This window comes from Mycolicibacterium sp. XJ1819, assembly GCF_053483675.1.
Genome location: NZ_JBEFST010000012.1, coordinates 56,322 through 108,225, shown reverse-complemented (window position 1 = coordinate 108,225; position 51,904 = coordinate 56,322). Strand labels below are relative to the sequence as shown.

The 51,904-nt window shown below is 67.5% G+C and carries 72 protein-coding genes, 4 tRNA genes, 1 pseudogene and 1 riboswitch (2 of these 78 only partly in view); of the genes and pseudogenes, 50 read left to right on the top strand and 27 right to left on the bottom strand.

Annotation, left to right across the window (positions count from 1 at the left end):
* Both serC and sepH read left to right on the top strand, forming a co-directional pair.
* Positions 1–621: the 3' portion of a phosphoserine transaminase gene (gene serC / locus ABQE89_RS15050; protein WP_448417871.1), read on the top strand. It extends 492 nt beyond the left edge of the window; only the last 621 of its 1,113 coding nucleotides appear in the window; the start codon falls outside the window, past its left edge; the stop codon is at positions 619–621.
* Between the two features lie 85 nt (positions 622–706).
* Positions 707–1,510: a septation protein SepH gene (sepH, locus tag ABQE89_RS15045; protein WP_448417870.1), complete on the top strand. Its 804-nt coding sequence runs from the start codon at positions 707–709 to the stop codon at positions 1,508–1,510.
* 3 nt (positions 1,511–1,513) lie between these two features.
* On the opposite strand, the gene ABQE89_RS15040 is transcribed toward sepH, so the two are convergent.
* Genes ABQE89_RS15040 through ABQE89_RS15030 form a run of 3 tightly spaced genes read right to left on the bottom strand, consistent with a single transcriptional unit; the run spans position 1,514 to position 3,029 of the window.
* Positions 1,514–1,786, bottom strand: a complete 273-nt coding sequence (locus tag ABQE89_RS15040; protein ID WP_448417868.1) for a DUF2537 domain-containing protein — start codon at positions 1,784–1,786, stop codon at positions 1,514–1,516.
* Positions 1,783–2,601, bottom strand: a complete 819-nt coding sequence (locus ABQE89_RS15035) for a TrmH family RNA methyltransferase (protein WP_448417866.1) — start codon at positions 2,599–2,601, stop codon at positions 1,783–1,785. The genes ABQE89_RS15040 and ABQE89_RS15035 overlap by 4 nt, the downstream gene beginning before the upstream one ends.
* The gene (locus tag ABQE89_RS15030; protein ID WP_448417864.1) at positions 2,598–3,029 is read right to left on the bottom strand and encodes an Rv0880 family HTH-type transcriptional regulator; all 432 of its coding nucleotides are present in this window, start codon (positions 3,027–3,029) and stop codon (positions 2,598–2,600) included. Before ABQE89_RS15030 ends, ABQE89_RS15035 begins: the two co-directional genes overlap by 4 nt.
* Before the next feature lie 60 nt (positions 3,030–3,089).
* Between ABQE89_RS15030 and ABQE89_RS15025 the strand changes: the two genes are divergently transcribed.
* Positions 3,090–3,329: a DUF2530 domain-containing protein gene (locus ABQE89_RS15025; RefSeq protein ID WP_448417862.1), complete on the top strand. Its 240-nt coding sequence runs from the start codon at positions 3,090–3,092 to the stop codon at positions 3,327–3,329.
* 26 nt (positions 3,330–3,355) lie between these two features.
* Complete coding sequence (locus tag ABQE89_RS15020; protein ID WP_448417860.1) at positions 3,356–3,811, top strand: SRPBCC family protein; 456 nt, start codon at positions 3,356–3,358, stop codon at positions 3,809–3,811.
* Here ABQE89_RS15020 and ABQE89_RS15015 read toward each other — a convergent pair.
* The gene (locus ABQE89_RS15015; RefSeq protein WP_448417858.1) at positions 3,808–4,593 is read right to left on the bottom strand and encodes a DUF3027 domain-containing protein; all 786 of its coding nucleotides are present in this window, start codon (positions 4,591–4,593) and stop codon (positions 3,808–3,810) included. The two genes, ABQE89_RS15020 and ABQE89_RS15015, sit on opposite strands and share 4 nt — an antisense overlap.
* A gap of 88 nt (positions 4,594–4,681) precedes the next feature.
* Between ABQE89_RS15015 and ABQE89_RS15010 the strand changes: the two genes are divergently transcribed.
* Both ABQE89_RS15010 and ABQE89_RS15005 read left to right on the top strand, forming a co-directional pair.
* Complete coding sequence (locus ABQE89_RS15010) at positions 4,682–6,367, top strand: MFS transporter (RefSeq protein ID WP_448417856.1); 1,686 nt, start codon at positions 4,682–4,684, stop codon at positions 6,365–6,367.
* Entirely contained in the window at positions 6,364–6,855 is a 492-nt protein-coding gene (locus ABQE89_RS15005; protein WP_448417854.1) for a DUF2771 domain-containing protein, read from the top strand. The genes ABQE89_RS15010 and ABQE89_RS15005 overlap by 4 nt, the downstream gene beginning before the upstream one ends.
* Here the strand turns inward: ABQE89_RS15005 and ABQE89_RS15000 are convergent.
* The 3 genes from ABQE89_RS15000 to ABQE89_RS14990 form a co-directional block, all read right to left on the bottom strand.
* Complete coding sequence (locus tag ABQE89_RS15000) at positions 6,843–7,850, bottom strand: glutathione S-transferase family protein (protein WP_448417852.1); 1,008 nt, start codon at positions 7,848–7,850, stop codon at positions 6,843–6,845. The genes ABQE89_RS15005 and ABQE89_RS15000 overlap by 13 nt on opposite strands.
* Positions 7,851–7,944: 94 nt before the next feature.
* Positions 7,945–8,355, bottom strand: a complete 411-nt coding sequence (locus ABQE89_RS14995) for a cold-shock protein (RefSeq protein WP_448418018.1) — start codon at positions 8,353–8,355, stop codon at positions 7,945–7,947.
* Between the two features lie 103 nt (positions 8,356–8,458).
* Positions 8,459–9,013 carry an OsmC family protein gene (locus ABQE89_RS14990; protein ID WP_448417850.1) on the bottom strand — a complete coding sequence of 185 codons (555 nt, stop codon included), beginning with the start codon at positions 9,011–9,013 and terminating at the stop codon, positions 8,459–8,461.
* A gap of 66 nt (positions 9,014–9,079) precedes the next feature.
* Between ABQE89_RS14990 and ABQE89_RS14985 the strand changes: the two genes are divergently transcribed.
* The 4 genes from ABQE89_RS14985 to ABQE89_RS14970 all read left to right on the top strand — a co-directional run bounded on the left by ABQE89_RS14985 (position 9,080) and on the right by ABQE89_RS14970 (position 12,473).
* The gene (locus tag ABQE89_RS14985; RefSeq protein WP_448417848.1) at positions 9,080–9,484 is read left to right on the top strand and encodes a YccF domain-containing protein; all 405 of its coding nucleotides are present in this window, start codon (positions 9,080–9,082) and stop codon (positions 9,482–9,484) included.
* Entirely contained in the window at positions 9,481–10,530 is a 1,050-nt protein-coding gene (moaA, locus tag ABQE89_RS14980) for a GTP 3',8-cyclase MoaA (RefSeq protein WP_448417846.1), read from the top strand. The genes ABQE89_RS14985 and moaA overlap by 4 nt, the downstream gene beginning before the upstream one ends.
* 5 nt (positions 10,531–10,535) lie before the next feature.
* The gene (locus tag ABQE89_RS14975) at positions 10,536–10,784 is read left to right on the top strand and encodes a MoaD/ThiS family protein (RefSeq protein WP_448417844.1); all 249 of its coding nucleotides are present in this window, start codon (positions 10,536–10,538) and stop codon (positions 10,782–10,784) included.
* Between the two features lie 252 nt (positions 10,785–11,036).
* A riboswitch (cyclic di-AMP (ydaO/yuaA leader) is annotated at positions 11,037–11,215 on the top strand.
* Between the two features lie 10 nt (positions 11,216–11,225).
* Positions 11,226–12,473 carry a transglycosylase family protein gene (locus tag ABQE89_RS14970; RefSeq protein ID WP_448417842.1) on the top strand — a complete coding sequence of 416 codons (1,248 nt, stop codon included), beginning with the start codon at positions 11,226–11,228 and terminating at the stop codon, positions 12,471–12,473.
* Positions 12,474–12,489: 16 nt separating this feature from the next.
* On the opposite strand, the gene ABQE89_RS14965 is transcribed toward ABQE89_RS14970, so the two are convergent.
* From ABQE89_RS14965 to ABQE89_RS14950, 4 genes are all read right to left on the bottom strand, one after another.
* Complete coding sequence (locus ABQE89_RS14965; protein ID WP_448417840.1) at positions 12,490–12,915, bottom strand: molybdenum cofactor biosynthesis protein MoaE; 426 nt, start codon at positions 12,913–12,915, stop codon at positions 12,490–12,492.
* Positions 12,912–13,388 (bottom strand): MogA/MoaB family molybdenum cofactor biosynthesis protein, encoded by a 477-nt coding sequence (locus ABQE89_RS14960; RefSeq protein WP_448417838.1) that lies wholly within the window; start codon positions 13,386–13,388, stop codon positions 12,912–12,914. The genes ABQE89_RS14965 and ABQE89_RS14960 overlap by 4 nt, the downstream gene beginning before the upstream one ends.
* A gap of 1 nt (position 13,389) precedes the next feature.
* The gene (gene moaC / locus ABQE89_RS14955) at positions 13,390–13,815 is read right to left on the bottom strand and encodes a cyclic pyranopterin monophosphate synthase MoaC (RefSeq protein ID WP_448417836.1); all 426 of its coding nucleotides are present in this window, start codon (positions 13,813–13,815) and stop codon (positions 13,390–13,392) included.
* Between the two features lie 80 nt (positions 13,816–13,895).
* Positions 13,896–14,099 (bottom strand): hypothetical protein, encoded by a 204-nt coding sequence (locus ABQE89_RS14950; RefSeq protein WP_448417834.1) that lies wholly within the window; start codon positions 14,097–14,099, stop codon positions 13,896–13,898.
* Positions 14,100–14,156: 57 nt separating this feature from the next.
* Between ABQE89_RS14950 and ABQE89_RS14945 the strand changes: the two genes are divergently transcribed.
* Together ABQE89_RS14945 and ABQE89_RS14940 are read left to right on the top strand one after the other, a co-directional pair.
* The gene (locus ABQE89_RS14945; RefSeq protein WP_448417832.1) at positions 14,157–16,427 is read left to right on the top strand and encodes a helicase-associated domain-containing protein; all 2,271 of its coding nucleotides are present in this window, start codon (positions 14,157–14,159) and stop codon (positions 16,425–16,427) included.
* Positions 16,428–16,435: 8 nt separating this feature from the next.
* Positions 16,436–18,085, top strand: a complete 1,650-nt coding sequence (locus ABQE89_RS14940) for a DNA repair helicase XPB (RefSeq protein WP_448417830.1) — start codon at positions 16,436–16,438, stop codon at positions 18,083–18,085.
* On the opposite strand, the gene ABQE89_RS14935 is transcribed toward ABQE89_RS14940, so the two are convergent.
* Both ABQE89_RS14935 and ABQE89_RS14930 read right to left on the bottom strand, forming a co-directional pair.
* Positions 18,082–18,426, bottom strand: coding sequence for a cupin domain-containing protein (locus tag ABQE89_RS14935; RefSeq protein WP_448417828.1), 345 nt, complete (start codon positions 18,424–18,426; stop codon positions 18,082–18,084). The two genes, ABQE89_RS14940 and ABQE89_RS14935, sit on opposite strands and share 4 nt — an antisense overlap.
* Before the next feature lie 39 nt (positions 18,427–18,465).
* The gene (locus ABQE89_RS14930; protein WP_448417826.1) at positions 18,466–19,449 is read right to left on the bottom strand and encodes an LLM class F420-dependent oxidoreductase; all 984 of its coding nucleotides are present in this window, start codon (positions 19,447–19,449) and stop codon (positions 18,466–18,468) included.
* Between the two features lie 117 nt (positions 19,450–19,566).
* On the opposite strand from ABQE89_RS14930, the gene ABQE89_RS14925 reads away from it, so the two are divergent.
* Entirely contained in the window at positions 19,567–19,773 is a 207-nt protein-coding gene (locus ABQE89_RS14925) for a hypothetical protein (protein ID WP_448417824.1), read from the top strand.
* A gap of 8 nt (positions 19,774–19,781) precedes the next feature.
* A pseudogene (locus ABQE89_RS14920) lies at positions 19,782–20,120 on the top strand (pyridoxamine 5'-phosphate oxidase family protein); the annotation flags it as partial.
* Here the strand turns inward: ABQE89_RS14920 and ABQE89_RS14915 are convergent.
* Positions 20,121–22,268 carry a 3-hydroxyacyl-CoA dehydrogenase NAD-binding domain-containing protein gene (locus ABQE89_RS14915; protein ID WP_448417822.1) on the bottom strand — a complete coding sequence of 716 codons (2,148 nt, stop codon included), beginning with the start codon at positions 22,266–22,268 and terminating at the stop codon, positions 20,121–20,123.
* Positions 22,269–22,273: 5 nt separating this feature from the next.
* On the bottom strand, positions 22,274–23,485 hold the full coding sequence (locus tag ABQE89_RS14910) for an acetyl-CoA C-acetyltransferase (protein WP_448417820.1): 1,212 nt from the start codon (positions 23,483–23,485) through the stop codon (positions 22,274–22,276).
* Positions 23,486–23,708: 223 nt separating this feature from the next.
* On the opposite strand from ABQE89_RS14910, the gene ABQE89_RS14905 reads away from it, so the two are divergent.
* On the top strand, positions 23,709–24,881 hold the full coding sequence (locus tag ABQE89_RS14905; RefSeq protein ID WP_448417818.1) for a pyridoxal phosphate-dependent aminotransferase: 1,173 nt from the start codon (positions 23,709–23,711) through the stop codon (positions 24,879–24,881).
* Positions 24,882–24,888: 7 nt separating this feature from the next.
* Here the strand turns inward: ABQE89_RS14905 and ABQE89_RS14900 are convergent, their stop codons facing one another.
* From ABQE89_RS14900 to ABQE89_RS14890, 3 genes are read right to left on the bottom strand one after another with little or no spacing between them, the layout of a single operon-like run.
* Entirely contained in the window at positions 24,889–25,332 is a 444-nt protein-coding gene (locus ABQE89_RS14900) for an SRPBCC family protein (RefSeq protein WP_448417816.1), read from the bottom strand.
* 58 nt (positions 25,333–25,390) lie between these two features.
* Positions 25,391–26,470, bottom strand: coding sequence for a CaiB/BaiF CoA transferase family protein (locus tag ABQE89_RS14895; protein ID WP_448417814.1), 1,080 nt, complete (start codon positions 26,468–26,470; stop codon positions 25,391–25,393).
* Positions 26,463–26,906 (bottom strand): SRPBCC family protein, encoded by a 444-nt coding sequence (locus ABQE89_RS14890; protein WP_448417812.1) that lies wholly within the window; start codon positions 26,904–26,906, stop codon positions 26,463–26,465. Before ABQE89_RS14890 ends, ABQE89_RS14895 begins: the two co-directional genes overlap by 8 nt.
* Before the next feature lie 31 nt (positions 26,907–26,937).
* On the opposite strand from ABQE89_RS14890, the gene ABQE89_RS14885 reads away from it, so the two are divergent.
* Positions 26,938–27,381: a nuclear transport factor 2 family protein gene (locus tag ABQE89_RS14885; RefSeq protein WP_448417810.1), complete on the top strand. Its 444-nt coding sequence runs from the start codon at positions 26,938–26,940 to the stop codon at positions 27,379–27,381.
* On the opposite strand, the gene ABQE89_RS14880 is transcribed toward ABQE89_RS14885, so the two are convergent.
* The 3 genes from ABQE89_RS14880 to ABQE89_RS14870 form a co-directional block, all read right to left on the bottom strand.
* Positions 27,378–28,358, bottom strand: coding sequence for an NAD-dependent epimerase/dehydratase family protein (locus ABQE89_RS14880; RefSeq protein ID WP_448417808.1), 981 nt, complete (start codon positions 28,356–28,358; stop codon positions 27,378–27,380). The two genes, ABQE89_RS14885 and ABQE89_RS14880, sit on opposite strands and share 4 nt — an antisense overlap.
* A gap of 127 nt (positions 28,359–28,485) precedes the next feature.
* Positions 28,486–30,045, bottom strand: coding sequence for a phytoene desaturase family protein (locus ABQE89_RS14875; protein ID WP_448417806.1), 1,560 nt, complete (start codon positions 30,043–30,045; stop codon positions 28,486–28,488).
* A gap of 50 nt (positions 30,046–30,095) precedes the next feature.
* On the bottom strand, positions 30,096–30,689 hold the full coding sequence (locus ABQE89_RS14870) for a TetR/AcrR family transcriptional regulator (protein ID WP_448417804.1): 594 nt from the start codon (positions 30,687–30,689) through the stop codon (positions 30,096–30,098).
* A gap of 70 nt (positions 30,690–30,759) precedes the next feature.
* Between ABQE89_RS14870 and ABQE89_RS14865 the strand changes: the two genes are divergently transcribed.
* The 3 genes from ABQE89_RS14865 to ABQE89_RS14855 are packed head-to-tail and all read left to right on the top strand — an operon-like array spanning position 30,760 to position 32,500.
* Positions 30,760–31,251 carry a DUF2834 domain-containing protein gene (locus ABQE89_RS14865; protein WP_448417802.1) on the top strand — a complete coding sequence of 164 codons (492 nt, stop codon included), beginning with the start codon at positions 30,760–30,762 and terminating at the stop codon, positions 31,249–31,251.
* On the top strand, positions 31,248–31,715 hold the full coding sequence (locus ABQE89_RS14860) for an ester cyclase (RefSeq protein WP_448417800.1): 468 nt from the start codon (positions 31,248–31,250) through the stop codon (positions 31,713–31,715). Before ABQE89_RS14865 ends, ABQE89_RS14860 begins: the two co-directional genes overlap by 4 nt.
* Positions 31,712–32,500, top strand: coding sequence for an MBL fold metallo-hydrolase (locus ABQE89_RS14855; protein WP_448417798.1), 789 nt, complete (start codon positions 31,712–31,714; stop codon positions 32,498–32,500). The genes ABQE89_RS14860 and ABQE89_RS14855 overlap by 4 nt, the downstream gene beginning before the upstream one ends.
* Before the next feature lie 11 nt (positions 32,501–32,511).
* On the opposite strand, the gene ABQE89_RS14850 is transcribed toward ABQE89_RS14855, so the two are convergent.
* The 5 genes from ABQE89_RS14850 to ABQE89_RS14830 all read right to left on the bottom strand — a co-directional run bounded on the left by ABQE89_RS14850 (position 32,512) and on the right by ABQE89_RS14830 (position 35,091).
* Positions 32,512–33,351, bottom strand: coding sequence for an SDR family NAD(P)-dependent oxidoreductase (locus ABQE89_RS14850; RefSeq protein WP_448417796.1), 840 nt, complete (start codon positions 33,349–33,351; stop codon positions 32,512–32,514).
* Positions 33,348–34,712: a cytochrome P450 gene (locus ABQE89_RS14845; RefSeq protein WP_448417794.1), complete on the bottom strand. Its 1,365-nt coding sequence runs from the start codon at positions 34,710–34,712 to the stop codon at positions 33,348–33,350. Before ABQE89_RS14845 ends, ABQE89_RS14850 begins: the two co-directional genes overlap by 4 nt.
* A 79-nt stretch (positions 34,713–34,791) precedes the next feature.
* A tRNA-Phe gene (locus tag ABQE89_RS14840) sits at positions 34,792–34,865 on the bottom strand.
* Positions 34,866–34,907: 42 nt separating this feature from the next.
* Positions 34,908–34,984: transfer RNA gene (locus ABQE89_RS14835), tRNA-Asp, on the bottom strand.
* Positions 34,985–35,018: 34 nt separating this feature from the next.
* Positions 35,019–35,091 (bottom strand) — tRNA-Glu (locus ABQE89_RS14830).
* Between the two features lie 123 nt (positions 35,092–35,214).
* On the opposite strand from ABQE89_RS14830, the gene ABQE89_RS14825 reads away from it, so the two are divergent.
* The 27 genes from ABQE89_RS14825 to ABQE89_RS14695 all read left to right on the top strand — a co-directional run bounded on the left by ABQE89_RS14825 (position 35,215) and on the right by ABQE89_RS14695 (position 48,506).
* A tRNA-Lys gene (locus ABQE89_RS14825) sits at positions 35,215–35,287 on the top strand.
* A 26-nt stretch (positions 35,288–35,313) separates the two neighbouring features.
* On the top strand, positions 35,314–35,670 hold the full coding sequence (locus ABQE89_RS14820; protein WP_448417792.1) for a hypothetical protein: 357 nt from the start codon (positions 35,314–35,316) through the stop codon (positions 35,668–35,670).
* 17 nt (positions 35,671–35,687) lie between these two features.
* Positions 35,688–35,888 (top strand): helix-turn-helix domain-containing protein, encoded by a 201-nt coding sequence (locus ABQE89_RS14815; RefSeq protein ID WP_448418016.1) that lies wholly within the window; start codon positions 35,688–35,690, stop codon positions 35,886–35,888.
* Positions 35,885–36,034, top strand: coding sequence for a hypothetical protein (locus ABQE89_RS14810; protein WP_448417790.1), 150 nt, complete (start codon positions 35,885–35,887; stop codon positions 36,032–36,034). The genes ABQE89_RS14815 and ABQE89_RS14810 overlap by 4 nt, the downstream gene beginning before the upstream one ends.
* 60 nt (positions 36,035–36,094) lie before the next feature.
* Positions 36,095–36,367 carry a hypothetical protein gene (locus ABQE89_RS14805; protein ID WP_448417788.1) on the top strand — a complete coding sequence of 91 codons (273 nt, stop codon included), beginning with the start codon at positions 36,095–36,097 and terminating at the stop codon, positions 36,365–36,367.
* Complete coding sequence (locus ABQE89_RS14800) at positions 36,364–36,885, top strand: hypothetical protein (RefSeq protein ID WP_448417786.1); 522 nt, start codon at positions 36,364–36,366, stop codon at positions 36,883–36,885. The genes ABQE89_RS14805 and ABQE89_RS14800 overlap by 4 nt, the downstream gene beginning before the upstream one ends.
* Positions 36,885–37,208 carry a hypothetical protein gene (locus ABQE89_RS14795; RefSeq protein WP_448417784.1) on the top strand — a complete coding sequence of 108 codons (324 nt, stop codon included), beginning with the start codon at positions 36,885–36,887 and terminating at the stop codon, positions 37,206–37,208. The genes ABQE89_RS14800 and ABQE89_RS14795 overlap by 1 nt, the downstream gene beginning before the upstream one ends.
* Positions 37,205–37,588, top strand: a complete 384-nt coding sequence (locus tag ABQE89_RS14790) for a DUF7368 family protein (protein WP_448417782.1) — start codon at positions 37,205–37,207, stop codon at positions 37,586–37,588. The genes ABQE89_RS14795 and ABQE89_RS14790 overlap by 4 nt, the downstream gene beginning before the upstream one ends.
* Entirely contained in the window at positions 37,585–38,514 is a 930-nt protein-coding gene (locus tag ABQE89_RS14785) for a hypothetical protein (protein ID WP_448417780.1), read from the top strand. The genes ABQE89_RS14790 and ABQE89_RS14785 overlap by 4 nt, the downstream gene beginning before the upstream one ends.
* The gene (locus tag ABQE89_RS14780) at positions 38,511–39,668 is read left to right on the top strand and encodes a recombination directionality factor (RefSeq protein WP_448417778.1); all 1,158 of its coding nucleotides are present in this window, start codon (positions 38,511–38,513) and stop codon (positions 39,666–39,668) included. Before ABQE89_RS14785 ends, ABQE89_RS14780 begins: the two co-directional genes overlap by 4 nt.
* Positions 39,669–39,671: 3 nt before the next feature.
* Positions 39,672–40,028 carry a hypothetical protein gene (locus tag ABQE89_RS14775; RefSeq protein ID WP_448417776.1) on the top strand — a complete coding sequence of 119 codons (357 nt, stop codon included), beginning with the start codon at positions 39,672–39,674 and terminating at the stop codon, positions 40,026–40,028.
* The gene (locus ABQE89_RS14770) at positions 40,025–40,255 is read left to right on the top strand and encodes a hypothetical protein (RefSeq protein WP_448417774.1); all 231 of its coding nucleotides are present in this window, start codon (positions 40,025–40,027) and stop codon (positions 40,253–40,255) included. Before ABQE89_RS14775 ends, ABQE89_RS14770 begins: the two co-directional genes overlap by 4 nt.
* A gap of 182 nt (positions 40,256–40,437) precedes the next feature.
* Entirely contained in the window at positions 40,438–40,668 is a 231-nt protein-coding gene (locus tag ABQE89_RS14765) for a hypothetical protein (protein WP_448417772.1), read from the top strand.
* Complete coding sequence (locus ABQE89_RS14760; protein ID WP_448417770.1) at positions 40,665–41,036, top strand: hypothetical protein; 372 nt, start codon at positions 40,665–40,667, stop codon at positions 41,034–41,036. Before ABQE89_RS14765 ends, ABQE89_RS14760 begins: the two co-directional genes overlap by 4 nt.
* The gene (locus tag ABQE89_RS14755) at positions 41,033–41,515 is read left to right on the top strand and encodes a hypothetical protein (protein ID WP_448417768.1); all 483 of its coding nucleotides are present in this window, start codon (positions 41,033–41,035) and stop codon (positions 41,513–41,515) included. The genes ABQE89_RS14760 and ABQE89_RS14755 overlap by 4 nt, the downstream gene beginning before the upstream one ends.
* The gene (locus tag ABQE89_RS14750) at positions 41,512–41,766 is read left to right on the top strand and encodes a hypothetical protein (RefSeq protein ID WP_448417766.1); all 255 of its coding nucleotides are present in this window, start codon (positions 41,512–41,514) and stop codon (positions 41,764–41,766) included. Before ABQE89_RS14755 ends, ABQE89_RS14750 begins: the two co-directional genes overlap by 4 nt.
* A 545-nt stretch (positions 41,767–42,311) precedes the next feature.
* A complete protein-coding gene (locus ABQE89_RS14745) occupies positions 42,312–43,295 on the top strand; it encodes a DNA-methyltransferase (protein WP_448417764.1) in 984 nt (327 codons plus the stop codon).
* Complete coding sequence (locus ABQE89_RS14740) at positions 43,292–43,756, top strand: hypothetical protein (protein WP_448417762.1); 465 nt, start codon at positions 43,292–43,294, stop codon at positions 43,754–43,756. The genes ABQE89_RS14745 and ABQE89_RS14740 overlap by 4 nt, the downstream gene beginning before the upstream one ends.
* A gap of 88 nt (positions 43,757–43,844) precedes the next feature.
* The gene (locus ABQE89_RS14735) at positions 43,845–44,369 is read left to right on the top strand and encodes a hypothetical protein (RefSeq protein ID WP_448417760.1); all 525 of its coding nucleotides are present in this window, start codon (positions 43,845–43,847) and stop codon (positions 44,367–44,369) included.
* A gap of 270 nt (positions 44,370–44,639) precedes the next feature.
* Complete coding sequence (locus ABQE89_RS14730; protein ID WP_448417758.1) at positions 44,640–45,683, top strand: hypothetical protein; 1,044 nt, start codon at positions 44,640–44,642, stop codon at positions 45,681–45,683.
* Positions 45,676–45,918 carry a hypothetical protein gene (locus ABQE89_RS14725; RefSeq protein WP_448417756.1) on the top strand — a complete coding sequence of 81 codons (243 nt, stop codon included), beginning with the start codon at positions 45,676–45,678 and terminating at the stop codon, positions 45,916–45,918. The genes ABQE89_RS14730 and ABQE89_RS14725 overlap by 8 nt, the downstream gene beginning before the upstream one ends.
* Before the next feature lie 103 nt (positions 45,919–46,021).
* Positions 46,022–46,162 (top strand): hypothetical protein, encoded by a 141-nt coding sequence (locus ABQE89_RS14720; RefSeq protein ID WP_448417754.1) that lies wholly within the window; start codon positions 46,022–46,024, stop codon positions 46,160–46,162.
* Complete coding sequence (locus tag ABQE89_RS14715; protein ID WP_448417752.1) at positions 46,162–46,494, top strand: hypothetical protein; 333 nt, start codon at positions 46,162–46,164, stop codon at positions 46,492–46,494. The genes ABQE89_RS14720 and ABQE89_RS14715 overlap by 1 nt, the downstream gene beginning before the upstream one ends.
* Before the next feature lie 248 nt (positions 46,495–46,742).
* Positions 46,743–46,880 carry a hypothetical protein gene (locus tag ABQE89_RS14710; RefSeq protein WP_448417750.1) on the top strand — a complete coding sequence of 46 codons (138 nt, stop codon included), beginning with the start codon at positions 46,743–46,745 and terminating at the stop codon, positions 46,878–46,880.
* Positions 46,877–47,440, top strand: a complete 564-nt coding sequence (locus tag ABQE89_RS14705) for a crossover junction endodeoxyribonuclease RuvC (protein ID WP_448417748.1) — start codon at positions 46,877–46,879, stop codon at positions 47,438–47,440. Before ABQE89_RS14710 ends, ABQE89_RS14705 begins: the two co-directional genes overlap by 4 nt.
* Positions 47,437–47,610: a hypothetical protein gene (locus tag ABQE89_RS14700; protein ID WP_448417746.1), complete on the top strand. Its 174-nt coding sequence runs from the start codon at positions 47,437–47,439 to the stop codon at positions 47,608–47,610. Before ABQE89_RS14705 ends, ABQE89_RS14700 begins: the two co-directional genes overlap by 4 nt.
* A complete protein-coding gene (locus ABQE89_RS14695) occupies positions 47,607–48,506 on the top strand; it encodes a DUF1922 domain-containing protein (protein ID WP_448417744.1) in 900 nt (299 codons plus the stop codon). The genes ABQE89_RS14700 and ABQE89_RS14695 overlap by 4 nt, the downstream gene beginning before the upstream one ends.
* Before the next feature lie 48 nt (positions 48,507–48,554).
* Here ABQE89_RS14695 and ABQE89_RS14690 read toward each other — a convergent pair whose 3' ends face one another.
* Positions 48,555–48,821, bottom strand: a complete 267-nt coding sequence (locus ABQE89_RS14690) for a hypothetical protein (protein ID WP_448417742.1) — start codon at positions 48,819–48,821, stop codon at positions 48,555–48,557.
* 143 nt (positions 48,822–48,964) lie between these two features.
* Between ABQE89_RS14690 and ABQE89_RS14685 the strand changes: the two genes are divergently transcribed.
* From ABQE89_RS14685 to ABQE89_RS14670, 4 genes are all read left to right on the top strand, one after another.
* Positions 48,965–49,294 carry an HNH endonuclease signature motif containing protein gene (locus ABQE89_RS14685; RefSeq protein WP_448417740.1) on the top strand — a complete coding sequence of 110 codons (330 nt, stop codon included), beginning with the start codon at positions 48,965–48,967 and terminating at the stop codon, positions 49,292–49,294.
* Positions 49,295–49,301: 7 nt separating this feature from the next.
* Positions 49,302–49,550, top strand: a complete 249-nt coding sequence (locus tag ABQE89_RS14680; protein WP_448417738.1) for a hypothetical protein — start codon at positions 49,302–49,304, stop codon at positions 49,548–49,550.
* A gap of 118 nt (positions 49,551–49,668) precedes the next feature.
* The gene (locus ABQE89_RS14675) at positions 49,669–50,172 is read left to right on the top strand and encodes a phage terminase small subunit P27 family (RefSeq protein WP_448417736.1); all 504 of its coding nucleotides are present in this window, start codon (positions 49,669–49,671) and stop codon (positions 50,170–50,172) included.
* On the top strand, positions 50,123–51,904 hold the 5' portion of the coding sequence (locus tag ABQE89_RS14670) for a terminase large subunit (RefSeq protein WP_448417734.1). The gene runs 3 nt beyond the window's last position; only the first 1,782 of its 1,785 coding nucleotides appear in the window; it begins with the start codon at positions 50,123–50,125; its stop codon lies beyond the right edge, outside the window. Before ABQE89_RS14675 ends, ABQE89_RS14670 begins: the two co-directional genes overlap by 50 nt.

The following is a 51,904-nucleotide window of genomic DNA, read 5'->3' as shown; positions in this document are numbered from 1 at the left end:
GCCCTGATCGCGATCGACGCCACCTCCGCGGCGGGCGGCCTGCCCGTCGACATCACCGAGGCCGACGTCTACTACTTCGCACCGCAGAAGAACTTCGCCAGCGACGGCGGGCTGTGGGTGGCGATCATGTCACCGGCCGCGCTCGCGCGCGTCGACGCCATCGCGGGTTCGGGCCGCTGGGTCCCCGAGTTCCTGTCGCTGCCGATCGCGATCGACAACAGCCGCAAGAACCAGACCTACAACACCCCCGCGGTGGGCACCCTGGTGCTGTTCGCCGACCAACTCGAATGGATGCTGGGCAACGGCGGACTGGACTGGGCGGTCAAGCGCACGGCCGATTCCTCGCAGCGGCTCTACGGCTGGGCGGAGGCCTCGCAGTTCGCCACGCCGTTCGTCACCGATCCGGCGTTGCGCTCGCAGGTGGTGGGCACCGTGGACTTCATCGACAGCGTGGATGCCGCGGCCGTCGCCAAGGTGCTGCGCGCCAACGGCATCGTCGACACCGAGCCGTACCGCAAACTCGGCCGCAACCAGTTGCGGGTGGGGATGTTCCCCGCCGTCGAGCCCGACGACGTCAGCGCGTTGACCGCGTGTGTCGACTGGGTCGTCGAGCGCCTCTGACCTCCTGCGTGTCCTACCCGGTAACAGCGCGATAACGCAGTAGTGTCGCCCTCACGGGCATGGCGCTAGCCCGAAGGAGGTCGGCATGCGAGAACTCAAGGTCGTCGGATTGGACATTGACGACGGGCGTGGCAAACGCATCATCTGCGAGGCCGACACCGGCGAGAAGTTCATCTTGCCCTCCGACGACCGGTTGCGTGCCGCGGTGCGCGGCGAAAGAACCGCCTCCCATTCATCCAAATCCACCGACGAGGTTGCCAACGTGCTGCGTCCCAAGGACATTCAGGCGAGGATACGTGCGGGCGCATCCGTCGAACAGCTTGCCGAGTCCGCCGGGGTCGACGTCGAGCGGGTCGAGAGGTTCGCCCACCCGGTGCTGCTCGAGCGGTCACGCGTGGCCGAACTGGCCACCGCGGCGCATCCGATGCTCGCCGACGGTCCGTCCATGCTGACGCTGTTGGAGACCATCACCACCGCGCTGATCGCGCGGGGGCTGGATCCCGACGCCACCGCCTGGGACGCGTGGCGCAACGAGGACGGGCGCTGGACGGTGCAGTTGGCGTGGCAGGCCGGCAGGTCCGACGTCAAGGCGCACTTCCGGTTCACGCCGGGCTCACAGGGCGGCACGGTGACCGCGTTCGACGACGCGGCGTGCGAGTTGATCGATCCGGACTTCGCGCGGCCACTGCGCCCGGTCGCCCCGGTGGACGACTACGAGCAGGACGACGAACTAGACGAGCCGACGCTACCGGTCGCGCCCCCGCCCGCTCCCGAGCCCGAGGCCGCCGAACCACCCGCGCCCGCCAAACCGCGCACCCGCAAGGGCAAGCCGCCGGTGCCGGCGTGGGAGGACGTGCTGCTCGGCGTGCGTTCCAGCGGCCAACGTTGACCGTCAGCCGCTGACGGCGACGGCCAGCAGCGCCAGCCACGCACCCGCCACCCCGACCGCGGCGCCCAGCACGAACCAGCGCCAGACCAGTCGATGGCGCCAGCCCCACACCGTCGGCGCCAACCCGCCGACGGCCACCAGGTTCAGGCCGATGGCGAGCAGGGGATGGACGCGGGTCAGCCCGAGGCTCAGCACGATCACGGCGGCCGCCACGATCGCGGCCACGAACGCCGCCACCGTCAACCCCATCGCCCACGGGGTGGAGTCGTCGGTCATCCGGTCAATCTAGCCCGCTCGTAGAAGGCCAGCGCGGCGGCCGTCGCGACGTTGAGCGAGTCGGTGCCACGCGACATCGGGATCCGCGTCCGCACGTCGCAGGCCCGCATCGCCCGCTCGGTCAGCCCCGGCCCCTCGGCGCCGACCAGGATGGCCACCCGTTCGGCCGCCGACTGCGCCATCGCCTCGGCCAGCGCATGCGCCCGCGGATCCGGGGTCATCGCGAGCAGCCGAAAGTTGTTGTCGCGCAGAATTTGCAGATCGTCGGGCCACGCAGCGGCCCAGGCATACGGGACCAGCAGTGCGTGGCCCATCGACACCCGCACCGCGCGCCGATAGAGCGGATCCGCGCAACCGCTGCCGAACACCATGGCGTCCACCCCGAGGCCCGCGGCGTTGCGGAACAGCGACCCGAGATTCTCGTGGTCGTTGACCCCCTCGAGCACGGCGACGGTGCGGGCCCCGTCGAGCACCTGCGTCACCGCGAGTTCGGGCGCACGCGACGCCGACGCGAGCACGCCGCGGTTGAGGTGGAACCCCACCACCTCGGCCATCACCTCGGCCGAGGCCCGGTAGTAGGGCGCCGCGACGCCGTCGAGGTCGGCGGCCAGTTCCCCGAGCCGACGGTCGGTGCCCAGCAGCGCCCGCGGGGTGAACCGGGACGCCAGCATGCGCTGCACCACCAGGACGCCTTCGGCGATCACCAGACCCTTTCCGGTCGGCAGGTCGGGGCGGCGGTCGGCACTGTTGAGATCGCGAAAGTCGTCGAGTCGCGGGTCCGCGGGATCATCGACGTCGAAGACGTTGACGCTCACACGCTTTCGTCAACCATGCTCGTCATCAGGTCGGCGGCGGTCAGAAGCGTCGACCGCTGCTCGACATCCAGCTGGGACAGTCGCTGCATGAGCCAATCCTGGCTGGCCCGGCGCTCGGTCTCAACCAGGTGCTTACCCGCCGGCGAGACCGACACCAGCACCTGACGACCGTCGGCGGGATGGGCCGTGCGCTCGACGTAGCCCATCTCGACCAACGAGGAGATCACCCGGGTCATCGACGGCGGCCGCACCCGTTCCCGCGTGGCTAACGCGCCGGGCGTCATGGCGCCTTCCTTGGCGAGGGTGGACAGCGCGGACAACTGCGACAACGTGACCGGGGAATCCGGACGCCGGAAGCGCAATTGCCGGGCCAACCGCACCACCGCCAATGAAAGATTGCTCGCCAGTCGAAGGTCAGCATCTTTCACAAGGCAAAGACTACCTAGCCAGGCTCAGGAAAAGGCGGTAATGGACTACCTTCGAAAGCGATGCCCGCACAACCGCCCCCGTTGCCCGCCGCCCTGCTCAGGCCGTGGCCGGTGATCGCCGTGATCTACGCGGGCTGGTCGATCGCCGCGGTGCTGGCCTTCACCGTGCCCGAACTGCACGGGTGGCGGCCCGTCACGATCGCGGGTCTCGGCGTCGGCCTGCTCGGCACCGCTATCGTGCTATGGCAGCGTCGCGCCGTGCGCCGCGGCGCTCGGGGCGCACAGAGCGGACTCGAGTAATCGACGACAGACCGAGGAGATCGCCAATGGCAGCACCGCTGTTGCAAGCACAGGTCGAGATCAACGCGCCGGTGACCAAGGTGTGGGCCCTGGTCTCCGACTTGAGCCGGATGCCGCAGTGGAGCCCGCAGTGCCGGGCGATGAAGGTGCTGGGCGGGCCGGTGCGCCAGGGCAGCAGGACGGTGAACCTCAACCGTCGCAAGTTCCTGTTCTGGCCGACCACCAGCCGTGTCACGGAGTTCATCCCGGAGGAGAAGATCGCGTTCCGGGTCAACGAGAACGGCACCGTCTGGAGCTTCGAACTCGCGCCCGCCGACGGCGGCACCCGGCTCACGCAGACCCGCCACGCCGAGAACGGTGTCAAGCCGATCTCGTCTGTGGCGGTCAACGCGTTCATGGGCGGCGTGCCCAGCTTCGAAGAGGAACTCGTCGAGGGCATGAACCAGACGCTGGAGCGGATCAAGGCCGCCGCCGAAAGCTAGTCGCCGTGTTCGGAGAGGTCGAGCACGCCGTCGTCGTAGGGGTCGTAGAGCGGGGATCCGGTACCCGGTGGCGGCGGGGTCTCCGAATGCGCACCGCAGCCGTACTCCGCGGCGACGACGTGCCCGTCGGCGGAGTACTCGTTGGCGCACACCCCGAACATCAACCCGAGTGACCCCATCACCGGAACGTAGAAGCCGCAGTCGCGACACACCCGCCGGGTGGACCTGGCCATCGCCGAGCCGGGACCGTAGTCGCCGTCGTGCCAGCGCTGCGCGGCTTGCGCGCGTCCCCAGGGACCGAGCACCTGTTTGCGACCGAGGCCGACCTCGCCCGCCAATTCGTCGAGATCGGGATCGCCGCTCGACAGGTAACCCGGCACCAGCCGCGGATCGTCGGTGGCCGGCGCCAGCAGGTCACCGGGGCCCAGATCGCCGGGCTTGATCCGGTCGCGCCACGGCACCCACTTCGGTGCGAGCAGCGCCGTCGGCCCGGGCACGAGAACGACCTCGCTGATCGTCGCGCGTTCGGCGCCGGGCCACGCGGCCACGACGACCGCCCACTGCCAGCCCCGGTAACCGGGCATGTCGGCCAGGAACCGGTGGGTCGCCGCGGTCGGGTCCTCGAAGCTGGCGCCGAGGTACTCCCCCACGGTGTCCTCGCCGCTGAACTCGACGACCGCCGCGCGGGCCTCGTCGACGGCGCCCATCAGCACCGCCTCCAGTTCGGGGCGGTCGGCGTCGTTCGCCGTTCCGTTCGGGGCCGAGTCCGTCACGCTGTCCATCCTCCGCAATTTTGCCCCACCGGCCAACCAGTAGCCACACCGGTCGGCTGCACGCCCGTCGCCGCCGCGATGGGGGAGAATCGACGACGTGACCGAACCTCGTCGTGACCACAGGGACTCGACGGGTCGGCGTGACCCCCGCTACTACCCGCCCCGGCCCCCCGACGAGCACCCCGGAATGGCGAATTACCCCAGCGAGCCCGGCTACCGAAGGGCCCGCCGGGACCGGCCCGCGCCCAGCGCCAACCGCTGGCTGCCGCCGCTGGACGAACCGGCCCGGCCGCATACGTCGGCCCCGCCGCCACCCGGCGTCGGCGGCGGAGCAGGCGAGCGGGTCACGGTGACCAGGGCCGTACACGCCGGCGCCCAGCGCAGCCGGGAGATGGGCTCCAAGATGTACGGCCTGGTGCACCGGGCCGCCACCGCCGACGGCGCGGACAAGTCCGGTCTGACCGCGCTGACGTGGCCGGTGGTGGCCAACTTCGCCGTCGACGCCGCGATGGCCGTCGCGCTGGCCAACACGTTGTTCTTCGCGGCGGCCACCGGTGAGAGCAAGAGCCGGGTCGCGCTGTACCTGTTGATCACCATCGCGCCGTTCGCGGTCATCGCTCCGCTGATCGGCCCGGCGCTGGACCGCCTCCAGCACGGCCGTCGGGTGGCGCTGGCCACCTCGTTCGTGCTGCGCACCGCGCTGGCGCTGGTGCTGATCGCCAACTACGACGGCGAGACGGGCAGCTTCCCGTCATGGGTGCTCTATCCGTGCGCGCTGGCGATGATGGTGTTGTCCAAGTCGTTCAGCGTGTTGCGCAGCGCGGTGGCGCCCCGGGTGCTGCCGCCCACCATCGATCTGGTGCGGGTCAATTCCCGGTTGACCACCTTCGGCCTGCTCGGCGGCACCATGGTCGCCGGGGCCATCGCCGCCGGCGCGGAGTACTTGTTCAACCTGTTCAACGCTCCGGGCGCACTGTATGTGCTGGTCGCGGTGTCGGTGGCCGGTGCGGTGCTGTCGATGCGGATCCCCAAGTGGGTCGAGGTCACCGAGGGCGAGGTGCCCGCGACGCTGACCTACCACGGTCGCCGCGGTGAGTTGCGCCGCGATCCCGACGGGCGCGGCGCCCCCGGTGCTGCCCGACAGCCGTTGGGCCGCAACACCATCACCGCGCTGTGGGGTAACTGCACGGTCAAGGTGATGGTCGGCTTTTTGTTCCTCTACCCGGCGTTCGTGGCCAAGGCCCACGAGGTCGGCGGTTGGGAGCAGTTGCGCATCCTCGGGGTGATCGGGGTGGCCGCGGCCGTCGGCAACTTCGGCGGCAACTTCACCGCCGCACGCCTGAAGCTGGGCCATCCCGCGCAGATGGTGGTGCGCTGCGCGATCGCGGTGACGGTGGCCGCGTTGGCCGCGGCGGTGGCCGGCAATCTGTTGGTGACCGCGATCGCGACGCTGGTCACCTCGGCGGCCAGTGCGATCGCCAAGGCGTCGCTGGACGCATCGCTGCAGGACGATCTGCCCGAGAGGTCCCGCGCGTCGGCGTTCGGGCGTTCGGAATCGCTGCTGCAGTTGGCCTGGGTCACTGGCGGGGCCATCGGCGTGCTGATCTACACCGACCTGTGGGTGGGTTTCACCGCGGTCAGCGCGGTGTTGATCCTCGGGTTGGCCCAGACGGTGGTGAGCTATCGCGGTGAGTCGTTGATCCCGGGCTTCGGCGGGAACCGACCCGTGCTCGCCGAGCAGGAGGGCGGTCGGGCCGACGCCGCGGCGGTGGGCTGGGAGTGAAACGCGTCGTTACCGCATGGGCGGTGGTGGTTCTCGTCGCGTCGGTGGTCACCGGTGTGCTGATCTGGCGTTTGTCACAGCGTCCGGCGCCGAGGTACCCGGAGATCAGCGCCTTCTCCGACGGCCAACTGCAGCGCGTCGGGCCCTACCGCTACTGCAAGGTGCTCGATCCGACCGACTGCGAGACCCCGCAAGACAGCGGCGAACTGACCGTCGACCCGGAACATCCGGTGCAATTGTCGGTCCCGCAGCAGATTTCGCGCGCCCCGTGGGTGCTGGTGCGCTCCTACGAGGGCGACGACGTCGTCGAGGGGTTCGCACCCGACTCCCGGCTGGCGGTCACTGTGCCCACCGTCGACCCGCACCGCGGACGGCTGTTCGGCCTCGCCGTGCAGCTTCCGACGCTGGTCCGCGACGAGCAGGGCAACGAGTTCCCGCTGCCGCACGCCGAGTGGTCGGTGCGGATGGTGTGGCCTCAGGCGGAGTGACCGGCGGGCACCCGCTCACCCTCGCGCGTCGGACCGGGCGGGGTGCCGTCGCCGAAGGGCCTGCCGCCCAACGCTTCCCGGCCGTGCGCGCTGAGCCAGTTGGACAGCTCCGGCCCCTTGGGCACCACCTGCGTCGGGTTCACGTCGGTGTGCACGATGTAGTAGTGCTGCTTGATCTGCACGAAGTCGACGGTGTCGCCGAACCCGGGGGTCTGGAACAGATCACGCGCGTAGGCCCACAGCACTGCCATCTCGGAGAGCTTGTGCCGATTGCATTTGAAGTGGCCGTGGTAGACGGGGTCGAAGCGCGCCAGCGTGGTGAACAGGCGCACGTCGGCCTCGGTGATGGTGTCGCCGACCAGGTAGCGCTGCCCGGCCAGGCGCTCGGAGAGCCAGTCCAGCGCGGTGAACAACCGGTCGTAGGCCGCGTCGTAGGCCTCCTGTGAGCCGGCGAAGCCGCAGCGGTACACCCCGTTGTTGACCTCGGTGTAGATGCGGTGGGCCACCTCGTCGATCTCGTCGCGCAGCGGCTCGGGGTACAGCTGGGGCGCGCCGTCGCGGTGAAAGTTCGTCCACTCGGTGGAGAAGTCCAGCGTCATCTGCGCGAAGTCGTTGGTGACGACCTCGCCGGTGGGCACGTCGACGAGCGCCGGGACCGTGATGCCCTTGGGGTAGTCCGGGATGCGCTTGAGATAGGCGTCCTTGAGCCGCGGTATCCCCAGCACCGGGTCGACACCGCCCGGGTCGAGGTCGAACGTCCAGCTGTCCTGGTCATGGGTGGGGCCGCAAAACCCGATGGACACCGCGTCTTCGAGGCCGAGTAGCCGGCGCACGATGATCGCGCGGTTGGCCCACGGACAGGCCCGCGCCACCACCAGCCGATAGCGGCCCGGTTCGACGGGGTAACCGTCGCGGCCGTCGGCGGTGATCCGGGTGGAGATGTAGTCGGTGTCGCGGTTGAACTCGCCACCGGCGTCCTCGGCAACATAAGCCATGACGCCAGCATGCCCGCCGAAACTGAAGATATGCGGCACAGAGCCGCGAATTTTCGTGCAGAAGTTCAGTTTCGGCGGGATACCCGGGACAACGTCAGGACTCGAGCTCCCGGGCGACCGCGCGAACCACCTCGGAGACCCGCCGCGCGGACTTGCGGTCGGGATAGCGGCCCTTGCGCAGTTCGGGCTGCACCGCGCTTTCCAGCAGCACGATCATGTCCTCGATCATGCCGTGCAGTTCGTCGGGGGTGTGCTTGCGCTCGGCGGCGGCCGCCTCGCGCCGGGTCCGCGACAGGCTGGGCGGCGGGTCGAGGATCGTCACACTGAGCGCCTGCGGACCGCGGCGGCCCGCAGCCACGCCGAACTCCACGCGCTGGCCCGCCTTGAGGGTCTCCACGCCCGCGGGCAACGCCGAAGACCGCACGTAGACGTCCTCGCCGTCTTCCTGCGACAGAAAGCCGAAGCCCTTCTCGGCGTCGTACCACTTAACCCGGCCGGTCGGCACTGGTCTCACCCGCTCGTCTCGTACTGACATAAGGAAAGCGCCCCGCCTGCGCCGGGACGCGTCTGCCGATCCTACTCGGCACGCGACACCGTCAGCACCCCGTTTAGCCAGCGCCGTTCACGGTGGTGGTCACCGGAACACCGCCGCGCAGCGTGTTCATCACGATGCAGCAGCGCTCGGCCGCGGCGAGCAACCCGTCCAGGAGCGGCTTCGGGGTGCCCTCGGCGACGGCGAGGTCGACATCGCAGCGCATCGCGGTGAACCCGACCGGCGTCTGGTCATCGACCATGAGCGCCCCGCGCACGTCCACATCGGCGGCGACGTCGACCTCGAGGTGTGTCAGCGCGACGCCCAACCGGTTGGCGACCATCCGCAGCGTCGAGTCCAGACAACATGCCAGCGCCGCGCACAGGATGTCGCCCGGGTTGGGGTCGTCGTGGTAGCCACCCACCGCCGCGTGGGCCCCGACCTTGACGACGGACTCCCCGCCGCTGGTGCCGGGGACGACGCAGCCGTGGAACGGATCGAGTTCGGCGCCGCGCACCGCCCGGGCCCGATCGGTGATCTGCGCCGCCTCGGGCTCGGTGCGGTACCGGTGGCGCAGCGGATCTTGGCGCTCACTGACAAAAGTGCGGAAATCGGTCGTCTTCGGTTTCACCGGATATCACCGCCCGCGCTCACCCTACGCCCGAGTCGGTAGTCTGAGGCCACCGCTGGAGGGAAGATGCGCCTGATCCTGAATGTCATCTGGTTGATCTTCGGCGGTCTGTGGCTGGCCCTCGGTTACCTGCTGGCGGCCCTGATCTGCTTCGTGCTGATCATCACGATCCCGTTCGGTTTCGCCGCACTGCGCATCGCGTCCTATGCGCTGTGGCCCTTCGGCCGCACCATCGTGGAGAAGCCCGGCACCCGGCCCGGCGCGCTGATCGGCAACGTCATCTGGGTGGTGCTGTTCGGCATCTGGCTGGCCATCGGCCATGTCATCAGCGCGGTCGCGATGGCCGTCACGATCATCGGGATCCCGCTGGCGCTGGCCAACCTCAAGATGGTGCCGGTCTCGTTGGTGCCGCTCGGCAAGGAGATCGTGCCGGTCGATTCGCTCGACACCCGTGTGCGAGGCGCCATATGAGCGTCGTCGACCTCGGCGTGCCCTCGTTCGGTCCGACCGAACCGGCGCCCGCCGACGGCCCGCTCGTCGACACGTTCGGCCGGGTGGCCACCGATCTGCGGGTGTCGCTGACCGACCGGTGCAACCTGCGCTGCACGTACTGCATGCCCGCCGAAGGCCTCGACTGGCTGCCGGGCCGCGAAACGCTGACCGCCGAGGAACTCGTCCGGCTGCTGCGCATCGCGGTGACCCGGCTGGGCATCACCCAGGTGCGGTTCACCGGCGGCGAGCCGCTGGTGGCCAAGCACCTCGAGTACGTCATCGCCGCGACTGCGGCCCTGCGGCCGCGTCCCGAAATCACGTTGACCACCAACGGAATCGGGCTGGACACCCGGGCCGCCACGCTCAAGCGGGCCGGTCTGGACCGGATCAACGTCTCGCTGGACACCGTCGACCCCGCCCGCTTCAACCGCATCACCCGCCGCGACCGGTTGGCCGACGTGCTCGCGGGCCTGGCCGCCGCCAAGGCCGCCGCGCTGGACCCGGTGAAGGTCAACGCCGTGCTCGATCCCGACACCGGCCTCGATGACGCGGTGGCCCTGCTGCGGTTCTGCCTCGCGCACGGCTACCAGTTGCGCATCATCGAGCAGATGCCGCTGGACGCCGGCCACCAGTGGCAACGCGACCGGACGATCAGCGCCGACGACGTGCTGCGGGCGCTACGCGCGCATTTCGACCTGACCCCGGACCCGGCGCCACGGGGATCGGCCCCCGCGGCGCTGTGGCAGGTCGACGGCGGGCCCGACAAGGTGGGCATCATCGCCTCGGTGTCCGATGCCTTCTGCGCGGCGTGCGACCGCACCCGGCTGACCGCCGACGGGCAGATCCGCAACTGTCTGTTCGCGCGCGAGGAGAGCGATCTGCGGGGCCTGCTGCGCTCGGGCGCCGACGACGACGCGATCGAGTACGCCTGGCGGGCCGCGATGTGGACGAAGGCCGCCGGCCACGGCATCAACGACGTCGGCTTCGTCCAACCGGACCGTCCGATGAGCGCGATCGGCGGCTGAGCGTCGTGAAGGTGACGGTGCGGTACTTCGCCGCCGCGCGCGCCGCGGCCGGTGTCGACGACGAGATCCTCGGCGTCGAGGCCGGCACCACGGTCGGGGACCTGGTCGAGGTGTTGAGCGCGCGCGACGCCCACCTGGCCAAGGTGTTGGCGCGCTGCACGTTCCTGTGCGACGGGGTCGCGGTGCGGGATGCGACGGCGGTGCTGGGCGACGCTCAAACGGTCGACGTTCTTCCCCCGTTCGCCGGCGGATAACGGTGATTTCCATCACATAACGAATTGGTCACGGGCTGCTCGGCGGCGAATATGGCTCGACGGCACCTGCGACAACGCGAAAATCTCCTGCGCCTTTAGAGCCCTTTTAATATTTGCCACCATCGGAAACGCCGTTACCGGCAAAAGATGACGTCCCCACGCGGAGCCGTTACGGTCACTCGCAGGCCGACGACCAACGATTCATTCGGCCCGCCGTGCCAGACCGCGCCGAGCTCCATCCGTCGGGCACGCCACAACGACACACCATCTGGATGGAGGCGGGGGACCCACCGGTCCACCGAAAGCAGTAGCAGGACCAGGAGCCAGACCCGGCTCCTTGGGGTGAAGCCGGCGTCCTTCGCGACACCGGCCGGGCAACCTCTCCAGCCCGAACCCGACAGCTGACCTCGCAGGCGCCGACGAGAGGACAGCAACGCACCCATGAGTGGACGGCATCGTAAGCCCACTGCATCGGCTGTAAACGTCGCAAAGATCGCCTTCACGGGCGCAGTCGTCGGCACCGGAAGCCTCGCCCTCGCCGGGCATGCTGGCGCCGCCACCGACGGCGAATGGGATCAGGTCGCCAAGTGCGAGTCCGGCGGCAACTGGGCCATCAACACCGGCAACGGCTACCACGGCGGGCTGCAGTTCTCGCCGGGCACATGGTCCTCGCACGGCGGCGGCGAGTATGCGCCCGCCGCCTATCTGGCCACCAAGGAAGAGCAGATCGCGGTCGCCGAACGGGTGCTCGCCACCCAGGGCAAGGGCGCATGGCCGTCCTGCGGCGGCCCGCTGTCGGGGCACACGCCACGCAACGTGCCGACCGAACCGGAGACCGCCGACGTCGCCGCGCTCAACGGTGAGCTGCCGCCTCCGCCGCCGGTCGACCCGTTCGCACCGCCGCCACCGCCCCCTCCGGCGCCGGTCGACGCGCTGGGCGCCCCGCTGCCCGAGGCGCCCCCGCCTCCGCCGGTCGACCCGTTCGCACCGCCACCCCCACCGCCCCCGGCTCCGGTCGACGCCCCTGTCGACGCGCTGGCCGCCCCGCTACCCGAGGCGCCCCCGCCTCCGCCGGTCGACCCGTTCGCACCGCCACCCCCACCGCCGCCGGCCCCCGTCGACGCCCCTGTCGACGCGCTGGCCGCCCCGCTACCCGAGCCGCCCCCACCCCCGCCGGTGGAGGCCACCATCGAGCATGCGTCCGCGAACTGGGATGTCGCCGAAGAGGTTCCGGCTCCCGGCGAGGCTCCCCAACTGTGGTCTCTGGACGTCGGGGCGCCGCTGACGCCCGCGCCGCTCGATCCGGTGCTGCCCCCGCCCCCGCCGGCTCCCGTCGACATCCCGCAGCCCGCGCTGGATGCGGCCAACCAGGCGGTGTCCGGTGAGCTCCCGGTGGCACCGCCGGAAGGCGTCCCGCACCTCATCGGCCCGGAGAACCTGCCGCCCGGCACCACGATGGACCGCACCCAGGTCGGCACGGACAGCCCGAACGTCTCCTATCTCAAGGAGATCTGGCACGCGATCCAGACCCAGGAGATCACCGGCAAGGACGCGTTGCTGGCGCTGACGCAGCGTCCGCTGACCACGCCGGATTCGCCGGGCGGCCCGCCACCGAACCTCCCGGGTGCCGCGCCGGTCGAGCCGGCACCGCCCGCTCCGCCTGCGCCACCGGTCCTTCCGCCGGCCTAGCCGGCGGCCGCGGGTGTCACGCCGAGTTGACCCACTCCTCGGAGCCGTCGTCGAAGAACTGGTGCTTCCACACCGGTAGCCGGGCCTTGACGGTGTCCACCAGGCGTTGACACGTCTCGAACGCCGCGCCACGGTGGTCGGCGGCGACGGCGGCCACCAGGGCCGCGTCCCCGATCTGCAGGCTGCCGATGCGATGGCTCACCGCGATCGCGCGCACGCCGTCCGATGCGGCGGCGACCTCGTCGGCGATGTCGGCCAGGGTCTGCGCTGCGGTGGGGTGCGCCGAGTAGTCCAACCGCGTCACGGTGCGCCCGCCGTCGTGGTCACGCACCACCCCGGCGAAGGAGACCACCGCGCCCGCGGCGGTGTGCGCGACGAGCGCCTCGTGTTCGGCCACCTCGATCGGCCGCTCGGTGAGTTCGGCGCGCAGCACCTTCCTCATCGGGGATGGTCCTTTCCGGCGAGCTGATCCAGCGCGTGTTCCAGCACGTCGGCGAGCACCGCGAGGCCGTCGTTGACCCCGCCCGGCGAGCCGGGCAGGTTCACGATCAGCGTGCGTCCTACCACCCCGCACACCCCGCGCGACAGCACCGACGTCGGCACCTTCGGCAGCCCGGCCCGCCGGATCGCCTCGGCCAGTCCGGGGATCTGATAGTCCAGCAGGTCGGCGGTGACCGCGGGCGTGGCGTCCGTCGGCGAGATCCCGGTGCCGCCGGAAGTGATGATCACGTCGACGTTTTCGTTGACGGCGGCACGGAGTGCGGCGCCGACGTCGTCGCCGTCGGCGACCACCACCGGCGCGGCGGTGTCGATGCCCCGCTTGGTGAGCCAGTCCACGACGAGCGGTCCGCAGCGGTCCTGGTAGACCCCCGCGGCGGCGCGTGTCGAGGCGACGACGACCCGTCCCGATCTCATGTCATCGCGTCCAGATGCCGGTCTTGCCGCCCTCTTTGCGCAGCACCCGGATGTCGTCGATGCGCGCGGCGGGGTCGACGGCCTTGATCATGTCGTAGAGCGTCAGCGCGGCCACGCTGACCGCGGTGAGCGCCTCCATCTCGACACCCGTGCGGTCGGTGCTGCGCACGGTCGCGGTGATCGCGATGTGCGCGTCGCCGATTTCGAAGTCGACGTCCACCCCGGTCAGCGACAGCTGGTGGCAGAGCGGGATGAGGTCGCTGGTGCGCTTGGCGGCGAGGATGGCGGCCACCCTCGCCGTCGCGAGCGCGTCGCCCTTGGGCAGCCCGCCCGCCGCGATCATCGCTACCACCTCGGAGGTGGTGACCAGCGAGCCGGCCGCGACGGCGGTGCGCTTGGTGGTGTCCTTCGCGGTCACGTCGACCATGTGTGCCGCGCCCGTTTCGTCCAGGTGCGAAAGCCGGCCCCTCCCGGGGGCAGGAACGCCGGCTTCAGCTTCGGACACCGTTACCTGTTGACGACCGTGACGGGGTGTACGTACGGGACGTCGTCGGACGGCCGCGGGATGGCCAGTGTGCCGTAGGGCGACAGTGCGCCGGTCCGGTCGGTGGCCAGTTCGCTGACCGCGTGATCGTCCTCGCCGCCGACCTCGGGCCAGCCCGGGTCGACGTACTGCTTCTTCTGTCGCTTGTTGTCTGCCACGCCTGCCATTCTGGCAAACGGCTCGGGCAAGGGCGACACCCCGGCTCTGCTTTACCCTGGTCAGCAATGACCGAACACTCCCCGGGCGTCCCGTTGGGCGCCTGGCTGGCCGATCTGGACGACGATCGGCTGGTCCGGCTGTTGGAGCTGCGACCCGACCTGACACAACCGCCGCCCGCCACGATCGCGGCGCTGGCGGCCAGGGGCCAGTCGCGGCAGTCGGTCAAGGCCGCCACCGACGACCTCGACTTTCGCCAGCTCGCGGTGCTCGACGCGCTGCTGGTGCTGCACGCCGACACCGCCGCGGTGCCGGTGACCAAGCTCGTCGAGCTGGTCGGGCACCGCGCGTCCGAGGACGCCATCGCCGCTGCCGTCGACGCCCTTCGCGAGCGTGCACTGGTGTGGGGTGACCGCGACGGCGCCGCGGTGCGGGTCGCCGCCGAGACCGCCGGCGGGCTGCCCTGGTATCCCGGCCAGGTCACCGTCGAAGACACCGAGCCCGCCGACCTCGCCGATCGGCTGGCGGCCCTCGACGGGCCGCAGGCCGAACTTCTACAGAAGTTGCTGGAAGGCTCGCCGATGGGCCGCACCCGCGACGCCGCCCCCGGCACCCCCGCGGACCGCCCGGTGCAGCGCCTGCTGGCCGCGGGACTGCTGCGCCAACTCGACACCGAGACGGTGATCCTGCCGCGCGTGGTTGGTCAGGTGCTGCGCGGCGAGCTTCCCGGCCCGACCGAGCTGACCGAGCCCGATCCGGTGGTGTCGACGACGACCGCGGCCGACGTCGACGCGGTCGCCGCCGGCGCCGCGCTCGACCTGCTGCGCGAAGTCGAACTGCTGCTGGCGACGTTGGGCGCCACCCCGATCCCCGAACTGCGCAGCGGCGGGCTGGGCATCCGCGACGTCAAACGGCTGGTGAAGACCACCGGCATCGACGAACGCCGGCTCGGGCTGATGCTCGAGGTGAGCGCCGCGGCGGGGCTGATCGCCGCGGGCATGCCCGAACCCGACCCGGCCGACGGCGCGGGCCCGTACTGGGCGCCCACGGTGGCCGCCGACCGGTTCGTCGAGACCCCGACGGCGGCCAAGTGGCACCTGCTGGCCTCGACGTGGCTGGACCTGCCGGGCAGGCCGGGGCTGATCGGGCGGCGCGGACAAGACGGAAAACCCTTTGCGGCGCTGTCTGATTCGCTGTTCTCCACGGCGGCTCCGTTGGACCGGCGGCTGCTGCTGAACATGCTCGCCGACCTGCCGCCCGGCGCGGGCGTGGACGCCGGCGAGGCGTCGCGGGCGATGATCTGGCGCCGGCCCCGCTGGCATGCGCGTCTGCAGCCGGGCCCGGTCGAGGACCTGTTGACCGAGGCCCACCTGCTGGGGTTGGTCGGCCGCGGTGCACTGGCCACCCCGGCCCGAGCCATGCTGGCCGGCGACCCGCCCGAGGACGTGGTCAAGGCGATGGCCAAGGTGCTGCCCGCCCCGATCGACCACTTCTTGCTGCAGGCCGACCTGACCGTCATCGTGCCCGGTCCGCTGGAACGCGAGCTCGCCGAACAACTGGCTGTCGTCGCCGACGTGGAGTCGGCGGGAGCGGCGATGGTCTACCGCATCGGTGAGGCCTCGATACGGCGGGCGCTGGACACCGGCCGCACCGCGGGCGAACTGCACGCCTTGTTCAAACGGCACTCCAAGACCCCGGTGCCGCAGGGGCTGACGTACCTCATCGACGACGTGGCACGCCGGCACGGGCAGCTGCGGGTCGGCATGGCCGCCTCGTTCGTGCGGTGTGAGGACTCCGCGCTGCTGGCCCAGGCGGTCGGTGCGCCGGCCACCGCGGCGGTGGAGTTGCGGTTGCTCGCACCGACGGTCGCGGTCTCTGTGGCGTCCATCGGCGACGTGCTCACGGCGCTGCGGACCGCGGGGTTCGCACCCGCGGCCGAGGACTCGACAGGGGCGATCGTCGATCTGCGCGCCCGCGGTGCCCGGGTGGCCGGACCGCCGGGCCGCCGCGCCTACCGGCCGCCGCCGCGACCGACGACGCAGACCCTGGGCGCGATCGTCGCGGTGCTGCGCAAGGTCGCAGGCGGCCCGTCGTCGGGTATGCGGCTGGACCCGGCCACGGCCATCTCCCAGCTGCAGCAGGCCGCGCAGAATCAGGACTCGGTGGTGATCGGGTACGTCGACCCGGCCGGGGTCGCCACCCAGCGGGTGGTGGCGCCGAAAAATGTGCGGGGCGGTCAGCTGACCGCCTACGATTCGGCGTCCGGGCGGCTGCGCGAGTTCGCGATCCACCGCGTCACCTCGGTGGTTTTCGCGGACACCCCCGCGCGACCGGGATAATGGACGAAATGACCGACGGCCCCCTGATCGTGCAGTCCGACAAGACGGTGCTGCTGGAGATCGAGCATGAGCAGTCCGGTGCCGCGCGCGCCGCGATCGCCCCGTTCGCCGAGCTCGAACGCGCACCCGAGCACGTACACACCTACCGCATCACGCCGTTGGCGCTGTGGAACGCCCGCGCGGCGGGCCACGACGCCGAGCAGGTCGTCGACGCGCTGGTGACGTACTCGCGTTACGCGGTGCCGCAGCCGCTGCTGGTCGACATCGTCGACACCATGGCGCGCTACGGCCGCCTGCAGCTGGTCAAGCACCCGGCGCACGGGCTGACGCTGGTGAGCCTGGACCGCGCGGTGCTCGAGGAGGTGCTGCGCAACAAGAAGATCGCCCCGATGCTGGGCGAGCGCCTCGACGACGACACCGTGATCGTGCACGCCAGCGAGCGCGGCCGGGTCAAGCAGATGCTGCTCAAGATCGGCTGGCCCGCCGAGGACCTGGCCGGCTACGTCGACGGCGAGAAGCACCCGATCAGCCTGGCGCAGGACGACTGGCACCTGCGTGACTACCAGCAGATGGCCACCGATTCGTTCTGGGAGGGTGGATCCGGTGTGGTGGTGCTGCCCTGCGGGGCGGGCAAGACGCTCGTCGGCGCCGCCGCGATGGCCAAGGCGTCGGCGACCACGCTGATCCTGGTGACCAACACCGTCGCCGGCAGGCAGTGGAAGCGCGAGCTGATCAACCGGACGTCGCTGACCGAGGGCGAGATCGGCGAGTACTCCGGGGAGCGCAAGGAGATCCGTCCGGTCACCATCGCGACCTACCAGGTGATCACCCGCCGCACCAAGGGCGAGTACCGGCACCTGGAGTTGTTCGACAGCCGGGACTGGGGCCTGATCATCTACGACGAGGTGCACCTGCTGCCCGCCCCGGTGTTCCGGATGACCGCCGACCTGCAGTCACGGCGGCGCCTGGGCCTGACCGCCACGCTGATCCGCGAGGACGGCCGCGAGGGCGACGTGTTCTCGCTGATCGGACCCAAGCGCTACGACGCGCCGTGGAAGGACATCGAGGCCCAGGGCTGGATCGCGCCCGCCGAGTGCGTCGAGGTGCGGGTGACGATGACCGACAACGAGCGGATGCTCTACGCCGTGGCCGAACCCGACGAACGCTACAAGCTGTGCTCGACGGTGCACACCAAGATCGCGGTGGTGAAATCGATCCTGGCCAGACACCCCGGCGAGCAGACGCTGGTGATCGGCGCCTACCTCGACCAACTCGAGGAACTGGGCGCAGAACTCGACGCGCCGGTGATCCAGGGGTCCACCAAGACCGCCGAACGCGAGGCGCTTTTCGACGCGTTCCGCCGCGGCGAGGTCTCCACACTGGTGGTCAGCAAGGTCGCGAACTTCTCGATCGATCTGCCGGAAGCCAGTGTGGCCGTTCAGGTTTCGGGCACCTTCGGATCACGGCAAGAAGAGGCGCAACGGCTGGGCCGGCTGCTGCGCCCCAAGGCCGACGGCGGCGGCGCGATCTTCTACTCGGTGGTTTCGCGCGACAGCCTGGACGCCGAGTACGCCGCACACCGGCAGCGGTTCCTCGCCGAACAGGGCTACGGCTATGTCATCAAAGACGCCGACGACCTGCTTGGCCCGGCGATCTAGGTATGCGGCCCAACGCTTTTCGCGACGGTCAATAACACCACCGAATCCTCGATCGCCTGCAGACCGTGCCGGGTGCGCGGGATGACGATATGGTCGCCCGCCGATCCTTCCCAGGTGTGCTGCGCGTCGGTCACCGTGACCCGGCCGTGCAGCACCTGCAGCGTGGCTTCGCCGGGGCTCTCATGCTCGTCGAGCTCGTTGCCCGCGGTCAGCGCAAGCAGCGTCTGGCGCAGCGAATGCTCATGGCCGCCGTAGACGGTTTCCGCGGAGCGCCCGCTCTTGGCTGCGCGGGCCTTCTCGAGGTGCTCGCGCGCCACTGCTTTCAGTGAGATCTTCTCCATACCGGTGCTCCTTTTCAGACGATGCCGGCGAAACGGCGCTCAACTCAATGCGGGGATGACCTCGCGTTCGAAAAGTTCGATCCCCGACCGGTCATAGGCCGCCTCGGGACAGTAGAGGATGGCGTACTCACAGCCGAGGTCACGCATCCTGGTCAGCTTCTCGATGATCTGTTCCGGTGTGCCGCTTGCCGATTCCGGCGCGGCCACGGTGCTCAGCATGGCGTCGACGGCGGATTCGTCGGCCACCGCCACCTGGCGCTCGCGCAGCCGCGCCACCCGGTCGGCGACGTCGGTCTCGGACTCGCCGATCACCGCGTTGAAATTGGCCGAGCGCACGATCGCGTCGTAGTCGGTGCCGACGTCGCGACAGTGCGCGGCCAGGACCTGCGACTTGTGCGCGAAACCCTCGGGATCGGAGGTGAAGTTGGTGTACTGCGCGTAGGACGCCGCGATGCGCAACGTCACCTTTTCGCCACCGCCGGCGATCCACAGCGGGATCTCCTGCAACGGCTTTGGCTCGACGATCGCCCCGTCGGCCTCGTAGTGCTTACCGGCGAAGGTGACCGTGCCGTCGCGCCAGGCGGTCCGCATGATCTGCACACCCTCGTCGAGGCGGGCCAGTCGTACCCCGGCGGAGGGAAAGCCGTAACCGTAGGCGCGCCATTCGTGTTCGTACCAGCCGCCGCCGATGCCCATCTGCACGCGGCCGCCGGAGATCACGTCGACGGTGGCGGCGACCTTGGCCAGATACACCGGGTTGCGGTAGCTCATGGCCGTGCACATCTGGCCCAGCTTGATCCGGGAGGTCGTCGCGGCGTACGCCGATATCAGCGACCACGCCTCGTGGGTGGCCTCGGTGGTGGGCACCGGGACGGTGTGGAAGTGGTCGTAGACCCACAGCGAGTCCCACGCCGAGTTGTCGGCGTACGCGGCGAGGTCGCGCATCACCTGCCAGTGCTTCTCAGTGGGGATGCCCACCAGGTCGAGTCGCCAGCCCTGCGGGATGAACAGTCCGAAGCGCATGTGATGGGACTCTATGCGACGCCACCGCGGCAGGGCAGGTGGCCTGCCCCGTCACCGGCCTGTATGGTGTGGCTCACACACAGGCAGAAATTGTGATGTGAGCCACAGGAGGTAGTGGTGGTCCGCGATCGATCCGCCGGAGTGGACCGGCATCCCGCCCGTGGGGGCGTCGTCGGTGTCAGGTGGCCGTTGGTGCTGCTGCTGGCCCTCATCGCGATCGCCGCCATCGCCGGCATCGTGAGCACCGCGGCAATGGGTCAGACCACGCTGTCGATCGCGATCGGCCTGGTCACCATGGCGTTCTTCTCTCGCGTCGGCGCATAAGCACCAGACCGCTGACCGTTCCCATCTGGTACCAGTACAGCCCGGGCGGGGAGTCGTGGGTGCTCACCGGAAACGGTTCGCGCAAGCACCGCCTGATCGAGGCGCAGGGCGAGTTCACGTTGATGGCCCAGCGACTCGAGCCGACGGTCCGCTATGTCGCGGTCGACGGCCCGGTCAGCCGCATCGAAGCGGGCACCGACGATCAACTCGTCGAGCTCACCAGGCGCTACCTTCCCCCGGAGGCGGTCGACACCTACCTGGAGTTCGCCCGCCGCGAGCACGGCGACAGCGTGGCGATCTTCCTGCGGCCACAGCACTGGCTGTCGGCCGACCTGGGGTCGGTTTGATCAGCTGGTCAGCGACGCCGGCGGGGTGAACCGCTCGCCGTAGCGGGCGGCCAGTTCCTTGGCCCGCGCGACGAACGCCTCCTTGCCGCGGCCGGCCGGTCCCTCGTAGCCGACGATGAACTGCGCGCTACCGCCGGTCCACGGCGGGAAGCCGATGCCCATGATCGAGCCGATGTTCGCATCGGCGGTCGAGGTGAGCACGCCTTCGTCGAGGCACTTCTGGGTCTCCAGCGCCTCGGCGAACAGCATCCGGTCGATCATGTCCTGCAGCGGAATGTCGCTGCTGCCGGACTTGAACGTCTCCCGCAGCCCTGGCCACAGTCCGGTGCGCTTGCCGTCGACGTACTCGTAGAAGCCGGCGCCCTTCAATCGGCTGGGCCGGCCGATCTCGATCATCTTGTTGACGACGGCCTCGGCCGGGTGCGGCTGATAGGTCTGGCCCGCGGCCTCCGCGCCCTTGCGGGTCTCGGTGGCGATCTTGGCCATCAACTCGAGGTTGAGCTCGTCGGACAGTTGCAGCGGCGGGGCCGGGTACCCGGCCTGCGAACCCGCGGCTTCGATGCTGGCCGGCGCCACGCCCTCGCCGAGCATGGCCAGCGCCTCGTTGACGAACGTGCCGATGACGCGGCTGGTGAAAAAGCCGCGGCTGTCGTTGACGACGATCGGCGTCTTGCCGATGGCCAGCGTGTAGTCGAACACCCGGGCCAGCGCCTCGTCAGAGGTCTTCTCGCCCTTGATGATCTCCACCAGCGGCATCTTGTCGACGGGTGAGAAGAAGTGGATCCCGATGAAGTCCTCCTGGCGCTTCACCCCGGTCGCCAGACCGGTGATCGGCAGCGTGGAGGTGTTGGACCCCAGTAGCGCGTTGGGCTCGACGATGTCCTCGATCTCCTGGAACACCTTGTGCTTGAGTTCGGAGTTCTCGAACACCGCCTCGATGACGAAGTCGACGCCCTTGAGGTCGGCGGCGTCACCGGTCGGCGTGATGCGATCGAGCAGCGCCTTCGACTTCTCCTCGGTGGTGCGGCCCCGCTCAAGCGCCTTGGCCTCGAGCTTCTCCGAGTAGCCCTTGCCCTTCTGCGCGGCCTCGAGGCTGACGTCCTTGAGCACCACGTCGAAGCCGGCCTTGGCCGAGACGTAGGCGATGCCGGCGCCCATCATGCCCGCGCCCAGCACGCCGATCTTGTTCGGCCGGCTCTGCGGAATGCCGTCGGGCCGCGACCCGCCGCCGTTGATGGTCTGCAGGTCGAAGAAGAACGCCTGGATCATGTTCTTGGCGACCTGGCCGGTGACCAGCGAGGTGAAGTAGCGGCTCTCGATGCGGCACGCGGTCTCGAAGTCGACCTGTGCGCCCTCGACCGCCGCGTTCAGAATCGCCCGCGGTGCAGGCATCGGCGCGCCCTTGAGCTGCTTCTTCAGCAGCGCCGGGAACGACGGCAGGATGCTCGCCAGCCCCGGGGAGCTCGGCGTACCGCCGGGCATCTTGTAGCCCTTGGCGTCCCACGGTTGGGTGTGCGCGTCCGGGTTGGCCTTGATCCATGCCTTGGCGGCGGGCACCAATTCCTCGACGCTGCCGACCAATTCGTCGACCAGCCCGATCTCCTTGGCCTTACCCGGCTTGAAGCGGGTGCCCTGGCTCAGCACCTCCATGAACGCCTGCTGAATGCCGAACATCCGCACGCTGCGGGCCACGCCACCCGCGCCGGGCAGCAGGCCCAGCGTCACCTCGGGGAAGCCGAGCACGACGCCCTTGACGTCGGCGGCGATGCGGTGATGACACGCCAGACAGATCTCGAGTCCACCGCCCAGTGCCGCGCCGTTGATCGCGGCCACGACGGGCTTGCCCAGCGTCTCCAGCGCACGCAGGTCACGTTTGATGCCCTCGACCTCGTCGAAGACCTCGCCGGCGTTCTCCGGTCCGGTCTGGATCATGCTCTTGAGGTCGCCGCCGGCGAAGAAGGTCTTCTTCGCGCTGGTGATGACCACGCCGGTGATCGAGTCCTTCTCGGCCACAAGGCGCTCGACGGCCTTTGTCATCGACTGTTTGTAGTGCTCGTTCATCACGTTGGCCGACCCGGTCGGGTCGTCCAGCGTCAGGGTGACGATGCCGTCGGCATCCTTGTCCCACTGAATGGTGTTCTCTGCCATGGAAGTTAAACCCTCTCGATGATGGTCGCGACACCCATGCCGCCGCCGACACACAGTGTGATCAGCGCGCGACGCGCACCGCGGCGCTCGAGCTCGTCGACCATGGTTCCGGTGATCATCGCGCCGGTGGCGCCCAGCGGGTGGCCCATCGCGATGGCACCGCCGTTGACGTTGAGCTTCTCGTCGGGGATGTTCAGGTCCTTTTGGAACTTCAGCACCACCGACGCGAACGCCTCGTTGAGCTCGAACAGGTCGATGTCGTCGACGGTCAGCCCGGCGCGGTCGAGCACCTTGCGGGTGGCCGGTGTCGGACCCGTCAGCATGATCACCGGGTCGGCGCCGCTGGTGGCGGTCGCGACGATGCGGGCGCGCGGCGTCAAGTTCTGAGCCTTTCCCACCCTTTCATTGCCGACGAGCACCAGCGCGGCGCCGTCGACGATGCCCGAGCTGTTACCACCGGTGTGCACGTGGTTGATCTTCTCGACGAAGTGGTACTTCTGCAGCGCCACATCGTCGAAGCCGCCCATCGCGCCGATGCCGTCGAACGCGGTCTTGAGCTTGCCCAAGCCCTCCAGCGTGGTGTCGGGACGCATATGCTCGTCGTGGTCGAGGATGACCAGGCCGTTCTGGTCACGCACCGGCACAACGGATTTGGCGAAGTAGCCACCCGACCACGCCGCGGCCGCCTTCTCCTGGGAGCGCAGCGCGTAGCGGTCGACGTCCTCGCGGGAGAAGCCCTCGATGGTCGCGATCAGGTCGGCGCCGATGCCCTGGGGCACGAAACCGACGCGGTAGTTGGTCTCCGGGTCTGCGGCCCAGGCGCCACCGTCGGACCCCATCGGCACCCGGCTCATGGACTCCACGCCGCCGGCGAGCACCAGGTCGTCCCAGCCGGACCGCACCTTCTGCGCGGCGGTGTTGACCGCCTCCAGCCCTGAGGCGCAGAACCTGTTGAGTTGCACGCCGCCGGTGGTCTCCGGCAGGCCCGCCGCGATGGCCGCGGTGCGGGCGATGTCGCCGCCCTGGTCGCCGACGGGCGAGACGACACCGAGGATCAGGTCGCTGATCAGGTTCTCGTCGAGGTCGGGGTGGCGCCGACGGATCTCGTCGATCAGGCCCGTCACCAGGTTGATCGGCTTGACCTCGTTGAGCGCGCCGTTCTTGTTCTTACCGCGAGGCGTACGGATGGCCTCGTAGATGAAGGCTTCTTCGGACATGAAGATTATTCCTGTTCAGGTTGGTTATCGGGGGCCGTGACCACAGGGGTGGCAGTAATCCTCCGACAGCAGCGTAACAGGCCTCGGCCAACCTGTTGGTTGGGCAGCCTCACTGCCCGCCCCTCTCCGCGCGAACGTTGATTACCCGCACAAAATTCGCCAATTTTGCGCGCGGTAATCAACGTTCGCGGGGGTTTCGCGTGGGGGCATAGGCTCGACTGCCATGACCGTGCAGCGACTGCAGCCCTATGCGGTCACCATCTTTGCCGAGATGTCGGCGCTGGCCGCCCGCATCGGCGCTGTCAACCTCGGCCAGGGGTTTCCCGACGAGGACGGCCCGCCCGCGATGCTCGAGGTGGCGCGGTCCGCGATCGCCGAGGGCGTCAACCAATACCCGCCGGGCCTGGGCATCCCCGCCCTGCGCGAGGCGATCGCCGCCCAGCGAGCGCGTCACTTCGGCAGCGAGTACGACCCGGACACCGAAGTATTGGTGACGGTCGGTGCCACCGAGGCCATCGCGGCGGCGGTGCTCGGGCTCGTCGAACCCGGCTCCGAAGTGCTACTGGTCGAACCGTTCTACGACTCCTACTCCCCCGTCATTGCGATGGCGGGATGCACGCGCCGCGCGGTGCCGATGAGTGCCGACGGGCGCGGGTTCCGCATCGACGTCGACGGATTGCGGCGAGCGGTCACGCCGAAGACCAGGGCGCTGATCGTCAACAGCCCGCACAACCCGACGGGCATGGTGGCCTCCGACGGCGAACTGCGAGCGTTGGCGCAACTGGCCATCGACGCCGACCTGTTGGTGATCACCGACGAGGTCTACGAACACCTGGTATTTGACGGCCACCGGCACCTCCCGCTGGCGTCCTACCCGGGCATGGCCGAACGCACGGTGACGATCTCGAGCGCGGCCAAGATGTTCAACGCCACCGGCTGGAAGATCGGATGGGCCTGCGGCGCTTCGCATCTCATCGCCGGAGTGCGAGCCGCCAAGCAATACCTGTCCTATGTCGGCGGGGCGCCTTTCCAGCCCGCGGTGGCGCATGCGCTCAACCACGAGGAAGCGTGGGTGGCGGCGCTACGGGACTCGATGCAGGCCAAGCGCGACCGGCTGGGATCTGCGTTGGCGGAGCTGGGGTTTGACGTGCACGACAGCTCCGGTACGTACTTCCTGTGTGCGGACCCGCGTCCGCTCGGCTACCACGACAGCGCCACGTTCTGCGCGCAGCTACCGGAGCGTGCGGGCGTGGCCGCCATTCCGATGTCGGCGTTCTGCGATCCGGGCGCGCAGCACGCTGACGCGTGGAACCACTTGGTGCGCTTCGCATTCTGCAAACGCGACGACACTCTCGACGAGGCGATCCGGCGGCTGAGCGTGCTCCGTCGCTCGTGACGGGCGTCTATCGCGTCGCGCCGGCGGTCACCCGGGTGCGCAGCGACTCCGTCGCGATGTTGAGCACCATCTCCTTGGCCCTGCGCAGCAAGAACTCCGGGATGGGTGCCGCCAGGTCCAAGGTGATGTCGAAGCGCACGTTGGTGCGGTCCTCGCCGACGGGGGTGAGGTTGTACTCGACATGCTGGCCGCGTTGCTGGAACGTGTCCTGGGCGTCCCAGACCATCCAGGTGTCGCCCCAGTGGTATTCGAGCACCTCTTTGTCGGTGATCCCCAAGATCCGAAACGTCGCCTTGACGTGGCGGGGCCTACCGTCCGGGTAGCGGTCGAGCACTTCGGCGCGCTTGTGCACCGGCGACCAGGTCGGCACCTGCTCGATGTCGGCAAGTGCGTCGAGGATCACCCCCGGCGGGGCGTCGAAGACCACCTCTCGCGAGGCGCGGATGGCCATACCGGCAAAGCATAGTTACCAGTCGAACCTCGCGCAATGGTTTTTGCAGCTAATGTCGCTACCAGTCGATGTCGGCCAACGGCGTGGCGGCCCGCGGCGGCGCGCCGACCGGACCGGCCGGGGTGCGCGAGAACCGGGGCGCCGGAGCGGCCTGCTCCACGCCGTGTGCGCTGACCACCGTCGAGCGCGCCAGCAGGTGCGGGCTTCGCGCGGCCTCGGCCCAGGTGAGCACGGGCGTGACGCAGGCGTCGGTGCCGTCGAAGATCGCCGCCCACTGGTCGCGGGTTTTGCCGGCGAACCGCTCGGTGAAGATCCGGCGCATCTGCGGGTACCGGGCGACGTCGAACTGGCCGGGCACGTCGTCGGCGGCCAGGCCGAGGCCGGCGAGCAGTTGCGCGAAGAATTGCGGTTCGATCGCGCCGACCGCCATGTACTTGCCATCGGAGGTTTCGTAGCTGCGGTAGAACGGCGCCCCGCCGTCGAGCAGGAACGATTCGCGCTCGTCACGCAGCGCGCCGGTCGACTTCATCGTCCACATCGTCTGCGACAGAAGACTCACGCCGTCGACCATCGCGGCGTCGATCACCTGACCGAGACCGGACCGCTCGCGTTCGTAGAGCGCGGTGACGATGCCGAGCAGCACGAGCATCGACCCGCCGCCGAAGTCGGCGACGAGATTCAGCGGCGCGACCGGCGGCCGGTCGCGGTAACCGATGGCCGACAACGCACCGGTCTGCGACAGATAGTTGATGTCGTGGCCGGCGGTGGTTGCCAACGGCCCGTCCTGGCCCCACCCGGTGATGCGGGCGAAGATCAGCCGCGGGTTGACGGCCGCGCAGTCGTCGGGCCCGATGCCGAGGCGCTCGCAGGTGCCGGGGCGAAAGCAGTCCAGCAGCACGTCGGCCTTGGCGGCCAGGCCGAGAAACGCCGCGGGGTCGCGCTTGACGTCGAGGTCGACGGTGCGCTTGCCGCGGTGCAGCAGGTCGACGTCCTCGGCGGGCATCTGCAGCCCACCGGGGCGGCGCACCCGCACCACGTCGGCGCCGAGGTCGGCCAGCACCATCCCGGCGTGCGGTCCCGGCCCGATACCGCCGAGTTCGAGCACTTTCACGCCGGCCAACGGACCGGCGTCAACCACCCTTGTTGACCTTGAGCACCTGCTTGCGCAGGCCGTCGGTGGCGGTCTCCATCGCACCCTTCATCGCGCGCTTGAGCACGAAGCCCGGCAACGGCACCGATAGGTCGACGGTGATGTCGAAGCGCACCTTGGTCTTGTCGCCGTCGGGCGTCAGGGTGTAGCTGGCGTCCTGCGCCTTCAGTTGGCCCGCGGAGATCAGCGTCCAGCTGGCCTTGTTGTCCGACCAGGTGTACTCGACGACCTGCTCGTCGGTGATGCCCGCGGACTTCACCTTCATCTTGACCCGCTTGGGCCTGCCGTCGTCGTAGGACTCCAGGATCTCGGCGCTCTGGTACTGCGACGACCAACTCGGCGTCGACTCGACGTCGGCGATCACGTCGAGGATCTGCGCCGGGCTCGCCTCGATCACAACCTCGCGGGAATCACTGGTGGCCATGGCGTGACGATAACCGGTTACGGTTGGGCTCATGGAACTTTGGGAACTTTCGGCACGGGAGCGGATCAGGGACACGATGGCCCGATACAACTGGTCTGGCGATGCGATGCGGCTGACCGAACTGGCCGAAAGCTTCTGCACCGACGGCGAGCTCGAAGTGCGCGGCAGTGAACCGGTGCGGGGACGCGAGGCGATCGTCGACTTTCTCAGCGGCGCGACCACCGAGCCGGAGAAGAACGCAGCAGCGTCGGGCGTCAAACGCATTGTGCGCCATAACATCGCGAACATCCGCTTCCTCGAGATATCACCGAACGAGGCTCGTGTCGCAAGTTATTTCACGGTGCTCACCGAGGTGGGCCTCGACCATTACGGCCGGTACCGCGACGTGTTCGTTCCCGTCGACGACGCCTGGCTGATCCGCCATCGCTTCGTCTCGACCGACTGGGCCGCGCCGGACTCGACGATGGCGCGTTAGACGGACTCGGCCAGCGCGACCAGCGTTTCGGCGGTGGTGTACCGCGGCGTCCAGCCCAGCTGCGTCTTGGCCTTCGTCGTATCCATCACCACCGAGGTGCGCCCGACGTGCAGCCACTCCAGAATCGACGGTACGAAGGGCAGCCTGGCGACCACCTCGGAGACGGCCGTCGCCGCGATACGCGGCACCCGTACGGGCCTGGCGCCGAGCCGTCCGGCGAGCGTGGACATCGACACCACCCCGTCTCCGGCGATGTTGTACGCCCCCGGCGGCGCCGAAGTCGTTGCGGCCAAGGCGATTGCCGCGGCGACGTCGTCGTGGTGCACCAGTTGCAGCGGGGTGCCGGGATCCGGGAACGGCGGCTTCAGCAGCGGCAGCGCCTGCGTGATCCGCTTGAGTGGTCCGGGCAGTTGGTTCCACGGCATCGCATCAGCGAGCGCAGGCGCCTTCGGCCCGGCGACGATGCAGGGGCGCAGCACGTAGACCTCGAGGTCGGAACCCGCGACGATGTCGGCCAACGCGGCCTCGCATGCGGCCTTCTGCTCGGAGTAGTAATGCTCGGGTGACCCGCGCGGCGGTACGTCCTCGGTGATCGGCACCGGATTGTCGGAGTGGTAGCCGTAGGCCGCGACCGACGAGGTGTAGACCAACCGGCGGGGACGCCCGGCGGCCACCGTCGCCTCGAACACGTTGCGGGTGCCCGCGAGGTTGACGCGGGCGCTCTGCTCGCGGGTGCCCATGATGATGAAGGCCAGATGGATCACCACATCGGCGTCGGCGACCAGCCTGTCGACGGCGTCGCGGTCGGTGATGTCGCCCTGCCGATACTCGGTCTTGGTCCAGCCCTGCGCGCCTGGGTCGAAGCGGCGCCGCGCCATCCCGATGATCCGGTCGACGTCGGCTTCGCGTTCCAGTGCGGTGACGGCCGAGATCCCGATTTCGCCCGTCGGCCCGGTGACCGCCACGGTGACTCCCATGCCTGTCGTGGTTCCCGGTGAGCGGGCCGCCGAAACAGGTCCCGTTTCCCGCCGAGCAGACGCAAAAGTGCGCGACACGCCGCGAGTTCTGCTGACTTTGCGTCTGCTCGCGGCAAGGGGGGGCGCGTTACAGGTCGGCGAGCGCCGCCTTGGCGGCGTTGTAGCCGGGGATGAACGTGATGCCGGGCCCACCGTGGCAGCCGGCGCTGCCCAGATACAGCCCATCGACCGAAAGCGGCTGATCGACATAGCCTTTCGGCCCTGGCCGGTTGATGCCCATCTGATCGGGATGGATCAGACCGTGACAGTAGTCGCCGCCCGGAGCGCCGAACATGGTGCCCATGTGTTTGGGCGTGAACGTGGTGTGGCGGATGATCAGATCGGCGAAGTTGGGCGCCAGGCGGGTGATCTTCTCGATCACCCGTCTGCCCATCTCGACCTTCATCTGGCCGTATCCGGTCTCGCCCTCTTCGACGGGGAACCACAGCGAGAACGCCGAGGCGGCGTGCTTGCCCGCAGGCGCCAGGCCGGGGTCGTTGACCGACGGGATCTGCAACGCGATGGCCGGATCGGCAGGCACGATCCCGTGTCGGCAGTCCTCCCACTGCTGCTGCAATTCCTCTGGCGTGGAGAAGATCCCGATGTTGGACTGCATGGCCGGATCGTTGAGTAGTTCGTAGGGCGCCGCGAACTCCGGTACCCCGTCGAGTGCGAAGTGCATCTGCAGATAGCTACCCCGGTGGTCGATGCGCGAGAACCGCTGGCGGACATCGTCGGGCACCGCCGCCGCCGAGACCAGGCCGTTGACGGTGAGGTCCGGTGCCACCGCCGAGATCACCACCGGCGCGGTCAGTGTCGAACCGTCCTCGAGGCGGACACCGCCGACCCGGCCGTCGGCGACCACTATCTCCGCGACCTTGCTGCGCAGCCGCAGTTGGCCACCGTTGGTGGTGAACACCTCACACAGATGCGACGTCAGCGCCCCGATACCGCCCCGCAGCTTCTTGACCAGCAGCGCGTTCTCGTCGGGCACGGCGAACCCGAAGGCCAACGCGGCCGCGGTGCCCGGTGTCGCAGGCCCGCGATAGGTGGTGTTGACGGCCAGCAGCGAGAGCATGCCGCGCAGTGCGCCGTGCTTCTCCTTGTCGGGCAGGTAGCGGTCGAGCACGTCGGTGACCGACCCGAACAGCAGGTCGGTGATCGTCGAGCGTTCGAATTCGTTTGTGGCGCAGTCATACATCTGGTCGATGGTCTTGGGCGGCTGCCCCGCGTCGAACCGGCCCAGCGCTCTCGTCGGGGCCTGACACCAGGCCATCAGGCCTGCCATCCCGTTGACGGCCTCCGCGCCGTGCACCTCGTTGACGTGGGTCATCAACGTGATCGGGTCGGTGTAGTAGACGAACGGTTCATCCCCGATCCCGCGCAGCGACACCGACATCACGTCGAGGTCGACGGTGGGCAGTCCGTCGAGGCCGAGTTCGCGGCTGACCGTCGCCGATGTCGGCACCTGAACCGAGCCCGCGATCTCGAACTTGTAGCCGTCGAACAGTTCGACGGTCGAAGCCATCCCGCCCGCGTAGAGCTTGGAATCCAGGCAGGCCGTGCGCAGGCCCGCCTTCTGCAGCAGTGCGGCGGCGGTCAGGCCGTTGTGGCCGGCGCCGACGACGATCGCGTCGAAGTCCGTCATCGGCTGAGGCTGACACGCGCCGATAGTTTTGTCAATAATGACAAAACGTGTCAGGCGACCCCCTTCGCCAGGGTGTCGAGCGCCTCGCGGGTGAGCCGGGACAACTCCGGAAGGGAGCGCTCCTCGCCGAGCATCCAGACCTCCATCGCGCCGAACACCGCGGCCGCGATGGACCGCGCGGTGACGGTGACGCGCATCCGGTGGTCGGGGCCGGTGCCGGCGCCGCCTTCGTCGAGCAGGTGCTCCTCGATCACCTTCGCGAAATCGGCCTCGACCTGACGCATGTGATGCGCGATGCGCCCGGGTTCGAGTTCCTGTGCGCGCAGTGCGGCGGTCTGCGCGACAGCCCAATCGTCATAGGGCCGCGCCATGATCGCGGTGTACACCGATTCGGTGATCGGCTCGGCCGGATCGCGCGTCGCCAGCGCGGACTTGAACCACTGCAAAGTCGCGTAGTCGGCGAACAGCAGGTCGTGTTTGGACGCGAAGTGCCGGTAGAAGGTGCGCAGCGACACGCCTGCGTCGGCGGCGATCTGCTCGGCCGAGGTGTCCTCCACCCCCTGCGCGAGGAACCGCACCACCGCCGCACGGCGAAGCGCCTCGCGGGTGCGCTCGCTGCGCGCGGTCTGGGCGGGTCGGACCATGTGCCGAAACTACCCCATCGAATGTTTTGTCACTATTGACAAAACTTTCGGCGGTCGGAACACTTCCGCTATGGTTTCGCTGATCACCCACCTCGTTCTGGGATTCGCCACGCTGGCGCTGATCGTCAAGCTCAATCCGGCGGTGTTCGCCAGGGTCGCGTCCGGACCGCAGGTGTCGAAGCTCGAGGTCTTCTACTACGTGGCCGGTGTCGCGTCGGTCGTTCTCGGCTACTACTTCAACAACCAGTTCGTCGCCGAGTACGCCCCGGCAGGCGGGTTGCACAACTTCATCTGGGGCCCCGGCAGTTGGGCGGAGTTCATCGCACTGGGTTATGACAACCCCGCCGCCAGTTCGGCCAGCCAGGACTACACGATCATGAGCTTGCTGTTGTTTCCGGCGTGGCTGCTGGTCGACGGCAGCAGGCGCGGCATCAAACACGCGTGGCTGTATCTCGGGTTCATCCTGTTCGCCAGTTCGGCGTTCGCGTGGGCGTTCTACCTCGCGACCATCGAACGACAGCGTCGCCACCAACAGGCGCGGCAGCTTACAGTTCATGAATGATCAGTACCGAACTGCGTGATCGCCGCCTCGCGGTCGTCCGTGAGCACATGGACACCGAGGTCACCAAGGAGTTCGACCGCACGTTGGCCACGTTCAAGACCGACGCGGGTGGGCGCCCGCGCTACGAGATCATGGCCACCGGTCAGATCTTCGACGGCGAGGACGAGGTCATGGGCTACTACCGCACGACCCGCACGGCCTTCCCCGACCAGCGCCACGACAACGCCCGCTTTCACGTCGCCGAAGACACCGTCGTCGTCGAATTCGACCTGCTGGGAACCAATCTCGGCGAGTTCTACGGGCTACCGCCGACGGGCCGGGCGTTCCGGGTGCCGATCATCGCCGTGTTCTTCTTCGACGACGACCGAATCGTCAACGAGCGCATCTATTTCGACTCCGCGAGCCTGGTGACCCAGATCGGACGCGGTGAGCTGCTGAGCCTGATCGGTTCGGACCAGCTGTGAAGGTCCAGCACCTCAACTGCGGCACGATGCGCCCGATCGGCACGCCGCCGCTGGTGTGCCACGTGCTGTTGGTCGAGACCGACAACGGCCTGGTCCTCGTCGACACCGGACACGGCACCCACGACTGCGACGATCCCGCGCGCCGGGTGGGGCCGACGCGCGTGGCGTTCCGGCCGGCACTGGACCGCGACGAGGCCGCGGTCCGCCAGATCGCCCGCCTCGGGTTCGACCGCGACGACGTGCGCCACATCGTCGTCACGCATTTCGACATGGACCACATCGGCGGCATCTCCGACTTCCCGCAGGCGCAGATCCACGTCACCTCGGCGGAGGTGGACGGCGCGGTGCGCGCACCGTCGTGGCGAGAGCGGATTCGCTTCCGGCCCGCCCAATGGGCGCACGGACCACGGCTTGTCGAGCACACCGCCGACGGGGAGAAGTGGCGGGGCTTCGCGGCCGCCAAGGAACTCACCGAGATCTCGCCGGGCATCGTGCTGGTGTCGTTGCCCGGTCACACCCGTGGACACGCATGCATTGCGGTCGACGCGGGTCACCGCTGGGTGCTGCACTGCGGCGATGCGTTCTACCAGTCGGGCACCATCGACGGCCGGTCGCGGGTCCCGCGGCCGCTGGCCGTCATCGAGCCGTTGCTGGCCTTCGACCGAAAGCAGGTGCACGACAACCACGCCCGGCTCACCGAGCTATACCGACGCCAGGAGCCCGACCTGCTGATGGTGTGCGCCCATGACGCGACGCTCTACGAGCACGCGAAGGCCACCGCCTGACGGCTGGGCCATCAGGCGGTGCGCTTGCGCAGCAGCTCCTGCAACCGGCCGAGCACCTCGAAGTAGTGCGTGGGCGCGATCCGGGCCAGGGCGTCGAACATGTAGGCATCGGGGCCGACGAGGATGCGCGCCTTGCCGGCCTCCACGCCGCGGTGGATGATCTCGGCGGCCTTGTCGGGTTGTGTCCTGGTCATCGCGGCGAACTCGCGCACCAGTTGCTCCTTGGTCTGGCCGTCACGCTGAACTTCCTCGCGGAACCGGCCGTTGCGCACGATGTTGGTGTTCACCCCGCCCGGATGCACGTTGACCGCGGTGACGCCGGTGCCGCGCAGTTCCTGGCGAAGGGAGTCGGTGAACCCGCGGACCGCGAATTTCGCCGAACAGTAGGCGCTTTGGCCCGGCATGCCGACCAGCCCGAAGACGCTGGAGGTGTTGACGATCGCCCCTTCGTCCTGTGCGACGAGGATGGGCAAAAATGCCCTGGTGCCATTGACCACGCCTCCGAAGTTGATGTTCCACAGCCAGGCGTCGTCGGCGACATCGGCGTCGAGTACCGGTGAGCCGACCGCCACGCCCGCGTTGTTGAACACCGCGCCGATGGGCTGTGGCGCCCACTCGCGCACCGCTGCGGCGAAGTCGTACTGCGCGGCGGCGTCGCTGACGTCGAGAACCCGCAGCAACGCGGGGCCCGCCAGGGAGGCCTCGGTCTCCTTCAACCCCGCCTCGTCGATGTCGGCGATGGCCACCGGGCAACTGTGCGCCGAAAGGCGTTGCGCCAGTGCCCGGCCGATGCCCGAGGCGGCGCCGGTGATCACCGCGGTGCGGCCGCTGATGGTTCTGCGCTTGCTCATACGTACTCCTTGTGGTCGCGGAACTCGACGGTGGCGGTCGGGCCCGAGGGGATGCGTCTGCGGTACACCACTGCGCGACCGCCACGGCCGGGTGCGGTGACCACACCGCGGGAGTGACGCCGTTCGCCCGGGGCGTCGGTGGTGCCGAACTCGAACTCGCGCAGCAGCGTGCGCAGCGTCACGGTCATCTCCATGTTGGCGAAGGCCGCGCCGATGCAGCGCCGGATCCCGCCGCCGTACGGGATCCAGGTGTGGGTGTCGGGGTTCTCGCCGAGGAATCGGTCCGGGTTGAACACCTGGGGATCGGCGTGGTTCTCGGCGCTCTGGTGGGCCATCGCGATGCTCGCGATCACGGCGTGGCCTTTGGGGACCACCCACTCCCCCAGCCGTATTCGCGTTCGGGCGACTCGCGCGGTGGCCTCCACCACCGGCCGGGTGCGTTGTACCTCCCACACTGTGGCCTGCGTCAGCGCGGTGCCGCCGGTGTCGACCTCGGCCGTCAGCCGGGCCAGCAGCGCGGGCTGCCTGCGCAGCCGTTCGATCGCCCACGCCAGCGTGGTGGCGGTGGTCTCGTGGCCGGCCGCCAGAAGTGTCAGCAGTTCGTCGGCGACGTGGCCGTCGGAGATCGCCGAGCCGTCGTCGTATCGCGCCTGCAGCATCAGCGCCAGCACGTCGGTGCGGTCCCCGAATCCGGGATCGCGGCGGGCCTCGCCGATCAGCGCGTCGATGATGTGGTCGTAGCGCCTGCGCGCGCGCCGCACCCGGCCCCACGGACTCCACGGCCCGAGATCTTTTCGCATGGCGGGCGGTAAAACCGCCATGCGGGAGGCCAGGGGCACCATCGGCGGCAGGAGCTCGCGCAGTTCCTCGAACGCGCCGCCGTGCGCGCCGAACACAGCCCGCAGGATGACGTTGAGGGTGATGCGCATCATCGGCTCGAGGGTGGCGAATTCACGGCCCTGGGGCCAATCGGCCGTTTCGCGCAGAACCTCCTGCTCCACCAGCGCCTCGTAGCCGGCCATCCGCTTGCCGTGGAAGGGCGGGACAAGCAGCTTGCGCCGTGCGCGGTGCTCGTCGCCGTCGAGGCTGAAGGTGGACCCCGGCCCCAGCACGGTCCCCAGGTTGGTGGGCCGGGAGACGAGATCGGCGTTGGCGGTGAACAATTCCCGGACCAGGTGCCGGTCGCTGACCACCAGGGTGTCGCCGAACAGCGGCAGGCGCACCGTGAACGTGCTGCCGTAGCGGCGTCCGACCGCCTCGACGGCACGGTGGCGGTCGACGAGAAAGGCCAGCCCGAGGACGGCCTTGGGGAGGCGCGGGCCGGGCGGCAGCCGCACCGGGTCGGTCGTCGCTTCAGCCATGTCACCCCTCCGCGGTACTCCAAGGTACCGGGACCACGGTACGTCTGTGTACCGGCGATGACAAGGGTTACGGGAACGGTGGCCAGGGCCGGGATCGAACCGGCGACCTTCCGCTTTTCAGGCGGACGCTCGTACCAACTGAGCTACCTGGCCGGAAGGCATCGGTCATCCCTAACCGAAATGCCCGCCACTCGGTGGCGACCCTGACGGGACTCGAACCCGCGACCTCCGCCGTGACAGGGCGGCGCGCTAACCAACTGCGCCACAGGGCCTTATCGTGCGCCTCCATCGTACGTGCGCCGGAAGTACCCCCTACGGGATTCGAACCCGCGCTACCGCCTTGAAAGGGCGGCGTCCTAGGCCGCTAGACGAAGGGGGCCAGCCGAATCTCTCCGGGGTACTCACAACGCTGTGACGCTGGGAGCTTCGATAGCTTAGGTTACCGACACCCCAATCCTCAAACGGGCCCCGCGCCCACACCCAAGTATTGTGTTGTCCGCGCGCCCCTATAGCTCAGTTGGTAGAGCTACGGACTTTTAATCCGCAGGTCCCAGGTTCGAGTCCTGGTGGGGGCACCGACTCCTGCGCCGCCACTGCTGTCGTGGCGCGGTGGTTCTGGCGGGGGGTCGAGTTCGATGGTGGGCACGATTTCGTTGATCGGGATGCCGAGCGCGGCGGCGATGACGCTGAGCTCGCCGGCGTAGAACGGACGCTTGCCGCGCAGCTTGTTCGACAGCGCGGCCTGGCTGATGCCGAGGACGTTCTCAGCGAAGTCTGTCTGCTTGATGCGGCGACGCCAGAGTTCCTGGTGAATCGCCTCGCCGAGTTGCTCGTCGAAGGTCCGACGCGGTGCGTCGGCCTCGCTGACGTCTGTAGTCATGTCGAACACGATACGACATACGCGACACATGCGACAACCCTAGTGACGGTCGTTGACTTTTATTTCGCTCCGTCGTAACGTTCGCAATCGTGAATATGTCGGAGCGACATGATCTTCACCCCGATCAGGTGATCAGTCCCAAAGAAGCAGCCGAGATCCTGCGCGTCACCAGCCGAACGGTTCAGCGCTACATCAAAGAAGGGCTTCTACCTGCGAGTCGTCTCCCCGGTGGCCGCCTCTGGCGCATCCGCCGATCCGACGTCGAGGCGCTCCTGAACGCCGAGGCCTCCGCATGACGACGGCTGCCCCGATCATCCGGCGCGTGTGCCAATTCACCGGCCAGATCGCCGATCTCCCCGAATCCCCCTCCGCGTCACCCACCGATGCGGAGGACGAGCCCGCGGCGGTCAACCCCCCGGCCGCCGCGGGCCACCACCAATAAAGAGGGGCCCCGCACCAGGCAAGTGGTGCGAGGCCACGACAACCAGAAAAAGAGGTTCCGGTGTCAACACCAAGCATAAACCACCAGGACTACACCACGGAGGACCGCGACGACGGCTCATTGTGGTTCAGCGTCGGCGAAGAATTCTGCAGCATCGTCGCCGCTGCGAATCACATCCTCGGGTACGAGGGCGTCATCGAAAACGCCTGGCACGTAACCCTCTTCGATCCTTTCAACGGGGATGCCGCGTGGGCAATCTGCCACGGCCGTGATGACGCCATCAAGCTGTGCGCCCTGCACGCTAGGACGGCGGCGAAGGCGGTGGCGTCGTGACCGTCGACATCGTTTCAGTGTTCGTCTACCGGCGCCGCGAGTTCCGCGCCGAATGCACCTGCGGCTACGACGGCCGCGTCCGACGTATCAAAGGCCGCGCCGTCATCGACGCCCTGCTCCACGCCAGCAACAATGGCTGCCGAGAGGGATGGCCGCTGGTTGTTCAATCTGATCGGCCGCTGCCGGCGCGGCGCGGCGTCGGTTGGTTCGCGGCCACCGCGCTGGCGCTGGCGTCGGTGATCATCGGCGGCGCGATCGCGTTCTCCGTGCCGGCCGAGGCCGACGACGTCGCCGACTACGTCGCCTGGGCGCATCCGGTGATCTGCCAGAACATCGCGGAGAAGCCCTACATCTCGACGGTGGAGGCGGTCGTCGCGGCGGTGGCCGAGGACTCGGGCCTCGGTTACGGGTTCGCGGGGGTGGTTGTGGGTGTGGCGGTGCGGGATTACTGCCCCTGGAATCGCGGCACGGTTGACCGCTATATCGGGAAGTGGCTGCAGGCGGGGGTGTTGGTCTGATGGCCGGCGGTTACCGGATCACGGCGCCGTATTTCGGTGAGGGTGAGTTCGCCGAGCATGTGGAGCGGATGAAGCAGTCGCCGGAGCCGTCTGCGACTGAGTCGGCGATGTTTCTGGGTCTGCAGCAGCTGTCCCATATCTATGCGGGGACGGTGCCGGCGGAGGAGGTTGCGCGGCGGCGGCGTCGGAATCGTCGGGCGCGGTGGTCGCGGCGTGGTGATACGGCGGCGTTGGCGCGGGATGCGCGGCGTCATCGGGTGCGGCGTGGGCGGCGGTTCGCGCGTGGCCAGGCCCCGGAGCTGAACCTCGGCGGTGCGTCATGAGCCAGGCCGGTATCGCCCGCTGCCCCTATTGCGACCGCACCATCGCCACTGACCACAGCCGCTACAAACGCCACAGCACCTCACCGGGCACCAAGAACACATGCCCACTGTCGGGCCAACACACCCCCGTCACCGGGCACAGCCCCTCCGCGTATCTGTCTCGCGCGTATCTCGTTTCGGATCTGGCTGAGCAGGTTCAGGATCGTGACCCCGCGCTGGTGTGGGAGTACCTGACGGCGTTGCCGGCTGCGGAGTTGCAGCGGCTGCTGGTGGTCGCGTTGGCCGGTCTGCGGATCGACGTGTCTATCGATGAATTGTTCGGCTGGGTCACAGAGTTGCCCGCCGCGACGGTCACTCACCTGAAAGAAGTCCACGCATGACCGATCAACTTGAACTCGGGCAAGATGCCATCGACGTCGGCGAACCCGACAACGAAGACCTCGTCCTCTGGTCAGTCACCACTATCATCGGCGCCCTCGACAAGCCTGCCCTGCTGTACTGGTCGGCTGAGCAGACAGCCAACGCCGCCATCGACAGTTTGCAGACGTGGCAGGCGATGCTGGAGGAGCAGGGCCGCGCCGAGGCGGTGAAGTGGTTGCGCGACGCCAGGTTCCGACGCCCCAAAACCATCCTGTCGGACACCGCGTTCGGGTCGGTAGTGCACACCGTGTGTGAAACCTACGCACTCACCGGAAGCAAACCGGACGCTGACTTCATCGCCGAGCAGGTGGTGTTGGAGGGCGGCCCCCAGGTCGACGTCAACCATGAGACCGTAGGGATTCAGACGTCGTTGGATCAGTTCGACGGCTGGTTGCATCGGGCGCAGCCGTCGTATCAGGCCACCGAAGTGTGCGTCTACAGCCCCACCTATGGGTATGCCGGGCAGGCTGATGCGTTCCTGACGATCGACGGTGTGCGGTTCATCGTGGATTACAAGTCCACCCGCAACCCGCGTGACTCCCGCGGCTACCTGAAGAAGCCCTACCCCGAACAGGTGGGTTTGCAGCTGGGCGCGTACCGGCATGCCGACTACGCGGCGGTGTGGCGGCCGCGCCGGTTCGAGAAGTTCCGCCGCCGGTACTACCTGCTGTCGACTGCGGAGCGTGAGCTGGCTGTGCCTGTGCCAGAGGTGGATACGGGTCTGGTCATTCAGATCACGCCGGAGTCGTGCGAGGCGTATCCGATCGACTGCGGGCCCGAGACGCATACAGCGTTCCTGTACACGCTGGAGACGTTCCGGTGGCTCAACGAGACCAGCAAGACCGTGATGAGCGACGCCCTCACATTCTCAGGAGACCCCAAGTGATCATCGACCTGCAGCGCCGAATCGCCGAAATCGGCCGCATCCGCATCGGCCAACAAGTCGCCGCCAACAACGGCAAGAAACGCCCCACCAAACTCACCACCTTCCGACTCACCAGCGCCGACCGCACCCGAATCCAACAAGCCGCCATGCTCTACGGCGGCCAACCCCAAGAATGGGACGCACCCGCCGGCAAGCAATGGGAAGTCATCACCGAGACTGACGCCCTCAACGTCGTTGTCCCGCCGAGCGATATGGCGTTCAGCCAACACTATGAACTGTGGTCAGGTGGCGGCTGCCAACGTCGATGCAACGGCCAATTCGAATCCATCAGCGACGGCCCCTGCGTCTGCGACCCAGACAAACGCGAATGCGCCATCCACACCCGGCTATCAGTCATGCTGCGCGACCTACCCGGTCTCGGTGTCTGGCGCATCGACACCAGCGGCTACTACGCCGCCGTCGAACTGCAAGGCGCTGTCGAGGTCGTCCAGATGGCCGCTGGCGCCGGCCAAATGCTGCCCGCGAAGATGCGCCTCGATCAACGGATGATCAAGCGGCCCGGCGCGGCCACGAAGCGGTTCGCGGTCCCGGTCCTCGACATCGAGGTCAGTCCCGCTCAGCTGCTCGCCGGCGGCGCGGTCACGATGATCGACAGCACGCCGGGAACGATCGCGATTGAGGCACCGCCCAAAGTGGTGGACGGTTCCGCGCCGTTGACGCCGGTGCCCGAGACTGTGCCCGAAGCACCCACCGCGTCGGTGAAGGAGCAGGCGGCCGCGAAGAAGCCGCGCCGCCCCCGCGCCAACGCGCAGCAGTCCATTCCGGCGACGGGGTTGAAGCCACGCACGGCCGCCGAGGCGAACGCGAAAACCGCGCCCCCACCCCCTGCCCCGCCGGCTGGTGAGGCGCAGCAGCCCATCGACGCTGTCGAGATGGTCACCGGGCCGCAACTGCGGAAGCTGTCGATCCTGCGGAAGCAGGAGGGTTACGCAGACGACGAAGAGGGTCGGGCCGGATGGTTCGCCTGGCTCGAGGCGGCCGTGAGCCGTACCGGACTGACGTCGAACAAAGACCTCACCAAAGCTGAGGCCAGCGGCGTCATCGACTTGCTGGAAGAGGCCCGCCAGCAGGACCAACAACGGATGGAAGGTTAGCCCATGGCCGAAATCACCACTGCACCAAAAGATCTGCCCACTACGAATGCGCTCGCTGATCAGCCTGTGCAGGGCGCGCTGATCGAGGCCGCGTTCGTCCGGTTCACCGGCACATCAGCGGTCGCCCTGGAAGATCCGCCCGAGCTCGACGTGCCGAAGACCTACATCGTGAAAGCGACGTGCGTGAAGCGGATGAACGAGCTCCGCAAGGACAACGAGGAACGTCTGACGGTGGTGATGGAGATCGACTCCTGCTACGAGCGGGGCAAGGTGCCGATCGTTGACGAAAACCAGGGCAGCTTGTTCGGCGACAGCGACGAGTCCGAAGACGACGAGGCCGAGGCCGAGGACGAGTCATGATCCGCGTGACGGTCGAACCCCGCCGGGACAACAAGTTCGACATCACCGTGGCCGACGACAACGGTCATGTGCTGCTGAATTCGGATCAGGGCTACGAGAACGTTGAGGACGCTATCGCGGTGGTTCGTCGGCTGTTCGGCCCGGTTGTCGCGACGGGTCAGATACAGACGGTGGCGTTGCGGGTGGAGTTCCGCGACGGCAAGACACACACGGAGCAACTCCGGTGAGCGGCGTCGGCCGGTTCGAACCCTACGGCCCACCCCGCCCCCGCTCCGAATACATACCACCCGAACAGTCCATCTTTGCTGGGCTCACACCACTGTGCGGGCCCCGGCGCACAGTCGGCCTCACGATCGCAGGTGAACACGTCTCGCACCAGGACGCCATCACTGATCAGTCGGAGTGGATCGTGGCGTGGCACAGCGGCTCTGACAAACCGCCCACCGATGACGATGTGCTCGGCTTCGTCTCCCAATGCGAAGCGTGCGGACAACGCGCCATCACCCGCAACCGCCACGGCGGCGACTGGATCTGCCCACCCTGCGAAGAAGTCACCAACGGCAGCGGCTACGGCGACCTGGATTGCGGCCTCGGCCTGGCCGACGACGACGGCCCAGACCTCGGGAAGGTCCGCATATGATCCCCCGCGGCGTAGACCTCGAGATCACCGAACAACGCCCCCCAGATCAGCCCCTCGACGACGGGAGCGCCGGCGGCAGCGTCGTCGTGCCGACGCGGTGCGCCATCAACGGCATCGACGTCCTGATGCCGAGCGGCGAATCGATCGACATCGCCGCCAGTGACGACAGCATGGTGACTGCTCGTTTCACGGTCGCGGTGCGGAACCTGCGTATCCATCCGGAGCATCGGGTCGTGGACACGGCGGATCCGCCGGAGTATTCGGCGTTGGCTGAGCAGTTCGGTGACCCGTTTCAGTTGTCGACGCATATGCGGGCTTACATGAATGTGGCTAAGGCGGCGCTGTTTTCGGGGGTGCTTGGGTCATGAGTGCTGCTGGGCATGGGGTTGATGAGGCGTTGCATGCCTTGATCCGCGCTGTGGCTGATGAGTTGGCTGATCGGATCGCGGTGTCGCTGGCCGAACGGATCAATGCCGACGCCGCTGCTGATGTGAGTCCGACGCCGAGCTTGCCGCCTCGGGTGAAGCCTGGGAAGCCACAACGGACCTGTGAGGTGTGCGGGCGGGTTGGTGAGCAGCGGTTCGTGGAGACGGCGACGGGCTGGAAGTGCTCACCGACCGCGAAATGTGTTGGTAATCGCCAAGCATCACCGGCGCTGACCAGCGTGAACGGCAGCGGCGAGCACACGCCAGCGCAGCCCGTGCAGTTCAGCACGGGAATCACCGCGAAGTGTCTTGACTGCACCCGCACATTCAGCGTTGAGGGCCAGGCGCTACAGGCGGCGGTTGATCACCACGAGAACGCGACCGGGCACATGGTGCAGTTCGCAAGCGAGGCCGCGTCGTGACTCAACTGCTGTTGTTCGATCAAACCCTGCCCGTCTCGGAGTGTGTGTATCGGCAGGTGGCGGTGGTGTTCACCGCTGTTGGTGGCCGCGACGAGGGCAGGCGGATCTACCACACGCATCCTCAGCCTGACTGGTATTGCGACTATCTGCGGGGTCGTCAACGCGCGGCGGGGAAGCCAGCTGATGCGCGGGTGATGGAACGCGACGTCACAGTCGGCGAATGGGTCGAGGTGGCCGATGAACGAGCGTAGGCGCTGCAAGTACTGCGGCCGCGAGGGCTCCCGAATGACGCCGATCCCCAGCATGTGGATCGACCGCATTGACGGATGGAAGTGCAGCCACCCCGTCGCCTGCATTCGCCGCCAGGATCAGCTTGGCCAGTGGCACGGCAAGCGTGTGCTCTACCGCCAAGACGCTGATGGCACTCGGTGGACGATTCGCCGCCTCAAGGGCACATCCGGCAACCCGGTCTACACGCTGACGTGTGAGTACCGAGAGCACCGGGCAATGTCGTCGCACTTCAGCATTGAAGCCGCACAGGCGCATTGCGACGACCTCATTGCGTCGTGGGCAGCCCGATCTTTGCGTGATTACGCGAGGAGCCGACCATGACGCAAATCACCCTGCCGTCCTGTGTTCTCCCTGGCTGCCGGACCCCTGTCGCTGTGTGGGGTGACGTGTGCGGGGGCTGTGTGCGTGATTTCGGGCCGCGTCTACGACCGGGCGCTCGGATGACTGTGGAGCAGATCACCGAGCGGGACAACGAAACCCAGGACGTGTACAAGCAACGGGGGGTGTGGTGACGGTCTACTACCAAGACGAGCAGGTGACGCTGCACCACGGCGACGCTTACCAGGTCGCGTGCGGACTGTCGGATAGCTCAGTGGATTGCATCGTCACCAGCCCGCCCTACTTCGGGCTGCGCGACTACGGCACCGAGGGGCAGTACGGGCTCGAATCCTCGCCCGCCGAATACGTCGAGCGGATGCGTGGACTGTTCGCCGAACTGCGCCGCGTCCTCGCCGACGACGGCACCCTGTGGCTCAACCTCGGAGACAGTTACGCCGGATCGTGGGGTGCGCAAGGTAAGGAGCCGCAAGGCTTCCGGCGCGACCTAATCGACCGCGGCGCGTACAACGGTTCGACAACGCGTACCGGATCTATCCGACCGGGAATGCCCGCGGCGAAGAACCTGATGGGTATTCCGTGGCGTGTGGCGTTCGCACTGCAGGACGACGGCTGGATACTGCGTAACGCGATCATCTGGAACAAGCCGAACGCGATGCCGGAGAGCGTCACAGACCGGCTCTCGGGTCGCTATGAGCATGTGTTCCTGTTCTCTAAGCAGTCGCGTTATCGGTTCGACCTCGACCCCATCCGCGAACCGACAATCACAGACCACCGCAGCACACCCGCCGCCAACTGCGACGGCGCGCTGGGCCGCGCCGGGAAGACAAGCATCCTCCATCGTGGTTGGAAGCCTGGCGATTCCCCGAGTGGACGCAATCCCGGTGATGTGTGGACTATGACCACCAAGCCGTTTCCCGGCGCTCACTTCGCCTGCTTCCCCCCTGAACTGCCGCAGCGTTGCATCCTCGCCGGCTGTAAACCGGGCGGCACCGTCCTCGACCCGTTCTCTGGTAGCGGCACAACAGGGTTAGCGGCGCAACGCACCGGACGCAAGTACATCGGCATCGACCTGAACGCCGAATACCTCGAACTGTCGCTACGCACACGTCTGCGTGAAGCCGCGCTCGACTTTGGAAGCGAGGGAGCATGACCCGCGTCGCCACTGTTCGTCTCCTGGTCCTCGTCGCCCTGGGCACGCTGTTGGCTGCGGGTGTGAAGGTTGCGCCCGCCCACGCCATGCCCCTCGACGCGGTGGTGGCGACAATCCGGGATGCGCACGGCCACTACGCACCACGCTCGGCGTCGTTGAAGGCCGCCGACTGCTCCGGTCTCGTCTCCGTCGCCCAGAGTTTGGCGATGGGGCAGCCGATCCGCAGGTTGGGCAACACACGCTCACTACTCGCCGGCAAATGGCCCCACGCGATCAGGGGAGCATCGCAGGACGATCTGTTCGTCATCGGGTCCAGCCGAACCCACATGTCAGTGCGTGTTGGCGGCGTCAACCTTGAGGCCCGCCAGTCCGGCGAACCATTCCTCATCGGCCCACAAGCCCGCGACCCCTTCACGTTTCCGACTGTCTGGCACATCGACCCGAAAGTGATCGCCTCATGACCAAACCCCAAGTAGCACTCGGCAAACCACTCGCCGGAATCGTTGCACTGGTGGTGATCCTGCTGTGAGCGGCGAATCGGGAGGGGCTGTGACTGACCAACTCACCCAGCGAGTAGCCGAAGTGATCTGGCAGGCCGAACATGACCTGTGGGACGGCGAGGCGCATTTCAACATGGCGGCGGCTCTTGTGTACGCCCAGGCTGTTGTCGCGGCACTCCAACTCCGCGAGGAACAGTACCGCTCTGCCATGTGTCCCGACGACCGCGACTATGACCGCGTGCGCTGGGCATCTCCGTGGGTTCAGCGAGTAGCCGAAGTGATCCGGGCGCACCCCGAAAGCGTCTCTCAGGGGGAAGCGTGGAATAAATGCGCCTACTGCTCACATGATGGCGACTACGCCACCCACGTCGCTGAGGTTGTTGTTGCGACACTCCAACTCACACCGCTCTACACATGGTCCTGGCCCGCTGAACTCACCAGCAGTGGAGAGGCGGGATACGGGCTGCTATGCGACAGCTTCGAGGAAGCCGCTACGGAAGCTGAGCCGTACATGTCGATTGTCTGCAGCTACCGCACTCCGTGGGTTGAGCTACCCGGAGAGGAACAACAGTGAGCGACCGCGAGAACAACCCCGCCCGGTTCACACTCAAGTTCCCAGACAAATGCTGCGCCGAGATCAGCTATCGCGGTAGGCAGCAACCATGCGACCGCACAGCCGTCGCCGCCGCCTACTCAACAGAAGCCTACGACCCCGGCTGGTGGCCTGTATGCCGCAAGCACCTACGTGGCCGCGAACTGGTGCCCCTGGAGGAACTGATCGCCGCCGCCCGAATCGACACCGAACGCGACGTCGCCTCCCGCACCCCGCCTCGTGCTCAGTGTCTTGGCTGCGGCAACGCAGACACACCCGATCACCAATGCAAACGCCCCCAGGAGGTGCCCCTTGGCACGTGAACACGCCCGCATCTGGCTCGACATCAACAGCGACGACGACTTCGAAGCCCTCCCCTTCGACGCCCAAGGCCTCTACACCCGCGTCATCCTCACCCTCGCCGACCTCTCCTACTGCGGCGTCGCCACCTGGCGACCCCGCAAACTCACCACCAAAGCACCCGACCTCACCTACTTCCGCATCATGGCCGCCGCCAGCGCACTCGAACACGGCCGCTACTGCCTCTTCGACCTCGACACCGAAGAAGTCCTCGCCCGCTCCTACATCCGCCGCGACGAACTCCTCCGCAACCCCAAAATGGCCGCCGCAGTCATCAAGGCCTACAACGGCATCGCCTCCAAAGCACTCCGCGCCGCCGTGGTCGACGAAATCCGCCGCGTCCACACCGAGCACCCCGAATACAGCTCATGGTCACACAAAGACACCGGGCCGGCGCTGTCGAAGATCATGGCCAAAGACGGCCTCGACACGGTGCCATACACCAACCAGATCACCCTCCCGATCACCAACCACATAACCAATGGCGAAACGGTCCCGATTACCGATAGCCATCCGGTCCCGATTAGTGATCCCGAATCGGTTCGGAACACCGAAACCGACCCCGGTCCCGATTACCAATCCGATTCGGTCCCGATCCCCAGCACCTACACCAGCACCTCTACACCAGCACCAAAGGGTAGTTACGTAAGTGGGGTACCTCACCAGAGCACCAAACACGACCCGAACAGCCCCCCACCCCCTCACTGCCCCCAGCATCCCGGCGGAACCACACGACCCTGCCCAGCGTGCGGCGCTGCGCGCCAGCACCGCCAAACCTGGGACCACACCCAAGCCGAAGCCAAAGCCGAAGCCCGCGCCGAATTCCTCAACGAAGTCGCCGACTGCCCCGACTGCGACGAACTCGGCTGGATCGACGCCGGCACCAACGGAGTCCAACGCTGCCCCAACCACGACTGGGAACGAATCGATGCCTGAAATCGACCCCGAGAAGCTGCGACTCTACGACGAAGGCTGCGCCGAATACGCCCGCACCAGCCCCGAAGGCCGCGCACACGCCATAGCGAAATGCACACTCTGCGACGACGACGGCTACCGCGCCAACCAGGTCTGTGACCACATCGACCGCACCACCACCGCCGCACGCGGAATCGCCAAATGCCGCGAAGCACTAGCCCGCAAGCAACTCCGACTCGACCAGGCCGACCAATGACCCACGAACTCGCCATCACCGCGCTCATCCTCGCCGTCATCGCAGTGATCCTCGCGGCCGTCGCCCTGGGCGCGGTGATCGCGATCGTGCAGGAGCTGCGCCGGTGACCGCCATGAGCCCCGCCGAGCGGATCGACCGGGCCTGCGCCGAACAACGCAACGGCGACCACACCGCCGCCCAGACGCACGCGCTGATCGCGATCGCCGAGCTCCTCCAGGCCAACGTCGAAGGCGATGCCCGATGATGACCGACAACGACGTCCTCGCCGCACTCGACTGGCAAACCCTCACCTGCCAATGCGAAATCACCCACCACTGCCCACACAAAACCAAGCCCTGCACGAACCGCGCCAACCGCCAAATCACCTTCCACGCCCTCGACCACTGCAACAACCCCGAACTCGGCCAATTCGGCAACTACGTGTTCCTGCTCTGCGAAACCTGCCTCTACGTCCTCGCCACAAACGTCAACGCCCACCTCGCACGCCTCAACGCCTACGGCCGCGCGATCTGCCTGTCGTGTGGCGCGCCGGTGTGCCAAATCGACCACGTCATCAGAGAAATCGAGGAACTATGAGCGAAGTAGCCGGATTGCCGTCGGTTGTACTGGCATTCGACACGCCACGACGACGACACCCACAGACCCTGATCAACGGAACACTGGTCGACCAAGGACTGGCCCCACTCCTGAAAATGGTGTGGTCGGAAGGCCTCCGAACTGAATGGTCATGCCAGGGCCACCCAATCGACTACGCAATACTGCCGCCCATAGGACGGGCGTACATTGTCTTCACCGATCGCTCAGACGCGTACGACTTCCTCGAGATGACCGCGCCATACCTCGCCGATGTTCAAGACCTGATGGCCATGCATCTGCACCTGATGTCCGAAGGGCGAGCATCGGTGACGTTCCCGCCGACACTGGTCCAGGAGATAACCGAGATCTTCAGCGAGGCGCTGTGATTGTCGCGGGGATCGACCCCAGCCTCACCAACACCGGCATCGCCATCCTCCACGACGGCCAACCCACCAACCACTACCGCCGCGGACACCCCGGCCGTGACGGAGCCAGCGACATCGACCGCATGCGACGCGTCGGCGCCCTGCTCACCGACATCAACAAAATCATCCGTGCGCACACCCCCGACCTCATCATCATCGAATCGCCCGCGTACGGCCAATACCTCCCATCAACCTGCGACCGAAACGTCCTCTGGGGCAGCCTCGTCCACCGCTACAGCATCGACCGCACACGACCCAACCGCTACTACGCAGGAGCCACACCTACCTGCCGAGCCCAATTCGCCACCGGCAAAGGACACGCCCCCAAACAAGCCGTCATCGACGCCGTCAACCACTGGTGGCCACACCTGAACCTCAAGCCCCGCCAGGACAACGAAGCCGACGCCTACGTACTCGCCACGATGGGCGCCGCTCACTATGAACCCGAGCTGTTGCCGTTCAAGCTGACCGACTGGCAGCGCAACAACCTGGAGGCAATCGCATGGCCAGTGACCGCATGAACGAACCACCAGACCCCTTCACCACATTCGCCATCGCAGCAGACACCCACTGCTGCGCCGAATCACCCGACAACTACCTCTGCACCGAAGAACCCGGCCATCACGGCTGGCACCGCGCCGAAGACGGCGAAACAGGCGACCTGTACGACACCTGGCCAGGTGACGCATGAACCTGTGCCAGCAATGCAAACGCCCCGAACCCCACACCTACCTTTGCGAAAACTGCACCACCCAACTCGCCAACATGCTCCACCAACTCCCCTGGCTCATCACCGAACTCGACAACCGCATCCAACAACTCACCCGAACCACACACGGCACCATCGGCCGCAACCGCCGCCCCGCCAACGAACTCAACGCCATCGACTTCGACGCCGCCGACACCGCACGCAAAACCCGCAAAACACTCCTCCACTGGGTCACCGAAATCGCCCAAAAAGCCACCGGCCGCACACCCCCAGCACTCCACACCGCAACCACCACCGACCTCGCGAAGTGGCTCTACGCTAACGTCAACCACATCGCCCGACTTGACCTCGCCCGCCGAAACCACAAAGGCCACACCACCGGCCACCGCCTCTACCACGACATCGAAAAACTCGTCGGAACCAACCACCAACGCACCGGCACCCTCATCAAAGCCATCAACCCCACCGAACGCCACTTCGCCGGCCTCTGCCACACCATCACCGGCCACAACCACCAAGGCGAACCCATCCACTGCCAAACCACCCTCTACGCCGACGTCGACGAAACCACCATCACCTGCCCCACCTGCAAACAACCCATCGACGTCGAAAAAAACCGCCGCGACACCGAAATCGACCGCGACCTCATGACCGAACCCAAACTCCTCGAAGTCCTCGCCGACCTCGACGAAAAAGTCTCCCGCGTCAAGCTCTACCAATGGATCCGCGAAAAACGCATCCGCCCGAAAGGCTGGATCCACGATGGAAGAATCGTGCAGTACCGAATCCGCCGCGGCGACCCGGCCGTCTACAGCCTGGCGCGGGCTCGGAAGCTGCGGGCCCGTGAACAACAACGACAGGAAGCCAACGCCCAATGACACGCCACGAACCTCGCATTCGTAGGCCACGCGACGGCAAAGGTCACGTCAGCCGTGAGACTGCTCCGTGTGATCGTTGATCAGGTCAAGCGCCACCTGCACCCGCCCCTGCACCAACGCCAACTGCGCACCCATTTCGCTGACAGGTGCAACAGCCGCCTCGAGAACGCCGACAGCAGCCAACAGGCCACGTATCGCCAGCTCGACGACCTCACGCTCGGGCAACTTCTCATCGATGGCCTGATTCACGGAGTCGGCCACCAACCGGGCTCGCTTAGCTGCTGGCGGCCATCCCTGCGTATCGATTTTTTGCATGAGTCAGACCGTAACCGAGCAATGCGACACGTCGCAGCCAACTTGACGTGACAGAATCCGCTGACCTGCATATACTTCGAACTGCAGTACCACCCCCATGCCCACACCCAGGGCATTCACCCATCACTGCACCCCCGCACGCCATGCCCACCGCACCCCCACGCGTCTGCAACCGCTGCCACCAACCAGCACCCAAAGGCCAACCCTGCACCTGCCGCCCCCCCTGGGAAGGCAGCACCCACGCATCCAGCAACGACCGACAATGGCAAGCCGTCAGAGACGCATACATCCACGCACACCCCTACTGCCAATGGCCCGGCTGCCACCGCGTCGCCGACCAGGTCGACCACATCGTGCCCCTCGCCGAAGGCGGCGACCGCTACAGCTCAGCCAACCTGCAGTCCCTCTGCACCGACCACCACACCGAGAAAACCATCCGCGACGCCCAACGCGGCAAAACCAGACCGAGGTGAACCCCCGATGACCGAACGCACCATCACCGTCAACCCCACCAACCCGCACCTGCCCAACCTCACCGAGGGCGACCGCATCGCTTTCGAAATCGACGGCAAGATCTACACCGACACCGTCAAGCGCATCAACCCCGGCCCCCCCTTCACCATCGACCTCGAAGGCGACGACAAGCCCGACCCCGCCGCCCGCTGCCAGACGGTCATCGGAAACATCGAGCACGGCCTGAAGACTATCCACCACGGCGGCATCTGGTGATGCATAACCGCAGGTCAGGGGGTATAGGGGTGAAAACCTCTCTGACCTGCGACGATGCGACGCGCCGCGGTGGGCTTGCTTTTTTCTGCACAAAATCGCTGGTAGGGGGGGTGCGCTGATGGGTCGGCCGCCCCAGCCAGCGCCGTTGCTGTTGCTGAACGGTCGCGGTGAGGGTCAGGACAGCGCGGGTCGGCCGGTCGCGACGCCGCCTCCGTTTCGGCGGTCGGCGCCGAACCCGCCGACGTGGTTGTCGCGTGAGGCGAAGGCTGAGTGGCGTCGTGTGGCGCCGGCGTTGGAGCGGTTGGATCTGGTGAAGCCCGAGGACCGGGCGACATTGGCGGCGTATTGCCAGGTTTGGGCGCGTCTGGTTGCGGCGTATCGCGACATCGACAAGAACGGGTCGACGGTGCGGAACGAGTCGACTCGCAAGGACGGGACGACGTCGGTGTGGTGGACGAAGAATCCGGCTGTGGCGGTTGCGGAGCAGGCTGAGTCGCGGCTGCTGCAGTATGCCGGCCAGTTCGGGTTGACGCCGGCGGCTGAGCGGAACGTGTCGAAGCGAGACGACGGCCGTGGCGAGTTCGAAGCGAACCCGTTCGCAGGCAACACCGAAACCGGCTAGCTGGGATGGCGTCGACTTCGACGAGCTGAAGATCTCGCCGGAGGTCGGTTGGTATCTCCAGTCGCGCGGTTATCCGCCGCCGACGTGTGCGCCGTTGATCAAGACTCCGGAGCCGCGGGGTTTGTCGGGGGCGCGGTTCGATCCGGTGAAGGTCGACAAGGTGATTGCGGCGTTTCGGCAGCTGCGGCATACGAAGGGCCGGTTCGCGGGTCAGCCGTTTGATCCGGAGTCGTGGCAGGTGGCGTACATGATCGCCCCGGTCGCGGGTTGGGTGCGGAAGTCGCCGGATAGTGGTCGGTGGGTGCGGATCATCACGATCGCGTACTTCGATATGCCGCGGAAGAACGGCAAGACGACGACTGTCTCGGGGTTCGGGATTTACCTGACGGCGGCTGATGGTGAGCAGGGTGCGCAGGTGTTGGCGGCGGCGACGACGAAGGACCAGGCGCGGTTCGTGTTCGATCCGATTCGGCAGCTGGTGAACAAGTCGCCGGGGTTGAAGCGGTATCTGCGGGCGTTGCAGTCGAAGATCACGCACGCGGCGTCTGGGAGCTACTTTCAGCCGATCGCGAATGCGGGTGATGCTCAGCACGGCGCGGATATTCACGGCGCGATCGTGGATGAGCTGCACCTGCACAAGGACATGACGCTGATCGAGGCGTTGGAGACGGGTACGGGTTCGCGTGAGCAGCCGCTGATCATCTACATCACGACAGCGGATGCGGGTCGGCGGCATACGCCGTATGACGAGAAGCGCACGCTGATCGAGAAGTTGGCGCGCGGTGTGCTGAAGCGGGCGACGACCTACGGTGTGGTGTTCGCCGCGGAGAAGACCGACGATCCGTTCGCGGAGTCGACCTGGAAGAAGGCGAACCCGAATTACGGAATCTCGCCGACGAAGCGGTACATGGTCGAGGCTGCGGAGAAGGCGAAGGATTCGCCGGCTGAGCTGGCGCGGTTCCTGCGGTTGCACTTGGGGATCCGCACGAAGCAGGAGACGCGGTTCTTCGAGGTCGAAGAGTGGGATGTCAACGCGTCGATGGTCGACGTGGAGCGGTTGAAGGGCCGGGAGTGTTTCGGCGGCCTGGACCTCGGGTCGACGTCGGACTTGACGGCGCTGCTGTGGGTGTTCCCGAACGAGGACGGGTCGTTCGATGTGCTGGCGCGGCATTGGGCGCCGGAGGACAGCCTGCCTGACTTGGATGCGCGTACGGCGGATGCGGCGTCGGGTTGGGTGAAGCAGGGCTGGTTGACGACGACGCCGGGCAATGTGACGGACTACGACTTCATCGAGGCGCAGATTCAGCGTGATCGTGACGAGTTCCTGGTCCAGGAGGTCGCGTACGACCGGTGGAACGCGAATCAGCTGGTCAACAACTTGACCAGTGATGGCGCTCCGATGATCACGATGGGTCAGGGGTTCGCGAGCATGTCGGCGCCGACGAAGGATCTGCAGCGGATGATCCGGGTTGGCGCCCAGGTCGATGAGAACGGGTTGCCGGCCAAGCCGTTGATTCGGCACGGCGGGAATCCGCTGTTGCGGTGGGAGATCGACAACTTCGCGGTCGCGATGGATCCGGCCGGGAATGTGAAGCCGGATAAGGCGAACGCCGGCGACAAGATCGACGGTGTGGTGGCGCTGATCATGGCGCTATCGCGAGCTGTAGCGGCGCGCGAGGCCGCGGCCGTCTCCGCTTATGACGACGAGGAGAACGAAGGGCTGATGATCGTA

Coding starts and splice junctions, on each gene's coding strand:
- sepH (WP_448417870.1), top strand. CDS start 707: ATGCGAGAACTCAAGGTCGTCGGATTGGACATTGACGACGGGCGTGGC.
- ABQE89_RS15040 (WP_448417868.1), bottom strand. CDS start 1,786: ATGACCGACGACTCCACCCCGTGGGCGATGGGGTTGACGGTGGCGGCG.
- ABQE89_RS15025 (WP_448417862.1), top strand. CDS start 3,090: ATGCCCGCACAACCGCCCCCGTTGCCCGCCGCCCTGCTCAGGCCGTGG.
- ABQE89_RS15020 (WP_448417860.1), top strand. CDS start 3,356: ATGGCAGCACCGCTGTTGCAAGCACAGGTCGAGATCAACGCGCCGGTG.
- ABQE89_RS15015 (WP_448417858.1), bottom strand. CDS start 4,593: ATGGACAGCGTGACGGACTCGGCCCCGAACGGAACGGCGAACGACGCC.
- ABQE89_RS15000 (WP_448417852.1), bottom strand. CDS start 7,850: ATGGCTTATGTTGCCGAGGACGCCGGTGGCGAGTTCAACCGCGACACC.
- ABQE89_RS14985 (WP_448417848.1), top strand. CDS start 9,080: ATGCGCCTGATCCTGAATGTCATCTGGTTGATCTTCGGCGGTCTGTGG.
- moaA (WP_448417846.1), top strand. CDS start 9,481: ATGAGCGTCGTCGACCTCGGCGTGCCCTCGTTCGGTCCGACCGAACCG.
- ABQE89_RS14970 (WP_448417842.1), top strand. CDS start 11,226: ATGAGTGGACGGCATCGTAAGCCCACTGCATCGGCTGTAAACGTCGCA.
- ABQE89_RS14965 (WP_448417840.1), bottom strand. CDS start 12,915: ATGAGGAAGGTGCTGCGCGCCGAACTCACCGAGCGGCCGATCGAGGTG.
- ABQE89_RS14960 (WP_448417838.1), bottom strand. CDS start 13,388: ATGAGATCGGGACGGGTCGTCGTCGCCTCGACACGCGCCGCCGCGGGG.
- moaC (WP_448417836.1), bottom strand. CDS start 13,815: ATGGTCGACGTGACCGCGAAGGACACCACCAAGCGCACCGCCGTCGCG.
- ABQE89_RS14950 (WP_448417834.1), bottom strand. CDS start 14,099: ATGGCAGGCGTGGCAGACAACAAGCGACAGAAGAAGCAGTACGTCGAC.
- ABQE89_RS14945 (WP_448417832.1), top strand. CDS start 14,157: ATGACCGAACACTCCCCGGGCGTCCCGTTGGGCGCCTGGCTGGCCGAT.
- ABQE89_RS14940 (WP_448417830.1), top strand. CDS start 16,436: ATGACCGACGGCCCCCTGATCGTGCAGTCCGACAAGACGGTGCTGCTG.
- ABQE89_RS14935 (WP_448417828.1), bottom strand. CDS start 18,426: ATGGAGAAGATCTCACTGAAAGCAGTGGCGCGCGAGCACCTCGAGAAG.
- ABQE89_RS14930 (WP_448417826.1), bottom strand. CDS start 19,449: ATGCGCTTCGGACTGTTCATCCCGCAGGGCTGGCGACTCGACCTGGTG.
- ABQE89_RS14915 (WP_448417822.1), bottom strand. CDS start 22,268: ATGGCAGAGAACACCATTCAGTGGGACAAGGATGCCGACGGCATCGTC.
- ABQE89_RS14910 (WP_448417820.1), bottom strand. CDS start 23,485: ATGTCCGAAGAAGCCTTCATCTACGAGGCCATCCGTACGCCTCGCGGT.
- ABQE89_RS14905 (WP_448417818.1), top strand. CDS start 23,709: ATGACCGTGCAGCGACTGCAGCCCTATGCGGTCACCATCTTTGCCGAG.
- ABQE89_RS14900 (WP_448417816.1), bottom strand. CDS start 25,332: ATGGCCATCCGCGCCTCGCGAGAGGTGGTCTTCGACGCCCCGCCGGGG.
- ABQE89_RS14890 (WP_448417812.1), bottom strand. CDS start 26,906: ATGGCCACCAGTGATTCCCGCGAGGTTGTGATCGAGGCGAGCCCGGCG.
- ABQE89_RS14885 (WP_448417810.1), top strand. CDS start 26,938: ATGGAACTTTGGGAACTTTCGGCACGGGAGCGGATCAGGGACACGATG.
- ABQE89_RS14880 (WP_448417808.1), bottom strand. CDS start 28,358: ATGGGAGTCACCGTGGCGGTCACCGGGCCGACGGGCGAAATCGGGATC.
- ABQE89_RS14875 (WP_448417806.1), bottom strand. CDS start 30,045: ATGACGGACTTCGACGCGATCGTCGTCGGCGCCGGCCACAACGGCCTG.
- ABQE89_RS14870 (WP_448417804.1), bottom strand. CDS start 30,689: ATGGTCCGACCCGCCCAGACCGCGCGCAGCGAGCGCACCCGCGAGGCG.
- ABQE89_RS14865 (WP_448417802.1), top strand. CDS start 30,760: ATGGTTTCGCTGATCACCCACCTCGTTCTGGGATTCGCCACGCTGGCG.
- ABQE89_RS14860 (WP_448417800.1), top strand. CDS start 31,248: ATGATCAGTACCGAACTGCGTGATCGCCGCCTCGCGGTCGTCCGTGAG.
- ABQE89_RS14850 (WP_448417796.1), bottom strand. CDS start 33,351: ATGAGCAAGCGCAGAACCATCAGCGGCCGCACCGCGGTGATCACCGGC.
- ABQE89_RS14845 (WP_448417794.1), bottom strand. CDS start 34,712: ATGGCTGAAGCGACGACCGACCCGGTGCGGCTGCCGCCCGGCCCGCGC.
- ABQE89_RS14815 (WP_448418016.1), top strand. CDS start 35,688: ATGTCGGAGCGACATGATCTTCACCCCGATCAGGTGATCAGTCCCAAA.
- ABQE89_RS14810 (WP_448417790.1), top strand. CDS start 35,885: ATGACGACGGCTGCCCCGATCATCCGGCGCGTGTGCCAATTCACCGGC.
- ABQE89_RS14795 (WP_448417784.1), top strand. CDS start 36,885: ATGGCCGGCGGTTACCGGATCACGGCGCCGTATTTCGGTGAGGGTGAG.
- ABQE89_RS14790 (WP_448417782.1), top strand. CDS start 37,205: ATGAGCCAGGCCGGTATCGCCCGCTGCCCCTATTGCGACCGCACCATC.
- ABQE89_RS14785 (WP_448417780.1), top strand. CDS start 37,585: ATGACCGATCAACTTGAACTCGGGCAAGATGCCATCGACGTCGGCGAA.
- ABQE89_RS14775 (WP_448417776.1), top strand. CDS start 39,672: ATGGCCGAAATCACCACTGCACCAAAAGATCTGCCCACTACGAATGCG.
- ABQE89_RS14770 (WP_448417774.1), top strand. CDS start 40,025: ATGATCCGCGTGACGGTCGAACCCCGCCGGGACAACAAGTTCGACATC.
- ABQE89_RS14760 (WP_448417770.1), top strand. CDS start 40,665: ATGATCCCCCGCGGCGTAGACCTCGAGATCACCGAACAACGCCCCCCA.
- ABQE89_RS14755 (WP_448417768.1), top strand. CDS start 41,033: ATGAGTGCTGCTGGGCATGGGGTTGATGAGGCGTTGCATGCCTTGATC.
- ABQE89_RS14740 (WP_448417762.1), top strand. CDS start 43,292: ATGACCCGCGTCGCCACTGTTCGTCTCCTGGTCCTCGTCGCCCTGGGC.
- ABQE89_RS14725 (WP_448417756.1), top strand. CDS start 45,676: ATGCCTGAAATCGACCCCGAGAAGCTGCGACTCTACGACGAAGGCTGC.
- ABQE89_RS14715 (WP_448417752.1), top strand. CDS start 46,162: ATGACCGACAACGACGTCCTCGCCGCACTCGACTGGCAAACCCTCACC.
- ABQE89_RS14710 (WP_448417750.1), top strand. CDS start 46,743: ATGACCGCGCCATACCTCGCCGATGTTCAAGACCTGATGGCCATGCAT.
- ABQE89_RS14700 (WP_448417746.1), top strand. CDS start 47,437: ATGAACGAACCACCAGACCCCTTCACCACATTCGCCATCGCAGCAGAC.
- ABQE89_RS14695 (WP_448417744.1), top strand. CDS start 47,607: ATGAACCTGTGCCAGCAATGCAAACGCCCCGAACCCCACACCTACCTT.
- ABQE89_RS14690 (WP_448417742.1), bottom strand. CDS start 48,821: ATGCAAAAAATCGATACGCAGGGATGGCCGCCAGCAGCTAAGCGAGCC.
- ABQE89_RS14685 (WP_448417740.1), top strand. CDS start 48,965: ATGCCCACCGCACCCCCACGCGTCTGCAACCGCTGCCACCAACCAGCA.
- ABQE89_RS14680 (WP_448417738.1), top strand. CDS start 49,302: ATGACCGAACGCACCATCACCGTCAACCCCACCAACCCGCACCTGCCC.
- ABQE89_RS14675 (WP_448417736.1), top strand. CDS start 49,669: ATGGGTCGGCCGCCCCAGCCAGCGCCGTTGCTGTTGCTGAACGGTCGC.